Source organism: uncultured Sphingomonas sp., assembly GCF_964243315.1.
In the GTDB taxonomy this organism is placed as follows: Bacteria; Pseudomonadota; Alphaproteobacteria; order Sphingomonadales; family Sphingomonadaceae; genus Sphingomonas.
This window is the reverse complement of record NZ_CAXTEM010000021.1, coordinates 1-48,987: the sequence shown is the minus strand read 5'-3', so window position 1 is coordinate 48,987 and position 48,987 is coordinate 1. Positions and strand designations below refer to the sequence as shown.

Genomic DNA, 48,987 nt, shown 5'->3' with positions numbered 1-48,987 from the left:
TCGGCCGCGCCAAGGACATGATCATCGTCAACGGCCGCAACCATTGGCCGCAGGACATCGAATGGGCGGTCGAACAGCTGCCCGGCTTCAAGGCCGGCGACATCGCCGCCTTCGCGATCACCACCCCCGGCGGCGAGGAAACCCCCGCGGTCCTGGTCCAATGCCGCAGCAGCGACGAGGGCGAACGCGTCCGCCTGCGCGAGGAGATCCGCGAGCGGGTCCGCTCGGTCACCGGCATGAACTGCGTCATCGAACTGATCCCCCCGCGCACCCTGCCACGCACCAGCTCGGGCAAGCTCAGCCGCGCAAAGGCGCGTAACCTCTACCTCAACGGCGACATCAAGCCGTACGATCTGGCGGCCTGAAGCCCTCCAACGACGTCAACCCTCCTCCTCGTGTCCCCGCGAAGGCGGGGACCCAGTACTGGGCTCCCGCCTTCGCGGGAGCACAATGAAGCAACCTTCACCCGCCCCCCGATCAAGCGAAACGATCCGATAACCACCGCCATGCTACGGCGTGATCGTGAGTAGACAGTCCCCCCCCGCCGCCGATCAGACCGAGATCGATTTTCCCACGCTGATCGGGCTGCGCGACGGCGCCGACGCGGCGCAATGGGGGCGGATCCGTGCCACCCAATTGCATGCCGGGCGCCAACTCGCGCTGTTCCTGCTCGCCGCCAATCTGATCGGTGCGGCGATGACCGCATCGTTGTTCGCGGGCGATCTGCCGTGGTGGAAGCTTGCCGTGTGGGCGACGCTGGTTGCGGTGATCGCGGTCGGTGTCGCGATGCGCCGGCTCGCCTCGCCACATCGCGGCGATGGGTACGCGGATGTCCGCGACGTCCGCACCACCGTTGTCGAAGGGATTGCGCTCGCGGTCGCCTGGGCGATCCCGCCGCTGCTGTTCGACCCGGCACAGGGTTCCGCGACTTCCTACGCGCTGTGGATGATCCTCTCGGTGCTGATGACCGCCGCCGCGGTGGCGATGGCGCCGCTCGCGCTCGCGACCATCGTCTTCCTCGCCGGGCTGTGCCTAGCGGTCGTCGTCAAGCTGGTCATGATCCACGCCTATGCCGCCGCGGGCACCACTGTGCTGTTCACGACGCTGCTGATCCTCGCCTGCATCGGCCGCGCCCGCTCGCTGGTCGTGATCCGCGCCGCGCAGATGGCGCTCGCCGAACGCAACGAGACCGTCAGCCTGTTGCTGCGCGAATTTGAGGACAATGGCGCAGACTGGCTGTGGGAAACCGACTCCGCCCGCCGCGTGATCAAGGCGAGCCCGCGCTTCGCCTTCGCCTGCGGTCTCGATCCGCTCACCATCGACGGCATGCCCTTCCTCCAGGTGCTGGCCGGCCCGACCTGGGAAAGCGGCAACTTCGCCGCCGGCTTGCGCAACCTCGCCGATCGGCTGAAGGGCCGTGAGAGCTTCCGCGACCTGCGCCTGCCGGTCCATGTCAATGGCGAGGAACGCTGGTGGGAACTCGCCGCCAGCCCGCGTTACGACGAGACCGGCGCATTCTGCGGGTTCCGCGGCGTCGGGTCCGACGTCACCGAACAGCGCGCGTCCGCCGATAAGATCAACCGCATGGCGCGCTACGATACGCTGACCGGCCTGCCCAACCGGCTGATGGTCAACGAGACGCTGGTCCGCGCGATGACCGAGGCCGAGAAATGGGGCGGCCGCTGCGCGTTCATGATGATCGATCTCGATCGCTTCAAGGCGGTCAATGACACGCTCGGCCACCCGATCGGCGACCGCCTGCTTGGCCGCGTGTCCGAACGGCTCGCGCAGATGATGGGCCCGAACGACACTTGCGGGCGGCTCGGCGGTGACGAATTCGCGGTCGTCGTGCAGGACGCGACCGATTTCGGTGCGGTCGAACGCCTCGCGAGCAAGATCATCGACACCCTGTCGCGCGCCTATGAGGTCGACCAGCACACCCTCTATATCGGCGCCAGCATCGGCCTCGCGATCGGCCCGCGCGACGGGCGCACCGCGGAAATGCTGATCCGCTCCGCCGACCTCGCGCTATACCGCGCCAAGGATGCCGGCCGCGGCGTGTTCCACGCGTACGAACCCGAATTGCACGTCCAGGCAGAGGAACGCCGGGTGCTCGAAATGGCACTCCGCCAGGCGCTCGAGCGCGGTGAGATGCACCTCAACTACCAGCCCGTGGTCGACGCCGGCACCGGCCAGCTTACCGGCTTCGAAGCGCTGCTCCGCTGGATCAGCCCGCAGTTCGGCAACGTCTCCCCCGCCAAGTTCATCCCGCTCGCCGAGGATGCGCGTCTGATACAGCCGATCGGCGAATGGGTCCTGCGCACCGCGTGCGAAGAGGCGGCGCGCTGGCCGTCGGAGATCCGCGTCGCGGTCAACGTCTCGCCCGATCAGTTGCAGAACCCCAACTTCGTCAACATCGTCACCTCCGCGCTCGCCAATGCGGGGCTGTCGGCGGAGCGGCTCGAACTCGAAGTCACCGAAAGCGTGTTCATGCACGAGGGCCTCGGCGCGACCAAGGTGCTGGAGCGCGTGCTCGATCTCGGCGTCCGCCTCAGCCTCGACGATTTCGGCACCGGCTATTCGTCGCTCGGCTACCTGTCGCGCACCCGCTTCTCGTCGATCAAGATCGACCGCAGCTTCGTCCAGAGCGCGGCGAAGGGCGGCAAGGAAGCGATAGCGATCATCCGCGCCGTCGTCGCCCTCGCTCAAAGCCTCGGCATGGCCACCACTGCGGAAGGCGTCGAGACCGAGAGCGAACACCGAATGGTTCAGGACCTCGGCTGCACCAAGGTACAAGGCTATTATTTCGGCCGCCCGCTACCGGTCGAAGAAGCCCGCACCATCGCCCTACGCCGCTGGGACGACGCTGCCGCGGCTGCCTGACTTGGCGATTGCCGGACGCTTGGCGTCGATGCTGTCCTACCGAACAGCTTTATGATCTAACTGCTTCCTGACGATCACATACCGCATCTGCTCGCGCCCGCGCGTGTAGGTGTGACTCTTGTGACTTTTGGAGAGGCATCATGGCACGCGACTTCGACATCATCGTCTATGGCGCTACCGGATTCACCGGGCGGCTGGTGGCGGAGTATCTCGCCGCTACCGGCGCAACGCGGTGGGCGATGGCAGGGCGGTCGCTCGCCAAGCTGGAGGAGGTGCGCGATCTGATCGGTGCGCCGGCCGATACCCAGCTGGTGGTTGCCGACGCCGACGACGTCGCCAGCCTGCGCCGGATGTGCGAACGCACCGCGGTCGTCCTGACGACGGTCGGCCCTTACCAGCTCTACGGCAGCAATCTGGTCGCGGCCTGCGCCGCCACGGGCACCGGCTATGTCGATCTGTGCGGCGAGCCTGCCTGGATGCGGCAGATGATCGACGCGCATCATACGGAGGCGCAGCGCACCGGCGCACGGATCGTGTTCTCCTGCGGGTTCGACTCGATCCCCTTCGATCTCGGCGTGCTCACCTTGCAGGATCACGCCAGGGCCAGGTTCGGCCGCCCCGCGCCGCGGGTGAAGGGCCGGGTGCGGACGATGAAGGGCGGCTTTTCGGGCGGCACCGCGGCCAGCCTGAAGGCGACGCTCGCCGCCGCGGCGCGCGATCCGTCATTGGTGAAGCTGCTCACCAGCCCCTTCGCGCTGACGCCGGGCTTCAGCGGCCCGCACCAGCCGACCGGGCTGATCCCCGAATACGACTCGTCAATCCAGGCCTGGGTTGCGCCCTTCGTGATGGCGCCGATCAACACCAAGAACGTCCACCGTACCAATTTCCTGCTCGGATCGGCCTATGGCGCGGACTTCGTCTATGACGAGATGATGGTCGCGGGGCTCGGCGACATCGGCAAGGCCGCGGCCGACGCGATCGCCAAGTTCAACCCGTTCGGCGGCGACAAGGGACCCAAGCCCGGCGAAGGGCCCAGCAAGGAAGACCGCGAGACCGGGCACTATGACCTGCTGTTCGTCGGCCTGATGCCCGACGGCGAGCGCATCGACACGGTGGTGACCGGCGACCGCGACCCGGGTTACGGATCGACCAGCAAGATGATCGCGGAAACCGCGCTCTGCCTGGTCGAGACCGAAGGCGCGGGCGGCGTCTGGACCCCAGGCGCGCTTCTCGGCACCAAATTGCGCGACCGGTTGCAGGCGAAGGCAGGGCTGACGTTTACCGCGGGGTGAACTGCCCCCTCTGCGCCGGGAGGTTGCGAGGCGGCGCGCGATTCTGCCTATTTCCGCCGCTTCCCCTGGTGCCGGATGTTCGCCGGCCGCCCGCGATGCTTGATCACGCGGTCGCTGCGCTTCGGCGGCGGCGCTGCGGCCTTGCCGCCGATCATCTCGAACCGCAGCGCGCCCGATACCGGGTTCGCCTCCGCCAGCCGCAGCTCGAGCCGCTGGCCGAGCGCATAGACGTCGCCGCTGGTCTCGCCGGTCAGCGTCCGCGCGGCTTCGTCGAAGCGGAAATATTCGCCGCCGAGATCGCGGACCGGCATCAGCCCATCGCCGCCGATCCCTTCCACGGTCGCGAAGAACCCGTAATTCTGCACGCCGGTGATCCGCACCGCGACCGTCTCGCCGACCCGCCCCGCCAGGAACGCCGCGACGTAGCGGTCGGTGGTATCGCGCTCGGCCTCCATCGCGCGGCGTTCGAACTGGCTGATCCGCTGTCCGATCGCCTCCATGTTGGCGGCATCCTCGGACGTCAGCCCGCCCGGCCCGAGCTTGTAGGCCGACACCAGCGAGCGATGGACGACGAGATCGGCATAGCGGCGGATCGGCGACGTGAAATGCGCATAGCTGCCGAGCGACAGCCCGAAATGACCGTGGTTGAGCGGCGCGTAATAGGCCTGGGTCTGGGTCCGCAGCACCTGCTCCATCACCTGCGGCCGGAAGTCGGCATCGCCGACCCGGTCGAGGATTCGGTTGAAGGTCGCAGGCTTCACCACCTGGCCGAGCGCGAAGGCGACCTCGAACGTTTCCAGATATTCCTTCAGCGCCACAAGCTTCTCGCGGCTCGGCGGTTCGTGGACGCGGTACATCACCGGCGCCTTCTTCGCCTCCAGCGCCTTGGCCGCAGCGACGTTGGCGGCGATCATGTAATCCTCGATCAGCCGATGCGCGTCGAGCTGCTCGCGCGGCGCGACCGACAGGATCCGCCCCTTCTCGTCGAGCACCACGCGCCGCTCCGGCAGGTCGAGCGCCAACGGCTCGCGCGCCGCCCGCGCCTTGGTCAACGCCCCCCAGCACGCCCAAAGCGGCTTCAGCGCGGCGAGAACAGCGTCCCCCTCCCGCCTGCGGGAGGGGCTAGGGGAGGGCCTGTCCGCGAGCGTTGCGCCCTCCGACAGGCCCTCCCCCGACCCCTCCCGCGTCGCGGGAGGGGAGCTTTCGTCGATCAGCGCCTGCGCGTCCTCATAGGCGACGTTGGCCAGCAACCGCACCACCGCGCGCGTGAAGCGCCACGACTTCAGCGTCCCCGACGGCGTGATCTGCAGATGGCACACCAGCGCGGCGCGATCCTCGCCTTCCTTCAGCGAACACATGTCCGCCGACAGGATCTCCGGCAGCATCGGCACAACCCGATCGGGAAAGTACACCGAATTGCCCCGCCGCCGTGCGTCGCGGTCGATCGCGGACCCCGGGCGCACATAGAAGCTGACATCCGCGATCGCGACCAGCGCCTGCCACCCGCCGGGATTGGCGGGGTCGTCGTCGGGCGCCGCCCATACCGCGTCGTCGTGGTCGCGCGCGTCGACCGGATCGATCGCGACGATTGGCAAATGGCGCAGATCCTCGCGATCGTCGCCGAGCGGCAATTTAGCGACCTCCTCGGCCTCCTCGATCGCTTCGGGCGCGAATTCGTCAGGGATGCCGAGCTTGTGGATCGCGATCAGCGAGAAGCTGCGTGGCGCGAACGGATCGCCCAGCCGCTCCACGACCCGCGCCATCACCCGCGGCGGGCGCCCGGCAAGCTCGGCCAGCACCAGATCCCCCGGTGCCGCATCGCCCGGATCGGATACCGCGATCTCGCGCCGGTCCTTCTTCTCGACGCCGGTCAGCCACAGCATCGGGCCTTCCTTGCGCAACACGCCCAGGAACTGCTCGGATGCCTTGGCGAGCACCTTCATCGGATGCGCGATCCAGCCATTGCCCGCCTCCTCGGTCCGCGCCAGCACGCGTTCGCCGAGCCCGAGCGCCCCGCGCTTCCGTTCGCGCACGCGGATCTTCGGCGGTGGCGTCTCCGCTTCCCAGCGATCTGGCACCGCCCAGACGTTCCCCCCGTCGTCGACATCGACGACGCGCAGCACCGTCACCTTGGGCAGCCCGCCCATCTTGTGGAACGCGCGACCCGGCGCCGAATCGATCAACCCCTCGTCCGCCATGTCCTTCAACAGCGCCTTCAGCAGAATCTTCTGCTGCGCGCTCAACCCGAAGGCCTTCGCGATCTCGCGCTTGCCGGCCGGATTGTCCGACGAGGCGAGGAAATCGAGGATCTGCTGGCGGGTGGGGAGACCGGAAATATTGCGCATCGACCCATACATAGGCACGCACCCTGCCGCCGTCACGGTTCACTTGTCACGCGCGGGGCAGTAGAGCCCGCGCGGTGACCTACGATCTCCTCATCGTCGGCGGCGGCATCAACGGTTGCGCGATCGCGCGCGAAGCGTCGCTGCTCGGGCTGAAGGTGCTGCTGGTCGAGCGCGACGACCTCGCCAGTCACACCTCGTCGGCTTCGACCAAGCTCATCCATGGCGGATTGCGCTACCTGGAATATTACGACTTCCGCCTGGTCGCGCACGCGCTGCGCGAGCGCGAACGGCTGGTGAAGGCCGCGCCGCACATCATCAGGCCGATGCGCTTCGTCCTCCCCCACGAACATGCGGTGCGGCCGTGGTGGATGGTTCGGCTCGGCTTGCTGCTCTACGATCTGCTCGGCGGGCGGATGACGCTCAAACGGTCACGCGGCCTGCGCCGGACCGACGCCGCTTACACCGCGCCGCTGAAGCACGGCGGGCGCGGCTTCGTCTATTCGGACGCGTTCGTGGACGATTCGCGCCTGACCCTGTTCAACGCGATCGACGCCGCCGACAACGGCGCCACGATCCGCACCCGCACCGCGCTCGACAGCGCCCGGCGGGAGGGCGGTCGCTGGCACGCGCGCCTGTCCGACGGCAGCGAGGTCGAGGCACGCGGGCTGGTCAACGCTGCGGGCCCATGGGTCCACCAGCTGCTCGGCCGGTTGGGCGTCAACAGCACCAGCGGCGTCCGTCTCGTAAAGGGCAGCCACATCGTCGTGCCGCAGCTCTACGACGGCGATCACGCCTATATCCTCCAGCAGCCCGACCGCCGCATCGTCTTCGCGATCCCCTATCAGCAGGATTTCACCGAGATCGGCACGACCGACATTCCCGTCGAACGGCCCGAGGATGCGCGGATCGACGCGGACGAGATCGCCTATCTGTGCGATGCCGCCAATCGCCACTTCACCAAGCAGATCGTGCCCCGCGACGTCACCTCGACCTGGTCCGGCGTCCGCCCGCTCTACGACGACGGCGCCAGCGAGGCGCGCGAGGTCACCCGCGATTACGTGCTCGACCTCGACACCACCGGACCGGTGCTGCTCAACGTCTTCGGCGGCAAGATCACCACCGCCCGCCACCTCGCGCAGGAAGCATTGGGCAAACTCGCCCCCGCGCTCGGCATCGTCGCGCACCCGGTCACGCCCGCGCGCGTGTTTCCCGGCGGCGCGATCGGCGACATCGACCAGTTCGTCGCCAAGGTCCGCTTCACCTGGCCCTTCCTCGGCGAAGATCGGGCGGACCGCATGGCGCACGCCTATGGCAGCCTGCTGAGCGAGATGCTCGCCGGGGTCGGCAGCGAGACCGACATGGGCGAGGATCTCGGCGGCGGTCTGACTGAGCTGGAGGCACGCTGGATGCGCGATCGCGAGTGGGCGCGCAGTGCCGACGACGCGCTCGACCGCCGCAGCAAGATCGGGCTCCACATCACCCCGGCGCAGCGCGCGCGGGTCGAGGCTTGGTGGGCCGCCAATGGCTGACCAGCACCCGATCCGCGTCGCCGCCTTCTACCGCTTCACCCCGTTCCCCGATCCCGCCGCAGTGCGGGCGCCGTTGCTCGCTCTGTGTGAAGACCAAGGCGCCAAGGGCACGATCCTGCTCGCGCCCGAGGGCATCAACGGCACCATCGCCGGCACTCCCGCCGCGATCGACGCGGTGCTCGCGCACATCCGCGCTTTGCCGGGCTGCGCCGACCTCGAGGTGAAGATCGCGACTGCCCCGGCAACGCCGTTCCACCGCATGAAGGTCCGCCTCAAGCGCGAGATCGTCACGATGGGCGCCCCCGGCCTCGATCCCACCGCAGTCGGCGATTACGTCGCGCCCGCCGACTGGAACGCGTTGATCGATGACCCCGAGACGCTGCTGATCGACACCCGCAACGATTACGAGGTCCGCGTCGGCACCTTCGCCGGTGCGGTCGATCCCGCGACCGCAAGCTTCGGCGACTTCCCCGCCTGGTTCCGCGCCCACCGCGACGATCTGCTCGCGGGCAAGCGCCGCGTCGCGATGTTCTGCACCGGCGGCATCCGCTGCGAAAAGGCGACCGCGTTCCTGAAAGCCGAGGGCGTCGACCAGGTCTTCCACCTTCAGGGCGGGATCCTGAAATATCTCGAGGAAGTCCCGGCGGCGGAAAGCGTGTGGCAGGGCGAATGCTTCGTGTTCGACGAGCGGGTCGCCGTCGGGCACGGTCTCGCGCCGGGGACGCACGCCCTTTGCCGCGCCTGCCGAATGCCGGCCTCGGACGCGGATCGCGCGTCCGCGCTTTATGAAGAGGGCGTCAGCTGTCCACGCTGCCACGCCACCCGCGGCGACGAAGATCGCGAACGATACGCCGAGCGCCACCGGCAGACGCGCCTCGCCGAAGCCCGCGGCGAGACTCATGTCGGGCGACGCGCGGACCAGCGCGAATAGATCCTCGCTTCCAGGCGCTGGGTCGATGTTGCCCGCGGCAAGCCACGACTGCCGGCAGTGCAAAGATAGGTGCCCCTCTCCGACCCAATCCCCCCAATTCCTTCTTATGAGTGGAGAAGGGGAGCAGGACTACGATGTGGAAGTTCAGGTATAAGCAGGCGACGGATGCACCCTCCGCGTCCGCGACCTTCAATGCTCAGGCGGCGGAATGCAACGCCATTCGCCGGTCGCTCGCGGTGATCGAGTTCGACCTCGACGGCATCATCCTCGACGCCAACCAGAACTTCCTCGACGTTATGGGCTATCGCCTCGACGAGATCGTCGGCCGGCACCACCGCATCTTCGTCGATCCCGTCGAAGCGGCCAGCGCCGACTATGAGAACTTCTGGCGCCGCCTGCGCACCGGTGAGTTCTTCTCCGCCGAATTCGCGCGCGTCGGCAAGGATGGCCGCCGCATCTGGATCCAGGGATCGTACAACCCGCTGCTCGATTCCGACGGCGTGCCCTTGCGGGTCATGAAGTTCGCGACCGACATCACCGCGATCAAGCTGAAGAGCGCGGATCATGCCGGTCAGATCGAGGCGATCGGGCTCACCCAGGCGGTAATCACCTTCGGCATGGACGGGGTCATCTCGTCCGCCAACGCGCTGTTCTGCAACACGGTAGGCTACAGCGAGCGCGAGATCGTCGGCAAGCACCACCGGATGTTCGTGCTGCCGGACGAGCGCGATGACCCCGACTATGCCGCGTTCTGGCGGGCATTGAACGATGGCCAATGCCAAGCGGGCGAATTCTGCCGCATCGACAGCAAGGGACGCATGATCTGGTTGCAGGCAGCCTACACTCCGATCTTCGACACCGCGGGCGTGCCGTTCAAGGTCGTGAAATATGCCAGCGACATCACCGAACGGGTCCTCCAGCGTCAGCAATTTAACCTGCTGTCGCTCGTGGCCGACGGTACGGACAACAGCGTCGTGATCACCGGCGCAGACAAGCGCATCATCTTCGCCAACCGTGGCTTCGAACGGCTCACGGGCTACCGTGTGGCGGACGTGATCGGCAAGAAGCCCGGCGATTTTCTCCAGGGACGCGCGACAGATCCCAAGATCATCGCGCTGGTCCGCGCCAAGCTTGCCGCCGGCGAATCCTTCTACGAGGAGATCCTGAACTACAACAAGGCGGGCGAGCCCTATTGGATCTCGCTTGCGATCAACCCGGTGCGCGATGCGAACGGACAGATCGAGAAGTTCATCTCGATCCAGGCGAACGTGACCGAGACGAAGTCACGCTCGCTGCAGTTCGATTCCAAGCTGCGCGCGATCGGCTTCGCGACCGCGTTGGCCGAATGGGATGTCGCGGGGAACTGCACGTCGCTGAACCCGTTCCTCGACGGTCGCCCGAGCCGACCCTTGTCCAGCATGCTGAGCGCCAATCAGATCGCCTGCATCACCCGCCAGGAGGTGGTACGCGCGGAAGTCTCGTGGCCCGATCCCAAGGGGGTCGAGATGTGGCTCGACGCCACCTTCTCGCCGCTCACCAACCTGGAAGGCGCGGTCGAACAGATCCTGATGGTCGGCGTCGACATTACCCCGCGCAGGCGGACGGTGCAGGAAACCTCGTCGGCGATGCAGTTGATGCTCGACAACGTCACCGCCACGGTGGTCAAGATCGATCAGATTGCGCGCATGACCAACTTGCTCGCCTTCAACGCCGCGGTCGAGGCAGGTCGCGCCGCCGAAGCGGGTCGCGGCTTCAAGGTCGTGGCGGAAGAGGTGCGCAAGCTCGCCAACCAATCCGCCAACGCCGCAGCCGAAATCGACGCGCTGATCGAGGAAAGCCGCGCGCGTATCGCCCGTCTCAACAACGCCGACGCGGCCGCCCCGCAACGGTCGGCGCTGCAGATCGCGGCCTAGTAGCTCCGCCCGACCAGCACCCGCTCCACGGCGGGGGCGCCGGTAAACACGCAGGCGCCGGTCGCAGGCGCCGCGTCGAGGGGCACGTTGCGCAACGTAAGCTTCAGCGCCTTCAACCGCTGGACCACCTTGTCGAGCGCCTCGCCCGTCGGCTTCGACCATTCGACCGTGCGCCATCCCGGATTGCGCGCGCCGTCCGCAAAATGATCCTCCAGCGCGGCCCAGTCGTTCGCCGGCACGATGTTCGCCTCCAGCCGCGCCCGCGCGTCCGCATGCAACGCCGCCTGGATCTCGGCCAGCAACCCGCCGACGTCGCCCTCGAATTCAAGACGCGTCATGATCCGGCTGTCGAGCTTGCCGTCCTCGCGGTACAGCCGGTCGCGGCGGATCACCGACACGTTGCCCCCGGCCATGTCGCGCCCGCCGACTTCGACGACGATCGGCGCGCCCTTCTTCACCCAGCCCCAGCGCTTGGTCGTCGACTTGGCGGGCTTCAGATCGAGCAGCGCCCGCACCGGCTCGCCCAGCGCGCCGGTAGCCGCCAGCGCCGCCTGCAATTCCTTGCAATAGCCGATCAGCGCCGCATCCTCGTCATTGTCGCGCAGCATCGGCACGATCACGACCTGCCACGGCGCAATCCGCGGCGGCACGCGCAGCCCGTCGTCGTCGCCATGCACCATGATCACCCCGCCGATCATCCGCGTCGACACGCCCCAACTGGTGGTGTTCGCGAGCTCGAACTCGCCCCCAGTGTTCTGGAAGCGGATGTTCTGCGCGCGCGCGAAATTGGTGCCGAGGAAGTGCGAGGTTCCCGCCTGCAACGCCTTCCCGTCCTGCATCATCGCCTCGATCGAGTAGGTGGCGACCGCGCCGGGGAACCGCTCGTTCTCCGGCTTCTCGCCCGCGACCACCGGCAGCGCGAGGCAATCTTCGGCGAAGCTGCGATAGACTTCGAGCATCTTGAGCGTCTCTTCGCGCGCCTCGTCCGCGGTTGCGTGCGCGGTATGCCCCTCCTGCCACAGGAACTCCGACGTCCGCAGGAACATCCGCGTCCGCATTTCCCACCGCACGACATTGGCCCATTGGTTGATCAGCACCGGCAGATCGCGCCACGACTGCACCCAGCGCGCAAACGCGGTGCCGATCACAGTCTCCGACGTCGGCCGAACCACCAGCGGCTCCTCCAGCTTGGCGGCGGGATCGGGCACCAGCCCGCCCTTGCCGTCCGCGATCAGCCGGTGATGCGTGACCACCGCCATTTCCTTGGCGAAGCCTTCGACATGCTCGGCCTCCTTCTCGAAGTACGACAACGGGATGAACAGCGGAAAATAGCAGTTCTCGTGGCCCGTCGCCTTGATGCGATCGTCGAGCAGCCGCTGGATCCGTTCCCAGATCCCGTAACCCCATGGCCGGATCACCATGCAGCCGCGCACGCCCGATTCCTCGGCGAGATCGGCCTCGGTGATGACGGATTGATACCAGGCGGCGAAATCCTGGTCGCGGGTGACGGAGAGAGCATGCTTCATGGCCGCGACGCCTAGCCAAACCGCTCCCGCGCGTCACCCGTGAATTCCGCTCCATGCTGAGGCAGGAATTTGGGTGGTCGTGCCCGCCGCGCACGCTAAGCCGCCCGCGTGAACACCGACCGCATCCTGCCCGCGATCGCGATGCGCCTGACGTCCGTGCTCGTCTTCGCGGCGATGAACGTCTGCATCAAGCTCGCCGAACGCGGCGGTGCTAGCGTGTCGGAGATCCTGTTCTTCCGCCAGTTCGGTGCCTGCCTGCTGGTCGCCGCGGTGATCGCCGCGGGGCCGGGGCGGCGCTCGGTCGCGACCACGCGGCTGCCCGCGCACGTCCTGCGCGCGGTCGTGGGGCTGACCGCGATGGCGTTTACCTTCAACGGCATCGTCGCGCTGCCGCTCGCGGAGGCGACGACGATCGGCTTCACCGTGCCGATCTTCGCGACCATCCTCGGCGCGCTGGTGTTGCGCGAGCCGACCGGCTGGCACCGTTGGCTGGCGGTGGCGACCGGCTTCGCGGGGGTGCTGATCGTCGCCCAGCCGAGCGGCAGCCACTTTCCTTTATGGGGCGCGGGCTGCGCACTGGCCGGCGCGTTCGGCACCGCGATGGTGACCATCCTGCTGCGGCGGATCGGGCGAACCGAGAGCGCGCTGACGACGGTATTCTGGTTCTCCGCGCTGTCGGTGCTGCCGCTGTCGCTGCTCTACGCCGGCGCGGCGCAGGCGCACCCCGTCGCCACCTGGTGCTGGCTCGCCGGCGTCGGCGGGCTCGGCGGGCTCGCGCAGATCGCGATGACCAACTCGCTGCGGCTCGGCCCGGTATCGGTCGTGGTGCCGATGGATTATTCGAGCTTGCTGTGGGCGACGCTGTTCGGCTGGGTGGTGTTCGACGTGCTGCCCGCGTCGGCGACCTGGCTGGGCGCGCCGATCATCGTCGCCAGCGGCCTCTACATCGTCTGGCGCGAACATATCCGCCGCCGCGTGCTTACCGAGGATGCGACCGCCGCGAGTGGGTAACGGGTGCTCCCAGTCGGAAATGGCCAAGGCGCAGCATGCTACTCACGACCGCACGCACCACCCCGGCGGAGGCCGGGGCCCAGTCGGGAAGGCCGTTGTAACGGTGTGGTGCGGTCAGCCACGATCGTCTCCACCTGGGCCCCGGCCTTCGCCGGGGTGGAGCAAGTGGGAACATCAGCCGCTTCGCGGGCCGCACTCCGACTTGTGCAGGGACAAGCCGGCATCGCAGCCGCTGTCCTACATCACAGCGCCCGTGATACTTTCCCGCAGCTTGCCCAGACAGCCCGCTCTTTGACATCGCCGGCCCAACCCTCGCACACGCGTATTGGTGCGACTCTTGTGACTCTTCGACCCCGCGGCTGCGCTATTCCGCCGCCTCCGCGAGCGGCCGTTCCTTCCACACCAGCACCGGCTTGCGCGCCGCCATCGTCTCGTCCAGCCGGCTCCGCGGGGCGAAGTGCGGCGCCGACTTCAGCGCCTTGTCGCCGGCCTTCGCCCGCTCCGCGACCGATCGCAGCGCGCCGATGAACTGGTCGAGCGCGGCCTTGCTCTCGGTCTCGGTCGGCTCGATCAGCATCGCGCCGTGCACCACCAGCGGAAAGTACATCGTCATCGGGTGATAGCCCTCGTCGATCAGTCCCTTGGCGACGTCGATCGTCGAGAAGCCGGCGGCGAGGCCGTCATCGCTGAACAGCGCCTCGTGCATGCACGGGCCGCTATGCCCGAACGGCGCGACTAGCGTGTCGTCGAGCGAGCGGAGCACGTAATTGGCGTTGAGCACCGCATCCTCCGCTACCTGGCGCAACCCATCGGCGCCATGGCTGAGGATGTAGGTCAGCGCGCGGGTGAACATCCCCATCTGGCCGTGGAACGCGGTCATCCGGCCGAAGGTGAGCGGATGCTCCTCGCCCGCGGTCTCTTCCTCGACCAGCGTGAAATGCCCGTCCGCATGGCGCGCAGTGAACGGCAGCGGCCCGAACGGCGACAGCGCCTCCGACATCACCACCGGACCCGACCCCGGCCCGCCGCCACCATGCGGGGTCGAGAAGGTCTTGTGGAGGTTGATGTGCATCGCATCGATACCGAGGTCGCCTGGCCTAACCCGGCCGACAATCGCGTTGAAGTTGGCGCCGTCGCAATAGACGTAACCGCCGATCGCATGGACCGCGTCGGAGATCGCCTTCATGTCGCGTTCGAACAGCCCGCAGGTGTTCGGGTTGGTGATCATCACCCCCGCCACGTCTGGCCCAAGCCGCGCCTTCAGCGCTTCGGTGTCGACCCGCCCCTCACTGGTGGCGGGAATATCCTCGACCTGGAATCCCGCGAACGCAGCGGTCGCCGGGTTGGTGCCGTGAGCGCTCTCGGGCACGAGGATGATCTTGCGATGCCCCTCGCCACGTGCCTCCAGCGCCGCTTTGATCGCAAGGATCCCGCACAATTCGCCATGCGCGCCCGCCTTGGGGCTCATCGCGACCCCGTGCATGCCGGTCAGCGTGATCAGCCACTGTGCGAGTTCGTTGATCACGCCGAGCGCACCCTGCACGGTATCGACCGGCTGGAGCGGGTGAATGTCGGCGAAGCCCGGCAACCGCGCCATCTTCTCGTTCAGGCGCGGATTATGCTTCATGGTGCACGATCCGAGCGGAAACAGCCCGAGGTCGATCGCGTAATTCTGCCGCGACAGCCGCGTATAATGCCGCACCGTCTCCGGCTCCGACAGGCCGGGCAGGCCGATCGGCGCCGACCGGAACAGCCCACCGAGCTTGTTCTCCTGCGAAAGCAGGAGCCCAGAGTCACGGTCGTCGCGCTCGGTATTCTGGGTTCCTGCGTTCGCAGGAACACGGAGACCATCGAAATCCACCCCCGTCGTCTGATCGTCCCCGATCTCGAAGATCAGCGCTTCCTCCAGCATCAATGCCTTGCTGCCGGTCGATGTCGTCGCCCGGCCGTCGCCCTGCACCGGGGCGCCGGGGCGCCAGCCGCTTGCGTTGATCGTCATGCCAAAATCTCCTGAAGCGCCGTCGCCAGCGTCTCGACATCCTCGGGGGTCGTCGTCTCGGTCACCCCGACGACCAGTCCGTTCGCGATTCCCGCCTCGCCAGGGTAAAGCCGCCCCAGCGACACGCCGGCAAGGATCCCGCGATCGGCGAGCGTCCGCACCACCGGCCGCGCTTCGCTCGGCAGTTCCAGCGTAAATTCGTTGAAGAACGCGTCGTTGACGACCCGCACGCCCGGCACCTTCGCCAGCCGCTCCGCCGCCGCGATCGCTCCCTGGTGGTTGATCGTGGCGAGCGTCCGCAGCCCCTTCTCGCCCAACAGCGTCATATGGACCGAGAAGGCCAGCGCGCAGAGCCCGCTATTGGTGCAGATGTTCGACGTCGCCTTTTCGCGACGGATATGCTGCTCGCGGGTCGACAGCGTCAGCACGAAGCCGCGACGGCCGTCTGCATCGACGGTCTCGCCGCACAGCCGGCCGGGCATCTGCCGGACGTATTTCTCCTTGCAGCCGAACAGCCCGACATAGGGTCCGCCGAACTGCAGTCCGACGCCGATCGACTGACCCTCGCCGACGACGATGTCCGCGTCCATCTCGCCCGGCGACCGCAGCGCGCCGAGCGCCACCGGCTCCGTCACCACCGCGATCAGTAGCGCCTTATGCTCGTGGCACTTCGCCGCGAGTGCCGACAAGTCGGCGACCCGGCCGAGGATATCGGGATATTGCACGACGACGCACGACGTATCGTCGTCGACCTGATCGGCGAGCGTTGCGAAGTCCGTGTCCGGGCCGAGCACCGGGACTGCGGTCTCGAGTTGGTCACCGGTGAACTTAGCCATCGTCTTCGCGACCGACACGTAATGCGGGTGCAGCCCCGCCGACAGGATCGCCTTGCCGCGCCGTGTGATCCGCCGCGCCATGCCGATCGCCTCCCAGCACGCGGTCGAGCCGTCGTACATCGATGCGTTGGCGACATCGGTGCCGAGCAGCCGCGCGACCTGCGTCTGGAACTCGAACAGCATCTGCAACGTGCCCTGCGCGATCTCCGGCTGGTACGGCGTATACGCGGTCAGGAACTCGCCGCGCTGGATCAGGTGATCGACTGACGCCGGCACATGATGCCGATAGGCGCCGCAACCGAGGAAGAACGGCGCCTCGCCCGCCGCTAGGTTCTGCCGGGCGAGCGCGGACATGTGGCGTTCGACCGAAAGCTCGCTGGCATGCATCGGCAGGTCGCGAATCGGCCCATCGAGCCGGGCCTCCTCCGGCACGTCGACGAACAGGTCGTCGATCGACGATGCCCCGATGACGGCAAGCATCGCGTCGCGATCGGGCTGGGTAAGCGGCAGGTAACGCATCATGTGATCTCCCCCCTCCGCTTGCGGGAGGGGTTGGGGAGGGAAGTGTCAGAGCTTCTCGACGAACGCCGCGTAGGCCGCTTCGTCCATCAACGAACCGAGCTCGCCCGTATCCGACAGCGTGATCCGAAAGAACCAGCCACCCGCTTCCGGATCGGTATTGACCAGCGCAGGTTCGTCGGTCAGCGCGGCGTTGCCTTCGACGACGACCCCCGACACCGGCGAGTAGACGTCGGACGCGGCCTTCACCGATTCGACCACCGCCGCCTCGTCGCCCTTGGCGATCTGCTTGCCCGCTTCGGGGACGTCGACGAACACGATGTCGCCCAGCTGGCTCTGTGCGTATTCGGAGATTCCGACCGTGCCGACATCGCCGTCGACGTCGATCCACTCATGGTCTTCGGTAAAATAACGGCTCATCTCACTTGCCTCCTGCTCGGACATAGCGGTGGGTAACGAAGGGCATCTCGGCGACCGTCGCGTGGTGGACCTTGCCACGCTGGGCGATCCGCACGACGGTGCCGGGAACGGCGAGCGCGGCGGGGACATAGGCCATCGCGATCGGCGCACCGAGCGTCGGCGCGAAGCCGCCGCTGGTTACCTTGCCGATATCGCTGTCGTCGTCGTCGACAACCGCGGCGCCTTCGCGGACCGGCTGGCGACCCTCGACGATTAGCCCGACGCGCTTAGCCACCGGCCCCTGCTCGCGCTCCATCAGGATACGCGTGGCGCCCGGGAAGTCCGCGCCCTCGCGACGACGCTTGCTGCCGATCGCGAAGCCGAGCCCGGCCATGATCGGCGTGACCTCGGTATCGAGATCATGGCCATAGAGCGGCAGGTCCGCCTCCAGCCGCAACGAATCGCGTGCGCCGAGACCGATCGGCTTCACCTCAGGCTCGTCCGCCAGCAGCGTCGCGATCTGCTCCGCCGCGTCTGCGGGAATCGAGATCTCGAACCCATCTTCGCCGGTATAGCCCGACCGGCTAATATACGCGTCGACGCCGGCGATCGCGAACCGCCCGCCGCGCATGAAGGTAAGCGCCTCGAGCGGATGATCGCCCGTGACGTGGCGCTTCAACACCGCGAACGCCTGCGGTCCCTGCAACGCCAGCAAGGCGCGGTCGTCGAGATGGTTGATCGTGATCGCGTCGGGCAGGTTCTCGCGAAGATGCGCCAGATCGTCATATTTGGTCGCGCCATTGACGACCATGTAGATCCCACCCGGCCAGCGCGAGATCATCAGATCGTCGAGGATCCCACCGCCCTCGTCGAGCAGCAGCGAATAGCGTTGCGCGCCGAGCGCGAGGCCCTTCACATCGGCGGGGATCAGCGCCTCCAGCGCGTCGTCCAGCCCCTCGCCCGACAGCAGCAGCTGGCCCATATGACTTACGTCGAACAGTCCCGCGGCTTCGCGGGTCCACAGATGCTCGGCCATGATGCCGTCATACTGGATCGGCATCTCATAGCCCGCGAACGTCACCATCCGCGCACCGCGCGCGCGGTGCCACGCGTCGAGCGGCAACAGCTCGGTCTCGGGTGCGACGTAATCGTCGGCTTGGTCGATGAGTTTGCTGTGGTCGCTCATGCCGGCTCTCCGTCGAAGGGACGACCGCCTTCGGGCCCTTGGACCCGGCAACGATCGATACCCCCTCTGTCACGGGAACCTGAGAGCTTTCGCCGGGACGCCTGAAGCGTCGCGGCTTACCCCTTCGGTGGGCGGGCCCTGCAAGGGCCTGCCGCTTTCCAGAGTGTCGATCCGGCCCGCGCGGTCCGTTTGCCTGAGAGATTCCGGGGTGGTTGCTCCTTCGGCGGCCCATCTACTGGGCTCTCTCCCGCGCGTTCCCATGCCGGTTGCCCGGCATCGACGGGTCAGGCTCTGGCGTGCTCGCTCGACCGAGTCAATCGGTCATCGGGGCATCCCGCATCAACGCGTCGCGTTATACTTCAACTGGTCGTTGGTGAGCTGAAAACCGACCAGTGCCTCGAAGCTCGCGCGCAGCACCGCCTCGCGGACTTCGGGACGCGACAACGGGTCCACCGCCGCATCCTGATCGCCTGCCTTGCGGCGCTTGGTCAACTGGTTGCGGACTTCCTGGCTCAACGTCGCCGCGGTGCGCGTGATCTGGGTCGAGGCGGTGCCGCTGGTGTGCGCACGCTGCTGACCGGCGTCGAAATGCACCCCGACGCGCCCGATCCGCTTAGCGACGACGGCATTGCCGCCGCGAACCACGGTGATGAAGTACGGCAGCGTCAGGTCGCGGGCGGCTTCCGCACGGGCGCGGCGCGCATCAACATCGAAGGTCACCGTGGTCACGATCTGATCGCCCGCATCGTTGCAGGTCGACCGAAGGTTGCTGATCGTTGCGGTCACGTCGATCGCGTTGGCATCGGTGCTGGTGGCGGGATCGAACAAGGTGATGTCCCCGGTGCCCGCCGGCAGCGCTACCGCCGGGCAGGCCGATCGAACCGCATTGATGCCGCCGGTCGCGTCGATGTCTCCCTTGCTGGAGCACCCGGCGAGGACGAGCGCGAGGGCGGAGCAGCCGATCGGGATGATTTTCACGGAAACGCGTACCTTTTCGAACGGCCTCGGCCGGGCGTGGGAAGCAGCGAGGACCCGCCGCTCCACTCGTGCGCGGCATCATAGGAACCGGCTTCACCCCGCGCAAGCAATCGCGTAGAGCCGCACCCATCATGGCATTGACCGAGAAACCCGTCCTCGACCTGCTGATCGCCGCGCCCCGTGGCTTTTGCGCCGGGGTCGACCGCGCGATCCGCATCGTCGAACTCGCGATCGAAAAGCACGGCGCTCCCGTGTTCGTGCGGCACGAGATCGTCCACAACAAGTTCGTCGTCGACAGCCTGAAGGCCAAGGGCGCGGTCTTCGTCGAGGAACTGAACGAGGTGCCCGATGGCGCACCCGTCGTCTTCTCCGCGCACGGCGTGCCGAAATCGGTGCCGGCGGAGGCGCAGGGCCGCGGGCTCGATTATCTCGACGCGACCTGCCCGCTGGTCTCCAAGGTCCATCGCCAGGCGGAACGGCTGGTCGCGAGCGGGCGGCACATCGTATTCATCGGCCACGCTGGGCATCCCGAGGTGATCGGCACCTTCGGCCAGGTTCCCGCCGGGTCGATGTCGCTGATCGAAACCGTCGCCGATGCCGAAACATTCGCCCCTGCCGATCCCACCAATTTGGCCTTTCTGACCCAAACCACGCTGTCGGTCGACGACACCGCAGAGGTCGTGCGTACGTTGCAACACCGCTTTCCCGCCATGCAGGCCCCGCGCGGCGAAGACATCTGCTACGCCACCTCCAACCGTCAGTCGGCGGTGAAGGCGATCGCGGCGAGCTGCGACGCCTTGCTGGTGATCGGCGCCCCCAATTCGTCGAATTCGGTACGCCTGGTCGAGGTCGCCGAGCGCGAGGGCACGCCGGCGCGGCTGATCCAGCGGGCCGCCGATCTCGATTGGGCCTTCCTCGACGGCGTCGCCACGCTCGGCCTCACCGCCGGCGCCTCCGCGCCCGAGCTGCTGGTCCGCGAACTGGTCGCGCGGCTCGCCGAGCGCTTCGACATCCGCGAGCGCGAGGTCGAGACCACGCGCGAGACGATCGCCTTCAAGCTGCCGCGCGGCCTCGACGCCGCTGCGTAGATGGCGGTCTATACCCATGTATCGGCGGAGGCGCTGGGCGCGTTCCTGTCGCGCTACGATCATGGCGAGCCGATCTCCGCAAAGGGCATCGCGGAAGGAGTCGAGAACTCCAACTACATGGTCGACACCACGCGCGGCCGCTTCATCCTGACGCTCTACGAAAAGCGCGTTGCCGCGGCCGACCTTCCGTTCTTCATGGCGATGCTCGATCACCTCGCCGACCGCGGCAATCTCGTCCCCCGCGCGCTTGCCGATCGCGAGGGTACGCTCATCCAGACATTGGAAGGCCGCCCCGCATGCCTCATCGAGTTCCTTAAGGGCGTATCGGTCTCGTTCCCCACTCCGGCGCAGGCGCATGCCGCGGCGGTGGCGATGGGCAGGATGCACCGCGATCTCGCCGATTTCACCGGCACGCGCCCGAACGCACTCGGTGTGGCAAGCTGGCGCCCCTTGCTGGAGCGCTGCGGCCGCGATCTCGACACGATCGCCCCGGGCTTGTTCGACCGCGTCGATGCCGCGCTCGTGTCGGTCGAGGCCGATTGGCCCGCCGACCTGCCGGTATCCGCGATCCATGCCGATCTCTTTCCCGACAACGTCCTGATGCTGGGCGACCGCGTCACCGGGCTGATCGACTTCTATTTCGCGTGCACGGAGATACGCGCCTATGACCTCGCGGTGCTGCACGGCAGTTGGGCGTTCGATGCCACCGGAGCGCCGCTCGATCCGGCGGTCGGGAACGCGCTGATCGAGGGCTACGCCAGCGCGTTCCCGATCTCGGCCGCGGAGCGTGCCGCGCTGCCGGTGCTGGCGCGCGGCGCGTGCATCCGTTTCCTGCTGACCCGCGCCTGGGATTGGCTCAACACGCCGGCCGATGCGCTGGTAACGCGCAAGGACCCGCTCGCTTATCTGCGGCGGCTCGATGCTTACGAATCCGGAACTCATTTCGCATGACCGATGTCGAGATCGCCACCGATGGCGCCTGCAAGGGCAACCCCGGCCCGGGTGGCTGGGGCGCGGTGTTGCGGTTTGGGGGGGCGGAGAAGGAGTTGTCGGGCGGCGACCCCAATACCACCAACAATCGCATGGAGCTGACCGCCGCGATCGAGGCGCTGAACGCGCTTGTGCGGCCATGTTCGGTCAAGCTGTCGACCGACAGCCGCTACGTCATGGACGGGCTGACCAAATGGGTCGCGGGGTGGAAGCGCAACGGCTGGCGCACCGCCGACAAGAAGCCGGTCAAGAACGCCGAGCTATGGCACGCGCTGATCGCCGCGGCGGAGCGCCACCAGATCGAATGGATCTGGGTGAAGGGCCATGCCGGCCACCCCGACAACGAACGCGCCGACAAGTTGGCGAGCGACGCGGCGGTGGCAGCGACGCCGGGGCGGCGGGCTTAGAACCGCCGGGGCGAATACTGCTCCAGATCGATCCCCGCGATCGCGGCATCCGGCGTGCGACCCAGCAGCAATGCCGCCGCCACCATTGCCGCGGCGGGAGCGGTCTGGATCCCGAAGCCGCCCTGCCCCGCGCACCAGAAGAACCCCGCGACCTGCGGGTCGAAGCCGTAGACCGGGCGCCGATCGGGCGCGAAGCTGCGCAAGCCTGCCCAGCGGCGCTCGACTGCTGCGACCCGCCAGTCGACGACCCCTTCGAAGCGGTCGATCGCGATCGCGACGTCGAACTCCTCGGGCTGCGCATCGCCCGCCTCCGCGGGGCTTTCGTCGTGCGGGCTCAGCCACAGCCGCCCGCCCGCCTCGGGCTTGAAGTAGAAGCGGCCGCCGATGTCGGCGACATGCGGCAGGCGATCGGGTGGCGAAGGGTCGGTACGTAGCTGGACCATCGTGCGTCGATAGGGGGTGATGCCGATCGGTGCGGCGCCGGCAATTCGCGCCACGGGGTCTGCCCATGCGCCCGCAGCATCGACCAGGATTGCCGCCTGAAACACGCCTGCGCGCGTGGTCAGCGTCCAGGCGCCATCACGGCGTTCCGCCGCCTGCAACGCCGCGTCAGTGACCAGCTTCGCACCCCCACGCCGCGCGGCCGCCAGTGCAGCGGCGTGGAGTGCAGCGACATCGATATAGGCGCAGCTCGGCTCCCAGACGCCTAGCGTCCACGGCGCGCGAAGGCCGGGTATCGTCGCCGCGGGATCGACGCGCTCCAGAACGACGCCGCTGTTCGCGAACGCCGCGAGGAAGGCATCGACGGTGGCTTCGTCCGAGGCCGTGCCGATGTGCAGCGAACCCAGGGGCGAGAGGAAGCCACCCGCATCGAAGGCCCCGCGCGATGCGCTCGTCAGCGGCTGGATCGCGGGGCCGCCATAGGTTTCGGACCAGAAGGCCGCGGATCGTCCGGTGGCGTGGTAGCCGGGCGTTTCTTCCGACTCGAGCAATAGAACCCGCGCGTCGGGGACCAGTTCGGCGGCGAGCGTCGCGCCTGCGATCCCGGCGCCGATGATGGCGATGTCGTAGATCACAGCGCCGGCGCCCGTGCGTCGAGGAAGGTGTCGATCGCGGTCAAGGCGCGGTCGCGGACGCCATCGGCTTCGCGCAGGATCTCGTGCGCCGATTCCGCGCCGAACCGGATCACCTCGACCACCGGCAGCGCCGCCGCGACCGCGAGGGCGGCGTGCGGATCGACCAGCGCATCGGCATCCGCGACCAGCATCAGCACCGGCGTTGCCGTCGAGCGAAGCCGCGGATCGGCCCGCTGCCGCCGCGTCGATGCGAACGCCTCCACCAGCCACGCCCAGCTCGGCGGACCGAGGCGCAGCGTCGGCACCGCGCCATACCAATAAAGCTCGTCGTCGTAGCGGGACTTGTCCTTGGTCAGCAGCGGCTGGCGATCGATCGCACCCGGCCGCTCATGGCCCTTCCACGCCGGCCGCGTGGCGTCGCCCAGCCCACCCATGACCCGCGCCAGTCGCTCTCCCCATGTCGCGCCGACCGGCGAGCGCAGGCCGAGCATCGGCGCGACCAGCACCGCCGCATCAGGATGGATCGCGCCTTCGACGATGGCGCGCAGGACGAGGTGTCCGCCCATCGAATGCCCCATCACGACGTGCGGCCCCGGTGTCGTCGCGCGCCACCCGCGCCACAGGGCACTTAGGTCGTCGACGAACGGCGCGAAGCTCGACGCGTGGCCGACATGCGGGTCCGCGGTCGTGCGCCCCGAGCCGCCTTGTCCGCGCCAGTCGAACGACGTCACCGTCCACCCGGCATCGTGCCAATGGGTCATCGCCTCCAGATACTTTTCGATGATGTCGCCGCGTCCGCCCTGGAACAGGATCGCACCCCGCACCGCACCCACCGGCGCAGGCCAATCGAGGCGGCGCAGCGCCCATCCGTCGGGCGCGATCCATGTCGACAGGACCGCGTCCGTGGGCAGCGCACGGCGGAAACGGGCCGGATCGGACGTGCTTGGATCGTTCATCGTCATCATGGTTACGTTTTCGAAAGCGCCGACGTCTACGACGACGCGATGGTTTGGAACGATTATCTCGGCGCCTTCGCGATCGTCGCCTTGGCGTCGCTGCTGTTGTCCGCGGGTGTCCAAGACATCCGTACCCGCGAAATCGCCAATTGGAAGAGCGGCGCGATCGTCGCGCTCGCGCCGCTCTGGTGGCTTGCACACGGACTGTCGCTCTACCCCGATGTCGCGGTCCAGATCGCACTCGCCGCGGCGGTGCTCGCGATCTTCTTCGCGGCGTTCGCGATGGGGTGGATGGGCGGTGGCGACGTGAAGCTGATCGCCGCGCTCGCGCTGTGGCTGCCGGTCGACGCCTTCATGACGATGTTGATGGTGATGTCGATCGCGGGCGGCATCGTGACGCTGGCGATGATCGTCGAAGGAAAACTGCGCCGCGCGGGCGGTGCGATCGAGGTTCCGTACGGTGTCGCGATCGTCTTCGCGGCGCTGATGTCCATCCGCGAACCGATTTTTAACCGTTTTCTGTGAAATGCTTAATGCCGGATCAACCGACGGCGCTCCGAAAGGCCCGATGAGACATGGATAGTCGCAAGATAATGCTGCTGGCAGGCGCATTGATCGTCGCCGCCATCACGGCATTCTTCGCCCGCACGCTCATCGCCGGGAGTGCGACACCGCAGGCCGCCGCAGCGGGCGTCGCCCCGATCGACGGGCCCGAAGTGCTGGTCGCCACGCGCGCGCTGCCGGTCGGCACGATCCTCGACGCAACCGCACTGAAGTTCCAGCCCTGGCCGAAGGAGCTGGTCGACGGCGCCTATTATCTGAAGGCGCAGACCGACCTCCGCGCGCTGCAGGGCACCGTCGTGCGCAATGCCATCACTGCTGGCCAGCCGCTCACGCAGGGCGCGCTGGTCAAGCCCGGCGACCGTGGCTTCCTCGCCGCCGCGCTCGGCCCGGGCATGCGCGCGGTTACGTTCCCCGTCTCGGCCCAGACCTCGGTCGCGGGCTTCGTATTCCCGGGCGATCGCATCGACGTGGTGCTGACCTCGAACGTGCCGGGCGGCGGCGACGGCATGCCGCTGAAGGTGTCCGAGACGGTGATGCGCAACGTCCGCGTCCTCGCCACCGACCAGCGCACCGACAATACCGTGGGCGAAGACGGCAAGACCGTCGTTCGTACCTTCGGCAGCGTGACCGTGGAGGCTACCCCCAAGCTCGCCGAACAGCTCGCGGTCGCGCAGACGCTCGGCTCGCTGTCGCTGTCGCTCCGCTCGATCGCCGACAACAATGCCGAGCTCGAGGAAGCGATCGCATCAGGCCGCGTGAAGGTTCCCGCCAACGGCGATGCACGGGCGGAACAGGCGATGCTCGTCCAGCTCGCCAGCCAGCCGGCCATCGGCCGGTCCACCTTCGCTACCGGCGCCGACGTATCGCGCTTCCAGCGCAGCACCGTGCCAGGCCGCCCGCCGAGCGCAGCTATCGCACCGATCATCGATGGGCCGACCGTTCGCGTCGCACGCGGCAACAGCACGGAAGTCGTGCCCGTCGGTGCCCGTAACAAGAACATGGTCGTCACCGCGGCGCCGCCAGCACCCAGCATGCACGGCGATGCGGCACCCAGCCCGGTCCAGGGGAACAACTAAGATGCGCATCTCCTTCGCCCCGATCGGCACGCCATTGGCCGTGGCACTCGCCGCCGCCGCAATGGTCGCCTCGGGCGCCGCGCCCGCCCAGTCGAGCAAGACTCCACAGGTCCGCTCGGGATCCTCGCTGTTCCAGGTCAACACCGGCCGTGGTCGCCTGATCACGCTGGCGCGCCCGATGTCCGACGTGTTCGTGGCCAATCCCGACATCGCCGATGTCCAGGTACGCTCGCCCACCTTGCTCTACGTGTTCGGCAAGAAGACCGGCGAAACGACGATCTCCGCAACCGCCAAGAGTGGCGCAGTGGTCTATTCGACGACCGTCCGGGTCGGCGACAATTACGATTCGATCGGATCGATGCTAAAGCTGGCGATGCCCGACGCCAAGGTCGTGGCGACTCCGATGAACGGCCTCGTGCTGCTCACCGGCACCGTTGCCGGACCCGAAGATGCGGCCGAGGCCGAACGGCTGGTGCAGGCCTATGTCGGCGAGTCCGTGAAGGTCCTGTCGCGGCTGCGCACCGCGACGCCGCTCCAGGTCAACCTGCAGGTCCGCATCGCCGAGGTGAGCCGCAGCTTCGTCAAGAACATCGGATCGAACCTCACCAGCCGCGACACCACGGGCGGTTTTCAGTTCGGCGTCCAGAGCGGCAACGCCGGAACGATCGCCAACGCCAGCACGGCGGGCCTCCCCACCGTCGACGTGTCGAGTTCCTATGGCCTTCCCGCCAATTCGGTGCGGCTGCCGTTCGATCCCTATAGCGGCAAGCTGTCGAACCCCAACGCGGTGCAGAACACCTTCAAACAGGGTGCGCAGCGCACCACCCTCGGCCTCGCCGGCCGGCTGCTCGGCCTCGACCTGCTCAGCACGATCGATCTCGGCGAGACGCTCGGGCAGGTCTCGACGCTCGCCAACCCCAACCTGACCGCCCTGTCGGGCGAGACCGCGACCTTCCTGGCCGGCGGTGAGGTTCCGATCATCATCAGCCAGGGGTTCGGCGGGCAGAGCGTCGAGTACAAGCAATATGGCGTCAGCCTGGCGTTCACGCCGACGGTCTTGTCCGACGGCCGGATCAGCATGCGCGTCCGCCCCGAAGTGTCGCAGCTCACCGCGGCCGGATCGGTGACGATCGGTGGCTCGGTCATTCCCGGACTCAGCACGCGCCGCGTCGAGACCACGCTGGAACTCGGATCGGGCCAGAGCATGATGATCGGTGGCTTGTTGCAGAACCAACACGACAATTCGATCGACAAGACTCCGGGGCTCGGCGACGTTCCAGTACTGGGCGCGCTGTTCCGCTCAAACGGCTGGAAGCGCAACGAGACCGAGCTGGTCGTGATCATCACGCCCTATCTGGTCAAGCCGGTCGACAATATGGGCGACATCGCGCTGCCGACCGACGGCTATCGGGCACCGAGCGATCTCAGCCGCGTGCTGATGGGCAAGATCGGCGACGGGGTGAGTGGCGCCCGCCGGCCCGTACCGACGATGGCGACCGAGACCGCGCCGCCGACGATCGGCGCCAACGCCCCCGCGCTCCCCGCTTCGGCGGCCGAGCAGCGCAGCCAGGTCGCCGACAAACCCAAGTCGAAGAAGGGTGCGACCCCCGCGCCCGGCTTCTCCAACTGATCCGAGGTCAAGCCACGATGATCAAGCGTACGCTCCTCCTCGCCTCGCTGTTCCCGGCCATGCTGGTCGCGGGTTGCATGGGCACCCAGAACCGCGGACTGGAATCGGTTCATCAGCCGGTGGTGTCGCGTAGCGACTATGCGCTCGACCTGGCGACCGCGCGCGGCGGGCTTGCAGTCGGCGAACGCCAACGGCTGACGGGCTGGCTCGATTCGATGCATGTGAGCTTCGGCGACAAGGTGGCGATCGACGATCCCGCGCGCGAAGGCGCCCGGGCACGCGGCGAAGTCGCCGGCGTGGTCGCGGGCTATGGCCTGTTGCTCAGCAGCGAAACGCCGATCACGGCGGCGGCAGTCACGCCGGGTTCGATCCGCGTCGTGATCAGCCGCATGCGCGCGTCGGTCCCCGGTTGCCCCGACTATAGCCGCAATTCCAGCAACGAGTTCGACAGCAACACCTCGTCAAACCAGGGTTGCGCGGTCAATTCGAACCTCGCGGCGATGATCGCCCGCCCGGAGGATCTCGTCCACGGACGCGCCATCCAGCAGGGCGAGGATCCGGCGGTGTCGCGCAAGGCGATCGATGCGTACCGCGACGCTGCGACGACGGGCAAAGGGAACATCGTGAAGGCCGAAAGCTCGAAGGGCAACTAAGATGAACGCACCCTGGAAATCCGTCGGCGCCGGCACCCGCGAGCCCTTCGTCGCCTACGTCTGCGACGAGACCACGGCAGAGGCGATCCGCCCGATTGCGGCCGAGCTCGGCTGGTCGCTCGACAAGATCAACAAGGGCGGGTTGCGCAATGCGATCCAGTCGCTGTCGGTTTCCGCCTCGCCGCTGATCCTGTTCGTCGATCTCGCCGAATCGGGCGATCCGCTCAACGACATCAACGCGCTCGCCGAGGTCTGCGAGCCCGGCACGGTGGTGATCGCGTCGGGGCAGGTCAACGACGTCCGGCTGTACCGCGACCTGGTCGCCAGCGGGATCCAGGATTACCTGCTGAAGCCGCTTCATCCAGACATGCTGCGCGAGGCGTTCAGCCATGCGCAGGCGATGCTCAACGCGCCGAAGCTCGCCGACGCGGTGGTCGACCGGCCGCATTTCTCGACCGCGGTGATCGGCGCGCGCGGCGGCTGCGGCGCCTCCACGATAGCGACGTCGCTCGCCTGGCTGATGTCCGACCGCGAGAAGCGCGCCACCGCGCTGCTTGATCTCGACATCCATTTCGGCACCGGCGCGCTGACGCTCGATCTCGAGCCCGGCCGCGGCCTGACCGATGCGATCGAGAACCCGAGCCGCATCGACGGGCTGTTCATCGAACGCGCGATGGTGAAGGCGTCGGAGAAGCTCGCCGTGCTGTCGGCGGAAGCACCGATCAACTCACCTTTGCTCACCGACGGCACCGCCTTCTACCAGTTGCAGGAGGAGATGCGGGCAGCGTTCGAATGTACGATCGTCGATCTGCCGCGCGGCATGCTGGTCCAGCACCCGCATCTGATCAGCGATGTCCAGGCGGCGGTGATCGTCACCGAACTCACGCTGGCGGCGGCGCGCGACACGATCCGGCTCCTGTCGTGGCTGAAGACCAACGCACCGCAGACCAACGTCGCGGTGCTCGCCAACAAGATGCATGCATCGGGACAGCCGGAGATCAGCCGCAAGGATTTCGAGGGATCGATCGAGCGCAAGATCGACTTTGTCGTGCCGTTCGACGTCAAGCTGGCGTCGCAGGCGGCGAAGCTCGGCAAGCCGCTGGCGGAGGCGGGCAAGAACGGCAAGACCGTCGCCCAGATCGTCCAGCTGGCGCAGCGGATCCTCGACACCGGCGAAACCGCCGCGACCGAGGCGGGTGGCGGCAAGCCCGACGCCAAGGGCAAGTCGCTGATCGGCAAGATGGGCCTCGGCGCGCTGCTGTCCAAGCGGCCGGCCAAGACGTGATCGCCGCCGTGAGCCCCGCGGGCGACAAGACCGGACACGGGTGAGCCGATGGACCTGATGACGCTCCTGCTGATGTCGACCGGCGCGCTCGCCGTGCTGGGCATGATCATGTTCGCGTTCGCGGGCCCCTCCCCGGCGCGCGCGCAGACCCGCCGGCTGACCGCGGTGCGCGCGCGGCATGTCGAGGGCGTGGTCGTCACCGACGCGCAGCTGCGTCGCGTGAAGGCCAATCACAAGACCGCGGCGGATCTCGCGGTGGGCCGGCTGCTGCCGAATCCGGCCTTGCTGGCGAAGCGGCTGGCGATGACCGGCAAGCCCTGGACCGTCGGTAAATACGGCATGGCCAGCCTCGGCATCCTCGTGGTCGTCGCGCTGCTGCTTTGGCTGAAGGGATTGCCGCTGCTGCTCGGCATCTTCCTCGGGCTGTTCGCGGGCGCGGGGCTGCCGCATTTCGTCGTCGGCTACATGATCAAGCGCCGGATCGCCAAGTTCACCGCCAAGTTCCCCGACGCGATCGAGTTGCTGGTCCGTGGCCTGCGCTCGGGCTTGCCGATCACCGAGACGATTTCGGTCGTCGCGACCGAAGTCGACGGCCCGGTCGGGGTCGAGTTCAAGATGGTGTCGGACAAGATGAAGATCGGCCGGTCGATGGATGCGGCGTTGCAGGACACCGCGGACCGGCTCGGCACGCCCGAATTCCAGTTCTTCGTCATCACCATCGCCATCCAGCGCGAGACCGGCGGCAACCTCGCCGAAACGCTCGCCAATCTGGCCCATGTGCTGCGCCAGCGCGGCCAGATGAAGCTGAAGATCAAGGCGATGTCGTCCGAATCGAAGGCATCCGCCTACATCATCGGATCGCTGCCCTTCATCGTGTTCGGCATGATCTGGATGATCAACGACACCTACATGCAGGGCTTCTTCGCCGATCAGCGGCTGATGGTCGCAGGCATGGGGGGCATGGTGTGGATGTCGCTCGGCGCGTTCATCATGTCACGCATGATCAACTTCGAGATCTGAGGTAAGATGATGGGCCAGACGGCCGGACCGACGATCCTCGGGGTCGATGTCATCCTGGTGGCGACGATGTTGTCGGGCGTCGCGGCGTTCGCGGTGCTGCTCGCGATCTACGCGATCATGACCGTCCACGATCCGATGGCGAAGCGCGTGAAGGCGCTGAACGACCGTCGCGAACAGTTGAAGGCCGGTATCACCGCGTCGACCAAGCGCCGCGCCAAGCTCGTCCAGCGCAACGACACCGCCGACCGGATGCGGACGATGCTGTCTTCGCTGAAGGTCTTGCAAGACAGCCAGGTGAAGGCCGCGCAGATCAAGCTGCTGCAAGCCGGCATCCGGTCCAAGGACTGGGCGGTCGCGGTGATCTTCGGGCGGTTGGTGCTGCCGATCGTGTTCGGCGGGCTGATGCTGTACGTGGTCTACGGCACCGATATGTTCGCGGACTATTCCCCGCTCAAGCGCTACGGGATCGTCGCGGTCAGCTTCCTGCTGTCCTACAAGGCGCCCGATTTCTACCTGAAGAACAAGATCCAGAAGCGGTCGGACGCGATCCGCAAGGGGCTGCCCGACGCGCTTGATCTGCTGGTGATCTGCGCCGAGGCGGGCCTGACCGTCGACGCCGCATTCCACCGGGTCGCCCGCGAACTTGGCCGCGCCTATCCCGAACTGGGCGACGAATTCACGCTGACCGCGATCGAACTCGGCTTCCTCACCGAACGCCGCCAGGCGTTCGAGAACCTCGCGCAGCGGGTCGCACTCGACGCGGTGAAGGGCGTGGTCACGACCATGATCCAGACCGAGAAATACGGCACCCCGCTCGCGTCGGCGCTACGCGTGCTGTCGGCCGAATTCCGCAACGAACGGATGATGCGCGCCGAGGAGAAGGCCGCGCGTCTGCCCGCGATCATGACGGTGCCGCTGATCCTGTTCATCCTGCCGGTGCTGTTCATCGTCATTCTCGGGCCTGCAGCCTGCTCGATCTCCGACGCTTTCAAGAACTGATCCGGAGCCAAAGCCGCGCCACGTCGTTGAGCCTGCGTAACAGGAGGTTCGACGATGCTCTTCACCACCCCGACCCAATTCGCGGCACTGATCTGCCTGTTCGTCGCCGGCTGGCTGCTGGGGCTCGCCAGCCACCCGGGCGGGCGCAAGTGGAAGGACCGCTACCTCGCCGAGCGGGACGCGCATGCGGGCGTCCGCAAGGACAGCGACGCGCGGGTCGCCGACGCCGATCGCCGGATCGCGGAGTTGGAGCGTGAGAATGCGCGCCTCGCCAGCGCCCCGCCGGTCGCTGCCGCTCCGGTTGCTGCCGCACCGGTCGCAGCCACGCCGATGACCGCAGCCCCGGTCGCAACGCCCGTGTCGGATCCGGTGATCGAGCGCCGCGAGACGGTGGTGGCGCCGAGCAGTCGCATCGGCACCGCCCGCCGCGTCGTCCGCACGCCCGGTGAACGCCGCGGCTGGTTCGACTTCGGCGGCCCTTCGATCAACCGCTGACGATAGCGCCCAGGTTGGAGCACGCACGCCGGCGGCGCAGCGCTCCGCCGGTCAACGCAAAGCCGACGATCATCATCGCCCAGGTGGCGGGTTCGGGCACCGCGTCGGCGATCCGTTCGACCGTGACTCTCGTGAAGCCGAAGGCATCATTCGGGCCCCGAGAGGTAGCCAGCGTATAGCCGAAGTTCGCGCCGTCAAGTTCGTCACGCACGAAGAATAGCTGGAACCCGTCGGTTCCCACCGATGGGGCCGCCAAAGGTTGGAGCACCACCACTCGTCCGCCGATCAACGTCTGCACCCCGACCAAAGCCGCCGTGAAATTGGTGCCACCGACAGTAAGATCGAACGCGAGAACGCGGCTTGCGATGTCGTCCTCATCAATCGCCAGTGTCGTCGTTCCGCTGAACGACGTGATCGGACCTTCGGTCGTCGCAGAGAACCGATAGGATTCAATGATAATGGCGGCGCTTGCAGGTTGTGCTGGCAAGCAAACCATAAGCATAGCAGCGCAAGACGACAGTAAACGATGCATCCGGGACTCCGATCTGGACAAGCAGATCGGCGACAGTAGGCGTTTTGTCCAGTCCCGCTGCATTTATGCGGTCACTACTTAGATTCGGACGATTTCAAGTGGCACCAGCCACTCTCGCCGTCATCCCCGCGCAGGCGGGGATGACGGGGTGGGTCAGTGGCAGGTCATCCCACTCCAGAGTCGCTCGCGAACAGGTGACGCCCCTGCCCTTCAATGGAGGGGCTGGGGGTGGGGCCTATCCGCGAGCGATGCGCTTGCGGCACTACCGAACCCAGTGTCGGGTCGGGGCTATGCCGTATCCACCTGCGCGGGAACGACTGTGGATCGGGCGCGGTGCAACTTGCCTTGACTATCGCCCGGTTGCCTTCGTCATCCCGGACCTGTTCTCAGCTTATATGACTTCGACAGGTACAGCCTTGTGTCCCCGCGAAGGCGGGGACCCAGTACTGGGCTCCCGCCTTCGCGGGAGCACAAAGAGGTAATCTAGAGGAGGCGTTGCGCGATCTGTCCGAATGCGGACACTCATTCGTGACGATCCGCTAGAGGAGCATAAGCGTCGCTGGCACAGCTGCGCTGCGCTACCGACCCGGGGCGATCACGACCCTAGACCGAGCCCGTCCCCCCGTTCGCGCCGAACACGCTGCCGGTTGTGAAGCTCGTCTGCGGATCGGCCAGCGTCACGTACAGCGACGCCAGCTCCACCGGCTGCCCTGCCCGGCCCAGAGGCGTATCCACCCCGAATTCGCCGATCTTGCCCGGCAACTGTCCGCCCGCCACCTGCAACGGGGTCCACACCGGGCCCGGCGCGACCGCGTTGACGCGGATGCCGCGCTTGGCGAGCTGCTTCGCGAGTCCCTTGGTGAAGATCTCGATCGCGCCCTTGGTGGTCGCGTAATCGAGCAGTTCCTCGCCGGGGTTGAACGAATTGACCGAGGCGGTGTTGATGATCGTCGAACCCGGCTGCATCATCGCCGCCGCGGTCTTCGACAGCCAGAACGTCGCATAGACGTTGGTCTTCATCGTCCGATCGAACTGTTCCGACGTGATCTCCGCGATCGACTCCTTCGACTGCTGGTAGGCCGCGTTGTTGACCAGGATATCGAGCCCGCCGAGTTCGCGAGTGGCCTTGCCGATCAGGTCGACGCAGAACTTCTCGCTGGTCAGGTCGCCCGGGATCAGCACCACCTTGCGCCCCTCGGCGCGGAGCAGCTTGGCGACGTCCTGCGCGTCGGGTTCCTCGGTCGGGAAATAGTTGATCGCGACGTCGGCGCCTTCGCGCGAGAAGGCGATCACCGCGGCGCGGCCGATCCCCGAATCACCGCCGGTGACGAGCGCCTTGCGCCCGGTCAGCTTTCCCGACCCGCGATAGCTCGCCTCGCCGCAATCGGGCACCGGCTTCATCTCACGCTGTAGCGCGGGCCATTTCTGGCGCTGTTCGGGGAAGGGCGGCTTGGGAAATTTCGAGGCGGGATTCTGCATCGGCTTGGTTCCTTGCGCGTGGGCGAGCGAGGGGGCGGAGGCGGCGAGCGCGACCGCGCCGGTCGCTGCGGCACCCTTCATCAGGTCGCGTCGGCTGGTGTCGGTCATGGGGGCGTCTCCGGTTCCGGAAGACAACCGCGAACGCCCGGGAAGTATCCGGACCCGCACGGTATTTATGTGGCTGATCCACGTCATCACCACGCACCAACGCCCCTCCACACCCACGGCTGCACCATCTTGCCGATCCGCCGCCCGCTATCTAATCCGACACGATGACCGCGCTGCCGACCGACGAGACCGAAGCCGCCGCCGCGCTGGAGAGCCTGGCAGCCGAGATCGCCCGCCACAATCGGCTTTATCACGCCGACGACGCGCCCGAACTGTCGGACGCCGAGTACGACGCGCTGGTCCGCCGCAACGCCGCGATCGAGCAGGCCTTCCCCGCGCTGGTCCGCGCCGATTCGCCGAGCCGATCGGTCGGCGCTGCCCCCGCTGGTCACCTCGCCAAGGTCGCGCATGCCCGGCCGATGATGAGCCTCGACAACGCCTTCGCCGACGCGGACGTGGTCGAGTTCGTCGCGCGTGTCCGCCGCTTCCTCAAGCTCGCCGACGATGCGCCGGTCGCGCTCACCGCCGAGCCCAAGATCGACGGGCTGTCCTGTTCGTTGCGCTACGAACGCGGCGTGCTGGTTCAGGCGCTGACCCGCGGCGACGGACAGGTCGGCGAGGACGTCACCGCCAATGTCGCGACGATCGCGGACATCCCGCAACGCCTGCCCGCCGATGCGCCCGCGATCTTCGAAGTCCGGGGCGAGGTGTACATGGCCAAGGCCGACTTCGCGGCGCTCAACGCGCGCCTGATTGCGGAGGCCGACGATCCGGCGACCGCGCGCCAGTTCGCCAACCCGCGCAACGCCGCCGCCGGATCGCTGCGCCAGAAGGATGCAGGCGTCACCGCCGCACGGCCGCTGCGGTTCCTGATGCACGGCTGGGGGGAGACGAGCGCGCTGCCGGGCGAGACCCAGACCGAGGTCGTGGAGGCGGTCCGGGACTGGGGGCTCCCCGTCGCGGACGGCTTCGCCCGTGTCGCGGATATCGACGCAGCGCTGGCGGTGTACCGCGATATCGAGGCACGCCGCGCCGACCTCGCCTTCGACATCGACGGCGTCGTCTACAAGGTCGATCGGCTCGACTGGCAGGCCCGGCTCGGTCAGGTCGCCAAGGCACCGCGCTGGGCAATCGCTCATAAATTCCCTGCGGAGCGCGCGCAGACCACGCTGGAGCGGATCGACATCCAGGTCGGCCGCACCGGCAAGCTGACCCCGGTAGCCCGGCTGGCGCCGGTCACCGTCGGTGGCGTCGTCGTCACCAACGCGACGTTGCACAATGCCGACGAGATCGCGCGGCTTGCCGTGTGGCCGGGCGACCGCGTGGTGCTCCAGCGCGCCGGCGACGTGATCCCGCAGATCGTCGAAAACCTGTCACGCGACGATTCCCGCGGCACCTGGCCCTTCCCCACCCACTGCGCCGAATGCGGGTCCGCCGCCGATCGCGCGGTGGGCGAGGTCGACTGGCGCTGTTCGGGCGGGTTGATCTGCCCCGCGCAGCGCGTCGAACGGCTGCGCCATTTCGTGTCGCGCCACGCGCTCGACATCGACGGGCTCGGCATCACGACGATCGAGGCGTTCTTCCGAGACGGGCTGGTCGCGACCCCCGCCGACATCTTCCGCCTCACCGAAGAAGCGCTGCTCGCCCGCGAACGCTGGGCTGCGGTCTCCGCGCGCAATCTCATCGCCGCGATCGACGCCAAGCGTAGGCCACCGCTGGATCGTTTCCTATTCGCGCTGGGTATTCGCCACGTCGGCGAGATCACCGCGCGCGACATCGCCCGCCGTTGGCGCGGCTGGACCGCGCTGACCGAGATGCTGAACACTGCGGTCGCCGCCCGCGACGACATGCTCTGCGCGGTCGGCGAGAGCGACGACAAGCTCCTCGCGCGCACCGCCAAGGCGCTCGCCGCGATCGTCGAGACCCCGGGGGTCGGCCCGGAAGTCGCGCTGTCGCTGGTCGACTTCTTCGCCGAGGCGCATAATCGCACCGCTCTCGACGATCTCCTCACCCAGATCACGCCCGCCGACGTGATCCACGAGACCCGCGCCTCCGACGTGAGCGGCAAGACGCTGGTGTTTACCGGCACCCTCGAAACGCTGAGCCGCGACGAGGCGAAGGCGCAGGCCGAAGCGCTCGGCGCGCGAGTCGCAGGGTCGGTGTCGGCCAAGACCGACCTGGTGATCGCCGGTCCGGGCGCGGGTTCGAAGCTGAAGAAGGCCACCGACCTCGGCATCGCGGTGATCGACGAGGCAGCCTGGAACGATCTGGTCGCAGCGACCGCCTGACCGTCAGCTAGCGTGGCTTTTTTGCAACGCACCATAATCGACTGTCACAATCGCGGAATCGTGACTCGCTTCTGTCATTGAAGCGAAATAATCCGCGTGCAGGGGCACGGGCATCCGGTCGGGTGACGGCGGAACCAGAGCACAGGCTCGCAGGGGAAATTCTTAGCATGCGTAACAACCTATTCCTGGGCGTGGCCGCGGTCGCGCTGATCATGCCGGTCGCCGCCGCGGCGCAGGAGACGACGTCCTCGATCCGCGGTTCGGTCACCGCCAATGGCGCGCCCGTTGCCGGCGCGACGGTGGTGATCACGAACGTGCCGTCGGGCACGCGCGCCGAGACGACGACCGATGCGAATGGCGACTTCGTGCAGACCGGCTTGCGCGTCGGTGGCCCCTTCACCGTCGACGTCACGAGCCCGTCGGGAAACACCTCGGTCACCGACATCTTCACCGTCGCGCAGCAGCCGTTCGATCTGCCGATCGAACTCGCCGGCAACGACGCTGGCGGTGACATCGTCGTCACCGCTTCTTCGATCCGCGGCGCCGGCGTCCAGCAGAGCAGCGGGCCGCAGACCGTCCTGACCCAGGCGGACATCCGCAAGGTTGCGTCGGTCAATCGCGACGTCCGCGATCTGGCGCGCCGCGATCCCCTCGCGTCGCTCGACCTCACCAACACCCGGGCGGTTTCGTTCGCGGGCGTCAATCCGCGCTTCAACCGCTTCACGATCAACGGCGTTCAGGTCGGCGACCAGTTCGGCCTCAATTCGGACGCCAACCCCACTGGTCGTGGCCCGATCCCGTTCGATGCGATCGGCCAGTTCTCGGTGTCCATCGCGCCGAGCGACATTCGGCAGGGCAATTTCCAGGGTGGCGCGATCGATACCGTCCTGCTGTCGGGCACCAACGAGTTCCACGGCACCGGCTTCTATTCGCAAAGCACCGACGAGCTGCAGGGCAAGAAGATCGGGTCGAACACCCTGACGCTGCCGAGCTACAAGTCGGAGACCTATGGCGCAACGCTTCGCGGGCCGCTGATCAAGGACACGCTGTTCTTCATGGTCTCGGCGGAACGCAACACCGATCCGCGTCCGCTTGGCACGACCGCGATCACGCAGGTCCCCGGTGCAAGCCAGGCGCAGGTCGATCAGGTTACCGCGATCGCCAACAGCGTTTATGGCTACAATCCCGGCGCGTTTCTTTCGATCAACAACCAGAAGGACGAGAAGATCGTCGGCCGGATTGATTGGAACGTCACGACCGGTCAGCGTCTCTCGCTGTCCTACATCAACGCCTACGAATCGAGCACGGTCGCGCAGGGCACCAGCACCAACGCAACGACTCCGGGCATCGGCTTGGCCTCCAACTATTATCAGCGCAGCGTCCTGCTTCGGGCCGGCATCGCGCAGTTGAACTCCGACTGGACCGACCAGCTTTCGACCGAGACGCGCTTCATCTACAAGAGCAACAAGGTCGGATCGGATTCGCTGCTCGGCAACGACTTCGCTCAGTTCACGGTCTGCACCGCGCCGACGAGTGTGGTTGCGACCGGTAACTCGGTCAGCGCCTGCGGTGCCGGCAATCCTAACATCGTGTTCGGCCCGGACATCAGCCGACAGGCGAACGAGCTGTTCTTCGACACTTGGGGTGGATCGTTCCAGGCGCGCTATTCGGCCGGGGCGCACGACGTGAAGCTGCTCGCCGAAGTCAACGCCAACCGTACCTTCAATTACTTCCTGCAACGCCTGAACGGCGCCTATTACTTCGACTCGATCGCCGATTTCCAGAACCGCTCCGCGTCGAACTTTGATTACGCCAATGCGGTATCGCTCAACCCGCGCGATGCGGCGGCGGACTTCAAGTACCAGCAATACACCTTTGGTGCGCAGGACGAATGGAGCATCAGCGATGCGCTGACGCTGACCTATGGCATCCGCTACGACCTGTACGCGATGCGTTCGCCGGTCGCGCAGAACGACGCGTTCTTCGGTCGCTACGGCTTCTACAATACCAAGACGTACAAGGGCCTGGACAATTTCCAGCCGCGGATCAGCGCCATCTGGAAGCCGCTGCCCGGCCTGAGCGTACGTGCGGGCGCCTCCGTATTCGGCGGCGGTTCGCCCGACATCTACCTGTCGAACAGCTACTCCAACACCGGCGTGCTCTCGAACCGGATCGCTACCGTTACGCGTGCGACCGCCGCGCCGGGAGCGGTGGCCGGCTCGCAGGCGACGCTAACCTGCAACAGCCCATACAATGTCGCGGCGAACAGCGCGGTCTGCACCGATGGCCTCAACGGCGTCACCGGAACGACGATCCCCGCATCGGTCGACTCCTACCTGTCGCGGACCACCTCCGCGCTGGCGACGGCACCGACGAACGCGCTCGATCCCGACTTCAAGCTGCCATCGGTCGCGAAGTACACGCTGTCCGCGGATTACACGCTGTTCGGCTTCAACGTCGGCGTGAACTATCTCTACACCAAGACGATCCAGGCGGTGACCTTCACCGATCTCCGTTCGCGTCAGATCGGCTTGCTGCCCGATGGCCGTCCGCGCTACAACGGCCTGACGAGCTTCGGCGACACCAACCAGGACATCCTGCTCACCAACACCTCGCGTGGCCGCAGTCACGTTGCCGTGGTTCACTTCGACAAGACCTACGATTTCGGCCTCTCGTTCGGCGGCAGCTATAGCTACCAGGACGTGAAGGACGTCAGCCCGGCCACGTCGTCGACCGCCTCGTCGAACTATCTGAACGTGGCGATGAGCGACCCGAACAACGCCACCTACGGCATTTCGGGCGACCAGACGAAGTGGGCGTTCAAGTACAATGTCGGCTTCGAACGGGCGTTCTTCGGCGACTACAAGACCATCTTCCAGCTGTTCGGCGAAACCCGCGCGGGACGCCCGTTCAGCTACACGATGCAGAATGCGGTCAACGGACGCTCGCCTGTGTTCGGGACGATTGCCGGTCCGAACCTCGGCACCAACTCCGACCAGCGCTTCCTGCTGTACGTGCCGTCCAGCACGACCGATCCGATCGTCAGCTACGACAGCCAAGCCACGCAGGACTCGTTGGAGGACCTGATCAGCAAGACCAATTTGAAGGATTATCGCGGCCGGATCGCGGGACGCAACATCGCGCGTAATCGTGCCTTCACGCGCATTGATCTCCATCTGGAGCAGGAACTGCCGACCTTCATCGGCGGCTCGCGCATCTCGATCTTCGGCGATATCGAGAATCTGCCCAACCTGCTAAACAAGGATTGGGGTGGCCTGCGCCAGCTCGCTTTCCCGCAATATGCCGCAGTTGTTCAGGTCTCGTGCCTGTCGGCAGCCGGTGTGCCGAATACGGCGCCGACCCAGCAGTGCGCGCAGTATCGCTATTCGAGCTTCCGCACGCCGAACACCAGCCAGGCGAGCATCTCGAACTCGCTCTACCTGATCCGCGTCGGCGCCCGCTTCTCCTTCTAAGCGCCGCCTTCCGTTTCGATCCAGGCCGCCGTTCCCACTGGGGAGCGGCGGCTTCTTTTTGCGCCGCGCGCTTCCGGCGTGTAGGGCGATGCGCATGGCGACCCTTCCCGCCCCTCCGCCGCGCCTGTCGGTGCGCCCCTTCTTCGAGAACAAGAGCCGTGCCTTCTGGACGCTGCAGGCGGTCGGGTGGGGTGGCTATCTCGTCCTGCGCGGTGCCTCGTCGATCTCGAACGGGCCGTCGCTCGACCTGCTGATCCTGGTGATCGTCGAGGCGATCACCGGCTATTGCATCACCCTGCTGCTGTCCGCGCTCTACGGCTATTACCGGCGGCTGCCGCGCGTCACGGGCCTGCTGCTCACGATCTTCACGCTGGTCGCCGCGGTGCTGGTGTTCTCCGCGATCGACGCCTTCACCTTCTCGTTGCTCCAATCGACCAATCCGGGGGTGACGATCGGGCGGATGCTCGGCACGCTGTATGTATGCTTCACGCTCATCGCGGGGTGGTCGGCGCTGTATTTCGGCATCAACTTCTACCTGATCGTCGAGGAACAGATCGACCAGATGCAGCATCTGGAGACCCAGGCGTCGTCGGCGCAGCTGGCGATGCTGCGCTATCAGCTCAATCCGCACTTCCTGTTCAACACGCTCAACTCGATCTCGACGCTGGTGCTGCTGAAACAGACCGAGCGCGCCAATGCGATGCTCAGCCGGTTGTCGTCGTTCCTGCGCTACACCCTCGCCAACGAACCTACCGCGCACGTCACCGTGCTGCAGGAGGTCGAGACGCTGAAGCTCTATCTCGAGATCGAGAAGATGCGGTTCGAGGAACGCCTGCGCACCGTGTTCGAGATCGATCCCAGCGCCGAACGCGCACGATTGCCGTCGCTGCTGCTCCAGCCGCTGGTCGAAAACGCGATCAAATATGCGGTCACTCCGCAGGAGGAAGGCGCCGAAATCAGCGTCGCAGTGCGGCTGGCCGGGGAACGCGTGCAGATCACCGTATCCGACACCGGGCCGGGCTTGCACGAGACGCGGATTAGCCCAAGCCTTTCAACCGGCGTGGGGCTTGCCAATATAAGGGAGCGGCTGGTGCAGGCATATGGCCCGGACCAGCGCTTCGAGACACGCACCGCGCCCGCTGGCGGTTTCTCGGTCGAGATCGAGATTCCGTTCCAGCTCGACGACCTGAGTAGAGAGGCTGCATGACGATCAGAACCATCCTGGTGGACGACGAACCACTAGCCATCCAGGGACTGGAGCTCAGGCTCCAGGTACATGACGATGTCGAGATCGTCGAAAAATGCTCCAACGGCCGCGAAGCGATCCGCGCCATCAAGACCCAGAAACCCGACCTCGTCTTCCTCGATATCCAGATGCCCGGCTTCGACGGCTTTTCCGTGGTGCAGGGGCTGATGGAGGTCGAGCCACCATTGTTCGTCTTCGTCACCGCCTATTCGGATCACGCCCTGCGCGCGTTCGAGGCGCAGGCAGTCGATTACCTGATGAAACCGGTCGAGGAGAGCCGCCTCGCCGACACGCTCGACCGCGTCCGCCAGCGCCTGAACGAGAAGCGCGGCGTCGAGGAGGTCGAGAAGCTCCGCGAGGTTCTCGCCGACGTCGCACCCGAAGCCGCGGCCGACATGGCCGATGGCGGCAGCGGCGGCGGGGAGCACAGCGCCAACCGGTTCGAGAAGCTGATCAACATCAAGGATCGCGGCCAGATCTTCCGCGTCGACGTCGACACCATCGAGCGGATCGACGCCGCCGGCGACTACATGTGCATCTACACCGGCGACAACACGTTGATCCTGCGCGAGACGATGAAGGATCTGGAAAAGCGCCTCGACCCGCGCCGGTTCCAGCGGGTGCACCGCTCGACGATCGTCAACCTGGATCTGGTCAAGCAGGTCAAGCCGCACACCAATGGCGAATGCTTCCTGGTGCTGAACTCGGGCGCGAGCGTGAAGGTGTCGCGCAGCTACCGCGACGTGGTGGCGCGCTTCGTCCACTGATCGACGCACGATCGGGGTGACGCAGGCACGCGCCACCCCTTCGACAAATCATGCTGCATCTGCTAACGGCGCGCGATGCTCAACCTCAACGGTATCACGGTGCGCCTCGGCGGGCGGGTCATCCTCGACAGCGCGACCGCGTCGCTGCCGCCGGGTAGCCGTGTCGGGCTGATCGGCCGCAACGGCGCCGGCAAGTCGACGATGGTACGGGTCATCGCCGGGATGCTCGAACCCGACGACGGCAGCGCCGACATGCCGCGCGGCAGCCGCATCGGCTATATCGCGCAGGAAGCGCCCCACGGCGACGCTACCCCGTTCGAGACGGTGCTCGCCGCCGACACGGAGCGCGCCGCACTGATGGCGGAGAGCGAGACCAGCGACGATCCCGATCGCCTCGGCGACCTCTACGAGCGGCTGATCGCGATCGACGCCTACACCGCCCCCGCGCGCGCCGCGCAGATCCTGCTCGGCCTGGGGTTCGACGAGGACATGCAGGCGCGGCCGCTCGACAGCTTCTCGGGCGGCTGGAAGATGCGCGTCGCGCTCGCCGCCCTGCTGTTCTCGCAACCCGATCTGCTGCTGCTCGACGAGCCCTCGAACCATCTCGATCTCGAAGCGGTGATGTGGCTCGAGGATTTCCTGAAGGGCTACAAGGCGACGATCGTCGTCGTCAGCCACGAACGCGATTTCCTCAACAACGTCGTCGACCACATTCTCCACCTGCAGGGCGGCAAGATCACGCTCTACCCCGGCGGCTATGACGCGTTCGAGCGCCAGCGCGCCGAACGCCTCGCGCAGATCGAGGCCGCGCGGGCCAACCAGGCGGTCCAGCGCGAGAAGCTGCAAAGCTACATCGCCAAGAACTCCGCGCGCGCATCGACTGCGAAACAGGCCCAGTCGCGGCAGAAGATGCTCGCCAAGATGCAGCCGATCGCCGACGCCTATAACGATCCGACGCTGTCGTTCGGCTTCCCCAACCCCAGCGAGCTGCGCCCGCCGCTCATCACGCTCGACATGGCGTCGGTCGGCTACAGCGAAACGCCGATCCTCAAGCGATTGAACCTGCGGCTCGACCCGGACGACCGGATCGCGCTGCTCGGTCGTAACGGCAACGGCAAGACCACGCTGGCGCGGCTGCTCGCGGCGCAGCTCGCGCCGATGGCGGGCGAGATGAACGCCACCGGCAAGATGAAAGTCGGCTATTTCACCCAGTATCAGGTCGAGGAACTCGATACCGAGGATACCCCGCTCGACCATATGACCCACATGATGAAGGGCGCGACTCCGGCTGCGGTCCGCGCACAGCTCGGCCGGTTCGGCTTTTCGGGCGACAAGGCGACGACGAAGGTCGGCAAGCTGTCGGGCGGCGAGCGCGCCCGCCTCGCGCTGGCGCTGATCACCCGCGACGCGCCGCATCTGCTGATCCTCGACGAGCCGACCAACCATCTCGACGTCGACGCGCGCGAAGCGCTGGTCCAGGCGCTCAACGACTATGCCGGCGCGGTGGTGCTGGTCAGCCACGATCGCCACATGCTCGAACTCACCGCGGACCGGCTGGTGCTGGTCGACGAAGGCACCGCGCGCGAATTCGACGGCAGCCTCGACGATTACATCGCGCTGATCCTGAAGGGCGATCCGAACAAGGCGGGCGCGTCCAAGGCAGACCGCAAGGCCGAGAAGAAGGCCGCCGCCGAGACCCGCGACAAGGATGCCGCGCTGCGCAGGACGATCCGCGACCTCGAGGACGAGACCGCGCGGCACATGAAGGAACGCAATGCCATCGAACGCGCGATGGCCGACCCGGCCGGTGCGGAGCCACGCTTCTCGCGGATGACGATGGGCGATCTCAACAAACGCCGCGCCGAGGTGCAGGTCAAGCTGGACGCGGTCGAGGCGAAGTGGCTGGCGGCAAGCGAGGCGCTGGAGACGGTTGCGGCGGTTTAGAGCCGTCCGCGAACAGGTTTGCTCTCCCTTCCCCTTCAGGTGAGGGGCTATGGCGTATCAACTTAGTCGCGAACGAGTCTAGGGGCGGGATGTCAGCAAGTAGAATTCGTCACCTTGTTCGTCATCCCCGCGCAGGCGTGAATCCAGACTGGCAAGCGTTGCGGCTGACATACTGAAACCAGCCAGTATGGATCCCCGCCTGCGCGGGGATGACGCAATGGGCCGAGGCGATCGACCGCGAGCCACCCCGTGCCTGACACCACCCCGGCGAAGGCCGGGGCCTAGTAGGGCATAGAAGGTAAGGAAGCTCAACGCGCTGCCACGGGAGACTGTCTACCTGGGCCCCGGCCTTCGCCGGGGTGAGACTGCTGACGGCCTCGCGGTACTCCGTGTTCCCGCGCACGCGGGGATCCAGGGCAGAGCAACGCGACAGGACCGGTCCTACTTGGCCCTGGGCTCCCGCTTCCGCGGGAGCACGGTGGCGGTGAGCCGAACAAGCGTCGGCCACCTTTACACTCCGGCCCCCGTGCCGAGCCCGGTTAACCACCGAACGCCGCAGAAACCCGCCACCCAGCAACCTTGGCACGCCCGGTGCATCGTCGCTCACGTTGCCGAGCATGCTCGCTTCAGCAGGGTGGACCGTCCGCTAACCGTCTCGCGACGGTCCACCCTCACCCGGCCCGGTCGGCCGAGCAGCGTCAGTTCGCCTCGACGCTCTTCTCGAACAACGTCGCCAGCTCGCCGCTCTCGTACATCTCCATCATGATGTCCGACCCGCCGATGAACTCGCCGCCGACGTAGAGCTGTGGGATCGTCGGCCAGTCCGAATAGGCCTTGATACCCTGGCGCACGCCTTGGTCCTGCAGCACATCGACGCTTTCGAAATCGACGTTCAGGTGATTAAGGATCGCGATCGCGCGGCTGGAGAAACCGCACTGCGGGAATAGCGGGCTGCCCTTCATGAACAGCACCACCGGGTTCGCCTTCACGATGGCATCGATACGGGCGTTGGCGTCGGTCTCGTCGGTCATGTCGTTGGTCCTCAGGATGTTGCCGTGGTGAGCTGGAGCGCGTGGAGTACGCCGCCCATGCGCCCGCCGAGCGCGGCATAGACGGCTTGATGTTGTTTAACGCGAGACAGGCCGGCGAAGCTCGGGCTGACGACGCGCGCCGCATAATGATCGCCGTCGCCGGCAAGGTCGGTGATCTCGACCTCGGCATCGGGGATGGCGACGCGGATCATCGCGGCGATTTCGTCGGCAGCCATCGGCATGTCAATCGATTCCCATCAGCTGGCGCCGCGCCTCGACCGACTGCTCGTCGAGCGCGCGGCGTACGGTGACCTCGTCGACATCGATGCCCGCCGCGGTCAGATCGCCGAGCAGCTTGCGGACCACGTCGTCGTCGCCGGCTTCCTCGAATTCGGCATGCACTACCGCCTTGGAATAGGCATCCGCCTCCTCGGGCGTCAGCTTCATCAGTTCGGCCGCCCACACCCCCAGCAACCGGTTGCGTCGCGCGATGATCCGGAACGCCATCTCCTCATCGCGCGCGAACTTGGCTTCGAATGCTTGTTCGCGTTCGTCGAAGGTCGTCATGTGGCGTTCCCCTGCTGCTCCACCGCGTCGAATACATAGGTGGGCGCCGCGAGCGGCGCAACGGAGTGCAACCGCTGTGCCAAGTCGCAAATCGGGGCTGGAACTAAAGGATTGGCAAAGCTATATCATCCTTAACGGACGCATAAGACGCCTGTCATCTAGGAGAGCCAGCATGGACATGCCCATCGTTGCAGGCATGAGTGTCGACAAGAACCGGACCAGTCCGCCCGCTATGGCCGGCGCGGTGTTCGGTATCGTGATTTCGATTTTACTTTGGGCGATGATCGGCATGGCGCTCTACTTGATCGTCTGAGGCTAGGCTAGCCACGGGCACCCCTGCCGTCGCCGTCGAAGCAGGAAGACATCTACTTCACCCGTTCGTACCGAAGAGGGATCGAGTAGCCCCGCAGGGGCGTGTCGAGAGCCCGTATCGAGGTACAGCTCCCACGCGCCCAACTTGTCCTTCGATACATTATCTCGCTACGCCCTACGGGCTACTCGATGGCTACTCGGGACGAACGGAATGGGCTGGGCTGACGCCGTTACGCCCTAGCCGACTTCCACCACCAGCTTCCCGATCGCGCCGCGGGCCGCCATCTTGGCGATGGCGTCGCCGCCGCGTTCGAAGGGGAACAGCTCGGTCACGCGCGGCGCGATCTTGCCTTCGGCCCACAGCCTGAACAGATGCTCGACATGCGCCTCGTTCGCCTTCGGGTCGCGCGCCGCGAAGGCACCCCAGAACACGCCGCACACGTCGCAGCTCTTGAGCAGCGTCAAATTCAACGGCAGCCGCGGGATCCCCGCAGGAAAGCCGACCACCAGATAGCGCCCTTCCCAGCCGATCGATCGCAGCGCCGGCTCGGCATAATCGCCGCCGACCGGATCGTAGATCACGTTGTACCCGGCCTTGCCGCCGGCCGCCTTGAACTGTTCGGCCAGCGCCTTCGACGCGTCCTTGTCGAACGGTGCACGCCCGTAGATCAGCGTCTCGTCGGCCCCAGCCTCGCGAGCCGCCGCTGCTTTCTCTTCGGACGATACCGCTGCGACGACTCGTGCGCCGAACGCCTTGCCGAGTTCGATCGCCGCCAGCCCGACTCCGCCCGCCGCGCCGAGTACCAGCAGCGTCTGCCCCGTCTTCAGATGCCCGCGGTCGAGCAGCGCGTGGATCGTGGTGCCGTATGTCAGGATCAGCGCCGCGCCCTCGGCGAAGCTGCGCTCCTCGGGGAGCCGGTACATCCGCGACGGGTCGACCACGATCTTCTCGGCGAGCCCGCCATGGCCGATCGTGCCCATGATCCGGTCGCCGACCGACCAGCCGGTCACGCCATCGCCGACGCTCTCGACCACGCCGGCGATTTCACCGCCCGGCGCGAACGGGCGCGGCGGCTTGAACTGGTATTTGTCCTCGATGATGATGACGTCGGGATAGTTGATCGCGCAGGCCTTCACCGCGATCACGACCTGCCCCGCACCGGCGACCGGATCGGGCAGCTCCGCCATTTCCAGAGTTTCAGGTCCGCCGATCGCCCTCGATAGCAACGCCCGCATATCGCCTCTCCTGCCTTAGCCAAGGGCGATGTTCGTTCACCGCGCCTTCGAAGTTCGAAATCGCGGTATCCCTTGCCAGTGTCAGGCCGATCTCGTCCAGTCCTTCCATGAGGCATTGGCGACGGAACGGGTCGAGGTCGAAGGCGAAGCGATCCTGGAACGGCGTCGTCACCGACATGGTTTCTAGATCGACGCTGATCGGGTGCTCGCGCGCGACCTCGATCAGCCGGTCGATCGCGGGTTGCGGCAGCACCACCGGGATGATGCCGTTCTTGAACGCGTTGCTGGAGAAGATGTCGGAGAAGCTCGGCGCCAGCACCGCGACGATGCCCATGTCGATCAGTGCCCAGGCAGCATGCTCCCGGCTCGACCCGCACCCGAAATTGTCGCCCGCGATCAAAATCGGCGCGCCAGAATAACGCGCGTCGTCGAAGATGTTGTCCGGCTGCGCCCGCACGGTCTCGAACGCGCCGCGCGCCAGCCCCGAGCGGGTGATCGTCTTCAGCCACGCCGCGGGGATGATCACGTCGGTGTCGACGTTCTTCTGCCCCCAGGGATAGGCGCGACCGGAGACGGTGGTGATCGGCTGCATCAGTCGGCAGCCGCAGGGAAGGCCGGCAGCTTGGCGACGTCGCGCGGCTCGTGCTGGATGATCACGCGTGCCTTCAGGTTGCGCGCGACCGCCTTGAAGCGCGCCAGCGACGCCAGCGTGTCGGCGCGGTCGGTGTTGAACGGCGGCACGCCGTCGCCATCGTAATTCTCGGTGAAGTGAGCGAGATCGCCGGTCAGCATGACCAAGCCGGTCCGCGGCAGCTTCACCAGCAACGCGTGATGGCCGGGCGTGTGACCCGGCATGCCGAGCATGACGACGCTGCCATCGCCGAACACGTCCTTGTCCCCGTTGACGGGATCGACCTTGCCGCCGCCGGTCAGCCAAGACTTCAGGGGCCCGCCGTCTACCCCGGGCTGGCCCGCCTTCAGCGCATCATGATCACCCTTGCCGATCATCAGCGTGGCGCCGGAGAAGCTCGGCGCCTGCCCGATATGGTCGAAATGATAATGACTGATGCCGAGGATCGTGATCGCCGACGGCGCAACGGCGATCCGCGCGAACTGTTCGGGCAAGGTCGTCGCCAGCGTCGGCGACATCGCCGGCTTGGGATCGGTCGCGGCGCCCTTCAGCGCGGCGGGCAGCCCGGCGTCCCACAGCATGTAGGTGTCGCCATGCTTGATCAGATAGCAGCTGGCCGTCAGGCGTTTCGACTGGCCGGGATAGGCATAGGTGTCGGAAAACGCGTTGAGCGAATTGACCTGCACCGTGCCGCAATCCAGCCGCCACAGCTTCACCGCGGGCGCGGCCGGTGCGGGTGGCGTCGATTGCGCCATCAGCGCCACCGCCGACAGCGCGGCGAGTATCGCGGTCTTCATGATCGGTTTCAGCCCTTGGTGGTGGTCGCAGGCTGCGTGACGATCCGCGTCGTCGCAGCATAGGCGGCGACGCCGCTCACCAGGGTGCCCAGGATCAACAGGACCAATGCGCGCTTCATGACGATGCTCTCCCCATTATATCTCTCACGTCGGTCAAACGCCCGGTCACCGCCGCCGCTGCGGCCATCGCGGGCGAGACGAGGTGCGTCCGCGCCCCCGGCCCCTGCCGCCCGACAAAATTGCGGTTCGACGTCGACGCGCAGCGTTCACCCGGCGGCACCTTGTCCGGGTTCATCGCCAGGCACATCGAGCAGCCGGGCTCGCGCCATTCGAACCCTGCACTGGTGAAGATCCGATCGAGCCCCTCGGCCTCGGCCTGACGCTTGACCAGCCCCGACCCCGGCACCACCAGCGCGCGCACGCCATCGGCGACGCGGCGGCCGTTGGCGACCGATGCGGCGGCGCGCAGATCCTCGATCCGGCTGTTGGTACAGCTGCCGATGAAGACATGCTGGATCGCGACGTCGCGCATCGCGGTGCCCGGCGTCAGGCCCATATAGTCGAGCGACTTGCGCGCCGCCGCCTGTTTCGATGGGTCGGCGAAGCTGTCGGGCTCGGGCACCACGCCGGTGATCGGGACCACGTCTTCCGGGCTGGTGCCCCAGGTCAGCGCGGGCGCGATGTCCGAGGCGTCGAGCCGGACGACCTTGTCGTACACCGCCGCCGGATCGCTCGCGAGCGACCGCCACCATTCGACCGCCTGGTCCCAAGCATCGCCCGCCGGCGCCAGCGGCCGGCCCTTCAAATAGGCGAAGGTCGTGTCGTCGGGCGCGACCAGCCCGGCCCGCGCGCCGCCCTCGATCGACATGTTGGCGATCGTCAACCGCCCCTCGATCGACAGCGCGCGGATCACCTCGCCGGTATATTCGATGACGTGGCCGGTGCCGCCCGCCGCGCCGATCTTGCCGATGATCGACAGGATCACGTCCT

At 66.9% G+C, this 48,987-nt stretch carries 41 protein-coding genes, 1 pseudogene and 1 riboswitch; of the genes and pseudogenes, 24 read left to right on the top strand and 18 right to left on the bottom strand.

Annotation, left to right across the window (positions count from 1 at the left end):
- The 3 genes and pseudogenes from ACFE77_RS08510 to ACFE77_RS08500 form a co-directional block, all read left to right on the top strand.
- Window positions 1-365 (top strand): annotated as a pseudogene (locus tag ACFE77_RS08510) (fatty acyl-AMP ligase); the annotation flags it as partial.
- Window positions 366-522: 157 nt separating this feature from the next.
- A complete protein-coding gene (locus tag ACFE77_RS08505) occupies window positions 523-2,883 on the top strand; it encodes a putative bifunctional diguanylate cyclase/phosphodiesterase (protein WP_375421202.1) in 2,361 nt (786 codons plus the stop codon).
- Between the two features lie 140 nt (window positions 2,884-3,023).
- Entirely contained in the window at window positions 3,024-4,175 is a 1,152-nt protein-coding gene (locus ACFE77_RS08500) for a saccharopine dehydrogenase family protein (RefSeq protein ID WP_375421201.1), read from the top strand.
- 47 nt (window positions 4,176-4,222) lie between these two features.
- Here ACFE77_RS08500 and ACFE77_RS08495 read toward each other — a convergent pair whose 3' ends face one another.
- A complete protein-coding gene (locus tag ACFE77_RS08495; RefSeq protein WP_375421200.1) occupies window positions 4,223-6,520 on the bottom strand; it encodes a ribonuclease R family protein in 2,298 nt (765 codons plus the stop codon).
- Window positions 6,521-6,594: 74 nt separating this feature from the next.
- Between ACFE77_RS08495 and glpD the strand changes: the two genes are divergently transcribed.
- The 3 genes from glpD to ACFE77_RS08480 all read left to right on the top strand — a co-directional run bounded on the left by glpD (window position 6,595) and on the right by ACFE77_RS08480 (window position 10,893).
- A complete protein-coding gene (gene glpD, locus ACFE77_RS08490; RefSeq protein ID WP_375421199.1) occupies window positions 6,595-8,049 on the top strand; it encodes a glycerol-3-phosphate dehydrogenase in 1,455 nt (484 codons plus the stop codon).
- Window positions 8,042-8,980, top strand: a complete 939-nt coding sequence (locus ACFE77_RS08485) for a rhodanese-related sulfurtransferase (protein ID WP_375421198.1) — start codon at window positions 8,042-8,044, stop codon at window positions 8,978-8,980. Before glpD ends, ACFE77_RS08485 begins: the two co-directional genes overlap by 8 nt.
- 134 nt (window positions 8,981-9,114) lie before the next feature.
- Entirely contained in the window at window positions 9,115-10,893 is a 1,779-nt protein-coding gene (locus tag ACFE77_RS08480; protein ID WP_375421197.1) for a PAS domain S-box protein, read from the top strand.
- Here the strand turns inward: ACFE77_RS08480 and ACFE77_RS08475 are convergent.
- A complete protein-coding gene (locus ACFE77_RS08475; RefSeq protein ID WP_375421196.1) occupies window positions 10,890-12,419 on the bottom strand; it encodes an aminoacyl--tRNA ligase-related protein in 1,530 nt (509 codons plus the stop codon). The genes ACFE77_RS08480 and ACFE77_RS08475 overlap by 4 nt on opposite strands.
- Before the next feature lie 141 nt (window positions 12,420-12,560).
- On the opposite strand from ACFE77_RS08475, the gene ACFE77_RS08470 reads away from it, so the two are divergent.
- Window positions 12,561-13,430, top strand: coding sequence for a DMT family transporter (locus ACFE77_RS08470; RefSeq protein ID WP_375421205.1), 870 nt, complete (start codon window positions 12,561-12,563; stop codon window positions 13,428-13,430).
- A 364-nt stretch (window positions 13,431-13,794) separates the two neighbouring features.
- On the opposite strand, the gene gcvPB is transcribed toward ACFE77_RS08470, so the two are convergent.
- From gcvPB to ACFE77_RS08445, 5 genes are all read right to left on the bottom strand, one after another.
- On the bottom strand, window positions 13,795-15,429 hold the full coding sequence (gcvPB, locus tag ACFE77_RS08465; protein ID WP_375421195.1) for an aminomethyl-transferring glycine dehydrogenase subunit GcvPB: 1,635 nt from the start codon (window positions 15,427-15,429) through the stop codon (window positions 13,795-13,797).
- Window positions 15,426-16,784, bottom strand: a complete 1,359-nt coding sequence (gene gcvPA / locus ACFE77_RS08460; protein ID WP_375421204.1) for an aminomethyl-transferring glycine dehydrogenase subunit GcvPA — start codon at window positions 16,782-16,784, stop codon at window positions 15,426-15,428. Before gcvPA ends, gcvPB begins: the two co-directional genes overlap by 4 nt.
- 48 nt (window positions 16,785-16,832) lie before the next feature.
- Entirely contained in the window at window positions 16,833-17,204 is a 372-nt protein-coding gene (gene gcvH / locus ACFE77_RS08455) for a glycine cleavage system protein GcvH (RefSeq protein WP_375421194.1), read from the bottom strand.
- 1 nt (window position 17,205) lies between these two features.
- Window positions 17,206-18,369, bottom strand: coding sequence for a glycine cleavage system aminomethyltransferase GcvT (gcvT, locus tag ACFE77_RS08450; protein WP_375421193.1), 1,164 nt, complete (start codon window positions 18,367-18,369; stop codon window positions 17,206-17,208).
- A gap of 171 nt (window positions 18,370-18,540) precedes the next feature.
- Window positions 18,541-18,629, bottom strand: a riboswitch (glycine riboswitch).
- A 79-nt stretch (window positions 18,630-18,708) separates the two neighbouring features.
- Window positions 18,709-19,347: a hypothetical protein gene (locus tag ACFE77_RS08445; protein ID WP_375421192.1), complete on the bottom strand. Its 639-nt coding sequence runs from the start codon at window positions 19,345-19,347 to the stop codon at window positions 18,709-18,711.
- A 131-nt stretch (window positions 19,348-19,478) separates the two neighbouring features.
- Between ACFE77_RS08445 and ispH the strand changes: the two genes are divergently transcribed.
- The 3 genes from ispH to rnhA are packed head-to-tail and all read left to right on the top strand — an operon-like array spanning window position 19,479 to window position 21,832.
- Window positions 19,479-20,435: a 4-hydroxy-3-methylbut-2-enyl diphosphate reductase gene (ispH, locus tag ACFE77_RS08440; RefSeq protein ID WP_375421191.1), complete on the top strand. Its 957-nt coding sequence runs from the start codon at window positions 19,479-19,481 to the stop codon at window positions 20,433-20,435.
- A complete protein-coding gene (gene thrB, locus ACFE77_RS08435; protein WP_375421190.1) occupies window positions 20,436-21,386 on the top strand; it encodes a homoserine kinase in 951 nt (316 codons plus the stop codon).
- Window positions 21,383-21,832 carry a ribonuclease HI gene (gene rnhA, locus ACFE77_RS08430; RefSeq protein WP_375421189.1) on the top strand — a complete coding sequence of 150 codons (450 nt, stop codon included), beginning with the start codon at window positions 21,383-21,385 and terminating at the stop codon, window positions 21,830-21,832. The genes thrB and rnhA overlap by 4 nt, the downstream gene beginning before the upstream one ends.
- Here the strand turns inward: rnhA and ACFE77_RS08425 are convergent.
- Window positions 21,829-22,908: an NAD(P)/FAD-dependent oxidoreductase gene (locus tag ACFE77_RS08425; RefSeq protein ID WP_375421188.1), complete on the bottom strand. Its 1,080-nt coding sequence runs from the start codon at window positions 22,906-22,908 to the stop codon at window positions 21,829-21,831. The genes rnhA and ACFE77_RS08425 overlap by 4 nt on opposite strands.
- On the bottom strand, window positions 22,905-23,864 hold the full coding sequence (locus ACFE77_RS08420; protein WP_375421187.1) for an alpha/beta fold hydrolase: 960 nt from the start codon (window positions 23,862-23,864) through the stop codon (window positions 22,905-22,907). Before ACFE77_RS08420 ends, ACFE77_RS08425 begins: the two co-directional genes overlap by 4 nt.
- Window positions 23,865-23,912: 48 nt before the next feature.
- Here ACFE77_RS08420 and ACFE77_RS08415 point away from each other — a divergent pair, with 48 nt between their 5' ends.
- The 8 genes from ACFE77_RS08415 to ACFE77_RS08380 are packed head-to-tail and all read left to right on the top strand — an operon-like array spanning window position 23,913 to window position 31,586.
- Window positions 23,913-24,389, top strand: a complete 477-nt coding sequence (locus ACFE77_RS08415) for a prepilin peptidase (protein ID WP_375421186.1) — start codon at window positions 23,913-23,915, stop codon at window positions 24,387-24,389.
- Window positions 24,390-24,439: 50 nt separating this feature from the next.
- Window positions 24,440-25,504 carry a Flp pilus assembly protein CpaB gene (gene cpaB / locus ACFE77_RS08410; RefSeq protein ID WP_375421185.1) on the top strand — a complete coding sequence of 355 codons (1,065 nt, stop codon included), beginning with the start codon at window positions 24,440-24,442 and terminating at the stop codon, window positions 25,502-25,504.
- Between the two features lies 1 nt (window position 25,505).
- Window positions 25,506-27,134 carry a type II and III secretion system protein family protein gene (locus ACFE77_RS08405; protein WP_375421184.1) on the top strand — a complete coding sequence of 543 codons (1,629 nt, stop codon included), beginning with the start codon at window positions 25,506-25,508 and terminating at the stop codon, window positions 27,132-27,134.
- Window positions 27,135-27,151: 17 nt separating this feature from the next.
- Entirely contained in the window at window positions 27,152-27,787 is a 636-nt protein-coding gene (locus ACFE77_RS08400) for a CpaD family pilus assembly protein (RefSeq protein WP_375421183.1), read from the top strand.
- A 1-nt stretch (window position 27,788) separates the two neighbouring features.
- Complete coding sequence (locus ACFE77_RS08395) at window positions 27,789-29,072, top strand: CpaE family protein (protein WP_375421182.1); 1,284 nt, start codon at window positions 27,789-27,791, stop codon at window positions 29,070-29,072.
- A 48-nt stretch (window positions 29,073-29,120) separates the two neighbouring features.
- Window positions 29,121-30,092: a type II secretion system F family protein gene (locus ACFE77_RS08390; RefSeq protein ID WP_375421181.1), complete on the top strand. Its 972-nt coding sequence runs from the start codon at window positions 29,121-29,123 to the stop codon at window positions 30,090-30,092.
- Window positions 30,093-30,101: 9 nt separating this feature from the next.
- On the top strand, window positions 30,102-31,091 hold the full coding sequence (locus ACFE77_RS08385) for a type II secretion system F family protein (protein WP_375421203.1): 990 nt from the start codon (window positions 30,102-30,104) through the stop codon (window positions 31,089-31,091).
- A 54-nt stretch (window positions 31,092-31,145) separates the two neighbouring features.
- The gene (locus ACFE77_RS08380; RefSeq protein ID WP_375421180.1) at window positions 31,146-31,586 is read left to right on the top strand and encodes a hypothetical protein; all 441 of its coding nucleotides are present in this window, start codon (window positions 31,146-31,148) and stop codon (window positions 31,584-31,586) included.
- On the opposite strand, the gene ACFE77_RS08375 is transcribed toward ACFE77_RS08380, so the two are convergent.
- Together ACFE77_RS08375 and ACFE77_RS08370 are read right to left on the bottom strand one after the other, a co-directional pair.
- Complete coding sequence (locus ACFE77_RS08375) at window positions 31,576-32,118, bottom strand: PEPxxWA-CTERM sorting domain-containing protein (RefSeq protein ID WP_375421179.1); 543 nt, start codon at window positions 32,116-32,118, stop codon at window positions 31,576-31,578. The two genes, ACFE77_RS08380 and ACFE77_RS08375, sit on opposite strands and share 11 nt — an antisense overlap.
- Before the next feature lie 603 nt (window positions 32,119-32,721).
- Window positions 32,722-33,705 (bottom strand): SDR family oxidoreductase, encoded by a 984-nt coding sequence (locus ACFE77_RS08370; protein WP_375421178.1) that lies wholly within the window; start codon window positions 33,703-33,705, stop codon window positions 32,722-32,724.
- Between the two features lie 164 nt (window positions 33,706-33,869).
- On the opposite strand from ACFE77_RS08370, the gene ligA reads away from it, so the two are divergent.
- The 5 genes from ligA (at window position 33,870) to ACFE77_RS08345 (ending at window position 43,423) form a co-directional block, all read left to right on the top strand.
- Window positions 33,870-35,993: an NAD-dependent DNA ligase LigA gene (gene ligA, locus ACFE77_RS08365; protein ID WP_375421177.1), complete on the top strand. Its 2,124-nt coding sequence runs from the start codon at window positions 33,870-33,872 to the stop codon at window positions 35,991-35,993.
- Between the two features lie 167 nt (window positions 35,994-36,160).
- Window positions 36,161-39,466: a TonB-dependent receptor domain-containing protein gene (locus tag ACFE77_RS08360; RefSeq protein WP_375421176.1), complete on the top strand. Its 3,306-nt coding sequence runs from the start codon at window positions 36,161-36,163 to the stop codon at window positions 39,464-39,466.
- Window positions 39,467-39,560: 94 nt separating this feature from the next.
- Window positions 39,561-40,673: a sensor histidine kinase gene (locus ACFE77_RS08355; RefSeq protein ID WP_375421175.1), complete on the top strand. Its 1,113-nt coding sequence runs from the start codon at window positions 39,561-39,563 to the stop codon at window positions 40,671-40,673.
- The gene (locus tag ACFE77_RS08350) at window positions 40,670-41,479 is read left to right on the top strand and encodes a LytR/AlgR family response regulator transcription factor (protein WP_375421174.1); all 810 of its coding nucleotides are present in this window, start codon (window positions 40,670-40,672) and stop codon (window positions 41,477-41,479) included. Before ACFE77_RS08355 ends, ACFE77_RS08350 begins: the two co-directional genes overlap by 4 nt.
- 75 nt (window positions 41,480-41,554) lie before the next feature.
- Complete coding sequence (locus ACFE77_RS08345; RefSeq protein ID WP_375421173.1) at window positions 41,555-43,423, top strand: ABC-F family ATP-binding cassette domain-containing protein; 1,869 nt, start codon at window positions 41,555-41,557, stop codon at window positions 43,421-43,423.
- 698 nt (window positions 43,424-44,121) lie between these two features.
- Here ACFE77_RS08345 and grxD read toward each other — a convergent pair.
- Genes grxD through ACFE77_RS08330 form a run of 3 tightly spaced genes read right to left on the bottom strand, consistent with a single transcriptional unit; the run spans window position 44,122 to window position 45,021 of the window.
- Window positions 44,122-44,454 carry a Grx4 family monothiol glutaredoxin gene (grxD, locus tag ACFE77_RS08340; protein ID WP_375421172.1) on the bottom strand — a complete coding sequence of 111 codons (333 nt, stop codon included), beginning with the start codon at window positions 44,452-44,454 and terminating at the stop codon, window positions 44,122-44,124.
- 11 nt (window positions 44,455-44,465) lie between these two features.
- Complete coding sequence (locus ACFE77_RS08335) at window positions 44,466-44,696, bottom strand: BolA family protein (protein ID WP_375421171.1); 231 nt, start codon at window positions 44,694-44,696, stop codon at window positions 44,466-44,468.
- A gap of 1 nt (window position 44,697) precedes the next feature.
- Window positions 44,698-45,021 carry a DUF1476 domain-containing protein gene (locus tag ACFE77_RS08330; RefSeq protein WP_375421170.1) on the bottom strand — a complete coding sequence of 108 codons (324 nt, stop codon included), beginning with the start codon at window positions 45,019-45,021 and terminating at the stop codon, window positions 44,698-44,700.
- 172 nt (window positions 45,022-45,193) lie between these two features.
- Here ACFE77_RS08330 and ACFE77_RS08325 point away from each other — a divergent pair, with 172 nt between their 5' ends.
- On the top strand, window positions 45,194-45,334 hold the full coding sequence (locus ACFE77_RS08325) for a hypothetical protein (RefSeq protein ID WP_375421169.1): 141 nt from the start codon (window positions 45,194-45,196) through the stop codon (window positions 45,332-45,334).
- 236 nt (window positions 45,335-45,570) lie between these two features.
- On the opposite strand, the gene ACFE77_RS08320 is transcribed toward ACFE77_RS08325, so the two are convergent.
- The 4 genes from ACFE77_RS08320 to ACFE77_RS08305 form a co-directional block, all read right to left on the bottom strand.
- Window positions 45,571-46,569 (bottom strand): NADPH:quinone oxidoreductase family protein, encoded by a 999-nt coding sequence (locus tag ACFE77_RS08320; RefSeq protein ID WP_375421168.1) that lies wholly within the window; start codon window positions 46,567-46,569, stop codon window positions 45,571-45,573.
- Window positions 46,532-47,161, bottom strand: a complete 630-nt coding sequence (leuD, locus tag ACFE77_RS08315; protein WP_375421167.1) for a 3-isopropylmalate dehydratase small subunit — start codon at window positions 47,159-47,161, stop codon at window positions 46,532-46,534. Before leuD ends, ACFE77_RS08320 begins: the two co-directional genes overlap by 38 nt.
- Window positions 47,161-47,997: an N-acyl homoserine lactonase family protein gene (locus ACFE77_RS08310; protein ID WP_375421166.1), complete on the bottom strand. Its 837-nt coding sequence runs from the start codon at window positions 47,995-47,997 to the stop codon at window positions 47,161-47,163. The genes leuD and ACFE77_RS08310 overlap by 1 nt, the downstream gene beginning before the upstream one ends.
- A 115-nt stretch (window positions 47,998-48,112) precedes the next feature.
- Window positions 48,113-48,987: aconitase family protein (locus ACFE77_RS08305; protein ID WP_375421165.1), on the bottom strand; the 875-nt coding region annotated here is incomplete at its 5' end.

Excerpts from the sequence above, each read along its gene's own strand:
- ACFE77_RS08500 (WP_375421201.1), top strand. The coding sequence starts at position 3,024 with ATGGCACGCGACTTCGACATCATCGTCTATGGCGCTACCGGATTCACC.
- ACFE77_RS08495 (WP_375421200.1), bottom strand. The coding sequence starts at position 6,520 with ATGCGCAATATTTCCGGTCTCCCCACCCGCCAGCAGATCCTCGATTTC.
- ACFE77_RS08485 (WP_375421198.1), top strand. The coding sequence starts at position 8,042 with ATGGCTGACCAGCACCCGATCCGCGTCGCCGCCTTCTACCGCTTCACC.
- ACFE77_RS08480 (WP_375421197.1), top strand. The coding sequence starts at position 9,115 with ATGTGGAAGTTCAGGTATAAGCAGGCGACGGATGCACCCTCCGCGTCC.
- ACFE77_RS08475 (WP_375421196.1), bottom strand. The coding sequence starts at position 12,419 with ATGAAGCATGCTCTCTCCGTCACCCGCGACCAGGATTTCGCCGCCTGG.
- ACFE77_RS08470 (WP_375421205.1), top strand. The coding sequence starts at position 12,561 with ATGCGCCTGACGTCCGTGCTCGTCTTCGCGGCGATGAACGTCTGCATC.
- gcvPB (WP_375421195.1), bottom strand. The coding sequence starts at position 15,429 with ATGACGATCAACGCAAGCGGCTGGCGCCCCGGCGCCCCGGTGCAGGGC.
- gcvPA (WP_375421204.1), bottom strand. The coding sequence starts at position 16,784 with ATGCGTTACCTGCCGCTTACCCAGCCCGATCGCGACGCGATGCTTGCC.
- gcvH (WP_375421194.1), bottom strand. The coding sequence starts at position 17,204 with ATGAGCCGTTATTTTACCGAAGACCATGAGTGGATCGACGTCGACGGC.
- gcvT (WP_375421193.1), bottom strand. The coding sequence starts at position 18,369 with ATGAGCGACCACAGCAAACTCATCGACCAAGCCGACGATTACGTCGCA.
- ispH (WP_375421191.1), top strand. The coding sequence starts at position 19,479 with ATGGCATTGACCGAGAAACCCGTCCTCGACCTGCTGATCGCCGCGCCC.
- thrB (WP_375421190.1), top strand. The coding sequence starts at position 20,436 with ATGGCGGTCTATACCCATGTATCGGCGGAGGCGCTGGGCGCGTTCCTG.
- rnhA (WP_375421189.1), top strand. The coding sequence starts at position 21,383 with ATGACCGATGTCGAGATCGCCACCGATGGCGCCTGCAAGGGCAACCCC.
- ACFE77_RS08420 (WP_375421187.1), bottom strand. The coding sequence starts at position 23,864 with ATGAACGATCCAAGCACGTCCGATCCGGCCCGTTTCCGCCGTGCGCTG.
- ACFE77_RS08415 (WP_375421186.1), top strand. The coding sequence starts at position 23,913 with ATGGTTTGGAACGATTATCTCGGCGCCTTCGCGATCGTCGCCTTGGCG.
- cpaB (WP_375421185.1), top strand. The coding sequence starts at position 24,440 with ATGGATAGTCGCAAGATAATGCTGCTGGCAGGCGCATTGATCGTCGCC.
- ACFE77_RS08405 (WP_375421184.1), top strand. The coding sequence starts at position 25,506 with ATGCGCATCTCCTTCGCCCCGATCGGCACGCCATTGGCCGTGGCACTC.
- ACFE77_RS08400 (WP_375421183.1), top strand. The coding sequence starts at position 27,152 with ATGATCAAGCGTACGCTCCTCCTCGCCTCGCTGTTCCCGGCCATGCTG.
- ACFE77_RS08395 (WP_375421182.1), top strand. The coding sequence starts at position 27,789 with ATGAACGCACCCTGGAAATCCGTCGGCGCCGGCACCCGCGAGCCCTTC.
- ACFE77_RS08390 (WP_375421181.1), top strand. The coding sequence starts at position 29,121 with ATGGACCTGATGACGCTCCTGCTGATGTCGACCGGCGCGCTCGCCGTG.
- ACFE77_RS08385 (WP_375421203.1), top strand. The coding sequence starts at position 30,102 with ATGGGCCAGACGGCCGGACCGACGATCCTCGGGGTCGATGTCATCCTG.
- ACFE77_RS08380 (WP_375421180.1), top strand. The coding sequence starts at position 31,146 with ATGCTCTTCACCACCCCGACCCAATTCGCGGCACTGATCTGCCTGTTC.
- ACFE77_RS08375 (WP_375421179.1), bottom strand. The coding sequence starts at position 32,118 with ATGCATCGTTTACTGTCGTCTTGCGCTGCTATGCTTATGGTTTGCTTG.
- ACFE77_RS08370 (WP_375421178.1), bottom strand. The coding sequence starts at position 33,705 with ATGACCGACACCAGCCGACGCGACCTGATGAAGGGTGCCGCAGCGACC.
- ligA (WP_375421177.1), top strand. The coding sequence starts at position 33,870 with ATGACCGCGCTGCCGACCGACGAGACCGAAGCCGCCGCCGCGCTGGAG.
- ACFE77_RS08360 (WP_375421176.1), top strand. The coding sequence starts at position 36,161 with ATGCGTAACAACCTATTCCTGGGCGTGGCCGCGGTCGCGCTGATCATG.
- ACFE77_RS08355 (WP_375421175.1), top strand. The coding sequence starts at position 39,561 with ATGGCGACCCTTCCCGCCCCTCCGCCGCGCCTGTCGGTGCGCCCCTTC.
- ACFE77_RS08350 (WP_375421174.1), top strand. The coding sequence starts at position 40,670 with ATGACGATCAGAACCATCCTGGTGGACGACGAACCACTAGCCATCCAG.
- ACFE77_RS08345 (WP_375421173.1), top strand. The coding sequence starts at position 41,555 with ATGCTCAACCTCAACGGTATCACGGTGCGCCTCGGCGGGCGGGTCATC.
- grxD (WP_375421172.1), bottom strand. The coding sequence starts at position 44,454 with ATGACCGACGAGACCGACGCCAACGCCCGTATCGATGCCATCGTGAAG.
- ACFE77_RS08335 (WP_375421171.1), bottom strand. The coding sequence starts at position 44,696 with ATGCCGATGGCTGCCGACGAAATCGCCGCGATGATCCGCGTCGCCATC.
- ACFE77_RS08330 (WP_375421170.1), bottom strand. The coding sequence starts at position 45,021 with ATGACGACCTTCGACGAACGCGAACAAGCATTCGAAGCCAAGTTCGCG.
- ACFE77_RS08325 (WP_375421169.1), top strand. The coding sequence starts at position 45,194 with ATGGACATGCCCATCGTTGCAGGCATGAGTGTCGACAAGAACCGGACC.
- ACFE77_RS08320 (WP_375421168.1), bottom strand. The coding sequence starts at position 46,569 with ATGCGGGCGTTGCTATCGAGGGCGATCGGCGGACCTGAAACTCTGGAA.
- leuD (WP_375421167.1), bottom strand. The coding sequence starts at position 47,161 with ATGCAGCCGATCACCACCGTCTCCGGTCGCGCCTATCCCTGGGGGCAG.
- ACFE77_RS08310 (WP_375421166.1), bottom strand. The coding sequence starts at position 47,997 with ATGAAGACCGCGATACTCGCCGCGCTGTCGGCGGTGGCGCTGATGGCG.